The sequence below is a fragment of the Brevibacterium sp. SIMBA_078 genome (assembly GCF_046534565.1).
Classification (GTDB): Bacteria; Actinomycetota; Actinomycetes; order Actinomycetales; family Brevibacteriaceae; genus Brevibacterium.
On record NZ_JAWRYQ010000003.1, the window covers coordinates 287,035 to 344,383 of the forward strand.

Annotated in this window: 51 protein-coding genes (2 of these 51 running past the window's edge); 18 read left to right on the forward strand and 33 right to left on the reverse strand. The window is 63.4% G+C overall.

Annotated elements, in window-relative coordinates:
- On the reverse strand, nt 1–1,223 hold the 5' portion of the coding sequence (locus tag SB749_RS13180; RefSeq protein WP_410710694.1) for a CynX/NimT family MFS transporter. It extends 49 nt beyond the left edge of the window; 1,223 of the gene's 1,272 nt are visible here — the first part of the coding sequence; its start codon is at nt 1,221–1,223; the stop codon falls past the left edge of the window.
- Nucleotides 1,224–1,339: 116 nt separating this feature from the next.
- On the opposite strand from SB749_RS13180, the gene SB749_RS13185 reads away from it, so the two are divergent.
- Nucleotides 1,340–2,614 (forward strand): amidohydrolase family protein, encoded by a 1,275-nt coding sequence (locus tag SB749_RS13185; protein ID WP_410710695.1) that lies wholly within the window; start codon nt 1,340–1,342, stop codon nt 2,612–2,614.
- 3 nt (nt 2,615–2,617) lie between these two features.
- On the opposite strand, the gene tilS is transcribed toward SB749_RS13185, so the two are convergent.
- The 3 genes from tilS to dacB are packed head-to-tail and all read right to left on the reverse strand — an operon-like array spanning nt 2,618 to nt 6,133.
- Complete coding sequence (tilS, locus tag SB749_RS13190; protein WP_410710696.1) at nt 2,618–3,640, reverse strand: tRNA lysidine(34) synthetase TilS; 1,023 nt, start codon at nt 3,638–3,640, stop codon at nt 2,618–2,620.
- Nucleotides 3,627–4,643 (reverse strand): zinc-dependent metalloprotease, encoded by a 1,017-nt coding sequence (locus tag SB749_RS13195; RefSeq protein WP_410710697.1) that lies wholly within the window; start codon nt 4,641–4,643, stop codon nt 3,627–3,629. Before SB749_RS13195 ends, tilS begins: the two co-directional genes overlap by 14 nt.
- Nucleotides 4,640–6,133 (reverse strand): D-alanyl-D-alanine carboxypeptidase/D-alanyl-D-alanine-endopeptidase, encoded by a 1,494-nt coding sequence (gene dacB, locus SB749_RS13200; RefSeq protein ID WP_410710698.1) that lies wholly within the window; start codon nt 6,131–6,133, stop codon nt 4,640–4,642. The genes SB749_RS13195 and dacB overlap by 4 nt, the downstream gene beginning before the upstream one ends.
- 108 nt (nt 6,134–6,241) lie before the next feature.
- Between dacB and SB749_RS13205 the strand changes: the two genes are divergently transcribed.
- Complete coding sequence (locus SB749_RS13205; RefSeq protein ID WP_139907224.1) at nt 6,242–6,730, forward strand: inorganic diphosphatase; 489 nt, start codon at nt 6,242–6,244, stop codon at nt 6,728–6,730.
- Between the two features lie 169 nt (nt 6,731–6,899).
- A complete protein-coding gene (locus SB749_RS13210; protein ID WP_410710699.1) occupies nt 6,900–7,541 on the forward strand; it encodes a VOC family protein in 642 nt (213 codons plus the stop codon).
- A gap of 89 nt (nt 7,542–7,630) precedes the next feature.
- On the opposite strand, the gene SB749_RS13215 is transcribed toward SB749_RS13210, so the two are convergent.
- The 11 genes from SB749_RS13215 to SB749_RS13265 form a co-directional block, all read right to left on the reverse strand.
- On the reverse strand, nt 7,631–10,162 hold the full coding sequence (locus SB749_RS13215) for a PhoX family protein (protein WP_410710700.1): 2,532 nt from the start codon (nt 10,160–10,162) through the stop codon (nt 7,631–7,633).
- Between the two features lie 193 nt (nt 10,163–10,355).
- Complete coding sequence (locus tag SB749_RS13220; RefSeq protein ID WP_410710701.1) at nt 10,356–11,117, reverse strand: CPBP family intramembrane glutamic endopeptidase; 762 nt, start codon at nt 11,115–11,117, stop codon at nt 10,356–10,358.
- 24 nt (nt 11,118–11,141) lie between these two features.
- Nucleotides 11,142–15,065, reverse strand: coding sequence for an efflux RND transporter permease subunit (locus tag SB749_RS13225; RefSeq protein WP_410710702.1), 3,924 nt, complete (start codon nt 15,063–15,065; stop codon nt 11,142–11,144).
- A 232-nt stretch (nt 15,066–15,297) separates the two neighbouring features.
- Nucleotides 15,298–16,551, reverse strand: coding sequence for an MFS transporter (locus SB749_RS13230; protein ID WP_410710703.1), 1,254 nt, complete (start codon nt 16,549–16,551; stop codon nt 15,298–15,300).
- Nucleotides 16,548–17,423: a nitroreductase family protein gene (locus tag SB749_RS13235; RefSeq protein WP_410710704.1), complete on the reverse strand. Its 876-nt coding sequence runs from the start codon at nt 17,421–17,423 to the stop codon at nt 16,548–16,550. Before SB749_RS13235 ends, SB749_RS13230 begins: the two co-directional genes overlap by 4 nt.
- Nucleotides 17,411–17,941, reverse strand: coding sequence for a peptide-methionine (S)-S-oxide reductase MsrA (gene msrA / locus SB749_RS13240; protein WP_410710705.1), 531 nt, complete (start codon nt 17,939–17,941; stop codon nt 17,411–17,413). Before msrA ends, SB749_RS13235 begins: the two co-directional genes overlap by 13 nt.
- 51 nt (nt 17,942–17,992) lie before the next feature.
- Nucleotides 17,993–19,165 carry a hypothetical protein gene (locus SB749_RS13245; protein WP_410710706.1) on the reverse strand — a complete coding sequence of 391 codons (1,173 nt, stop codon included), beginning with the start codon at nt 19,163–19,165 and terminating at the stop codon, nt 17,993–17,995.
- Nucleotides 19,166–19,269: 104 nt separating this feature from the next.
- Nucleotides 19,270–19,935: a peptide deformylase gene (locus SB749_RS13250; protein ID WP_410710707.1), complete on the reverse strand. Its 666-nt coding sequence runs from the start codon at nt 19,933–19,935 to the stop codon at nt 19,270–19,272.
- A 13-nt stretch (nt 19,936–19,948) separates the two neighbouring features.
- Nucleotides 19,949–20,752 carry an HpcH/HpaI aldolase/citrate lyase family protein gene (locus SB749_RS13255; protein WP_410710708.1) on the reverse strand — a complete coding sequence of 268 codons (804 nt, stop codon included), beginning with the start codon at nt 20,750–20,752 and terminating at the stop codon, nt 19,949–19,951.
- A gap of 8 nt (nt 20,753–20,760) precedes the next feature.
- The gene (locus SB749_RS13260) at nt 20,761–21,291 is read right to left on the reverse strand and encodes a MaoC family dehydratase (protein WP_410710709.1); all 531 of its coding nucleotides are present in this window, start codon (nt 21,289–21,291) and stop codon (nt 20,761–20,763) included.
- A 128-nt stretch (nt 21,292–21,419) separates the two neighbouring features.
- Nucleotides 21,420–22,670: an MFS transporter gene (locus SB749_RS13265; protein ID WP_410710710.1), complete on the reverse strand. Its 1,251-nt coding sequence runs from the start codon at nt 22,668–22,670 to the stop codon at nt 21,420–21,422.
- Between the two features lie 159 nt (nt 22,671–22,829).
- Here SB749_RS13265 and SB749_RS13270 point away from each other — a divergent pair, with 159 nt between their 5' ends.
- Both SB749_RS13270 and SB749_RS13275 read left to right on the forward strand, forming a co-directional pair.
- The gene (locus tag SB749_RS13270) at nt 22,830–23,420 is read left to right on the forward strand and encodes a TetR/AcrR family transcriptional regulator (RefSeq protein WP_052239663.1); all 591 of its coding nucleotides are present in this window, start codon (nt 22,830–22,832) and stop codon (nt 23,418–23,420) included.
- Between the two features lie 42 nt (nt 23,421–23,462).
- A complete protein-coding gene (locus SB749_RS13275) occupies nt 23,463–24,122 on the forward strand; it encodes a histidine phosphatase family protein (RefSeq protein WP_410710711.1) in 660 nt (219 codons plus the stop codon).
- Nucleotides 24,123–24,154: 32 nt separating this feature from the next.
- On the opposite strand, the gene SB749_RS13280 is transcribed toward SB749_RS13275, so the two are convergent.
- Both SB749_RS13280 and SB749_RS13285 read right to left on the reverse strand, forming a co-directional pair.
- Nucleotides 24,155–24,658, reverse strand: coding sequence for an SRPBCC family protein (locus SB749_RS13280; RefSeq protein ID WP_410710712.1), 504 nt, complete (start codon nt 24,656–24,658; stop codon nt 24,155–24,157).
- A gap of 83 nt (nt 24,659–24,741) precedes the next feature.
- The gene (locus tag SB749_RS13285) at nt 24,742–25,104 is read right to left on the reverse strand and encodes an ArsR/SmtB family transcription factor (protein WP_410710713.1); all 363 of its coding nucleotides are present in this window, start codon (nt 25,102–25,104) and stop codon (nt 24,742–24,744) included.
- A gap of 182 nt (nt 25,105–25,286) precedes the next feature.
- On the opposite strand from SB749_RS13285, the gene SB749_RS13290 reads away from it, so the two are divergent.
- Nucleotides 25,287–26,108, forward strand: a complete 822-nt coding sequence (locus SB749_RS13290) for an HAD-IIA family hydrolase (protein WP_139468677.1) — start codon at nt 25,287–25,289, stop codon at nt 26,106–26,108.
- A gap of 92 nt (nt 26,109–26,200) precedes the next feature.
- On the opposite strand, the gene cls is transcribed toward SB749_RS13290, so the two are convergent.
- From cls to SB749_RS13310, 4 genes are all read right to left on the reverse strand, one after another.
- On the reverse strand, nt 26,201–27,673 hold the full coding sequence (gene cls / locus SB749_RS13295) for a cardiolipin synthase (protein WP_410710714.1): 1,473 nt from the start codon (nt 27,671–27,673) through the stop codon (nt 26,201–26,203).
- Between the two features lie 180 nt (nt 27,674–27,853).
- Complete coding sequence (locus SB749_RS13300) at nt 27,854–29,026, reverse strand: acyl-CoA dehydrogenase family protein (protein ID WP_410710715.1); 1,173 nt, start codon at nt 29,024–29,026, stop codon at nt 27,854–27,856.
- 46 nt (nt 29,027–29,072) lie between these two features.
- Nucleotides 29,073–31,070, reverse strand: coding sequence for an acetyl-CoA carboxylase biotin carboxylase subunit (locus tag SB749_RS13305; RefSeq protein ID WP_410710979.1), 1,998 nt, complete (start codon nt 31,068–31,070; stop codon nt 29,073–29,075).
- Nucleotides 31,071–31,093: 23 nt separating this feature from the next.
- Nucleotides 31,094–32,707 carry a carboxyl transferase domain-containing protein gene (locus SB749_RS13310; protein WP_410710716.1) on the reverse strand — a complete coding sequence of 538 codons (1,614 nt, stop codon included), beginning with the start codon at nt 32,705–32,707 and terminating at the stop codon, nt 31,094–31,096.
- 134 nt (nt 32,708–32,841) lie between these two features.
- Between SB749_RS13310 and SB749_RS13315 the strand changes: the two genes are divergently transcribed.
- Entirely contained in the window at nt 32,842–33,468 is a 627-nt protein-coding gene (locus SB749_RS13315; protein ID WP_410710717.1) for a TetR/AcrR family transcriptional regulator, read from the forward strand.
- A gap of 67 nt (nt 33,469–33,535) precedes the next feature.
- On the opposite strand, the gene SB749_RS13320 is transcribed toward SB749_RS13315, so the two are convergent.
- The 3 genes from SB749_RS13320 to SB749_RS13330 form a co-directional block, all read right to left on the reverse strand.
- Entirely contained in the window at nt 33,536–34,456 is a 921-nt protein-coding gene (locus SB749_RS13320) for an NADP-dependent oxidoreductase (protein ID WP_410710718.1), read from the reverse strand.
- Nucleotides 34,457–34,549: 93 nt separating this feature from the next.
- A complete protein-coding gene (locus SB749_RS13325) occupies nt 34,550–36,727 on the reverse strand; it encodes a 3-hydroxyacyl-CoA dehydrogenase NAD-binding domain-containing protein (RefSeq protein WP_410710719.1) in 2,178 nt (725 codons plus the stop codon).
- Nucleotide 36,728: 1 nt separating this feature from the next.
- The gene (locus SB749_RS13330; protein WP_039211381.1) at nt 36,729–37,937 is read right to left on the reverse strand and encodes an acetyl-CoA C-acetyltransferase; all 1,209 of its coding nucleotides are present in this window, start codon (nt 37,935–37,937) and stop codon (nt 36,729–36,731) included.
- 285 nt (nt 37,938–38,222) lie between these two features.
- Here SB749_RS13330 and SB749_RS13335 point away from each other — a divergent pair, with 285 nt between their 5' ends.
- A complete protein-coding gene (locus tag SB749_RS13335; protein WP_101545740.1) occupies nt 38,223–38,627 on the forward strand; it encodes a hypothetical protein in 405 nt (134 codons plus the stop codon).
- Nucleotides 38,628–38,777: 150 nt separating this feature from the next.
- Here SB749_RS13335 and SB749_RS13340 read toward each other — a convergent pair whose 3' ends face one another.
- Complete coding sequence (locus SB749_RS13340; protein WP_410710720.1) at nt 38,778–39,608, reverse strand: carbon-nitrogen hydrolase family protein; 831 nt, start codon at nt 39,606–39,608, stop codon at nt 38,778–38,780.
- A 69-nt stretch (nt 39,609–39,677) separates the two neighbouring features.
- Between SB749_RS13340 and SB749_RS13345 the strand changes: the two genes are divergently transcribed.
- Nucleotides 39,678–40,322 (forward strand): GntR family transcriptional regulator, encoded by a 645-nt coding sequence (locus SB749_RS13345; RefSeq protein WP_410710721.1) that lies wholly within the window; start codon nt 39,678–39,680, stop codon nt 40,320–40,322.
- Between the two features lie 123 nt (nt 40,323–40,445).
- Here SB749_RS13345 and SB749_RS13350 read toward each other — a convergent pair whose 3' ends face one another.
- Complete coding sequence (locus SB749_RS13350) at nt 40,446–41,816, reverse strand: MFS transporter (RefSeq protein WP_410710722.1); 1,371 nt, start codon at nt 41,814–41,816, stop codon at nt 40,446–40,448.
- A gap of 138 nt (nt 41,817–41,954) precedes the next feature.
- On the opposite strand from SB749_RS13350, the gene SB749_RS13355 reads away from it, so the two are divergent.
- Nucleotides 41,955–42,635, forward strand: coding sequence for a DUF2848 domain-containing protein (locus SB749_RS13355; RefSeq protein WP_410710723.1), 681 nt, complete (start codon nt 41,955–41,957; stop codon nt 42,633–42,635).
- Nucleotides 42,636–42,643: 8 nt separating this feature from the next.
- Nucleotides 42,644–43,192, forward strand: a complete 549-nt coding sequence (locus SB749_RS13360; protein ID WP_410710724.1) for an ureidoglycolate lyase — start codon at nt 42,644–42,646, stop codon at nt 43,190–43,192.
- 313 nt (nt 43,193–43,505) lie between these two features.
- On the opposite strand, the gene SB749_RS13365 is transcribed toward SB749_RS13360, so the two are convergent.
- Nucleotides 43,506–43,688, reverse strand: a complete 183-nt coding sequence (locus SB749_RS13365; RefSeq protein ID WP_173157032.1) for a hypothetical protein — start codon at nt 43,686–43,688, stop codon at nt 43,506–43,508.
- A 355-nt stretch (nt 43,689–44,043) separates the two neighbouring features.
- Between SB749_RS13365 and SB749_RS13370 the strand changes: the two genes are divergently transcribed.
- Together SB749_RS13370 and SB749_RS13375 are read left to right on the forward strand one after the other, a co-directional pair.
- The gene (locus tag SB749_RS13370; RefSeq protein WP_410710725.1) at nt 44,044–44,715 is read left to right on the forward strand and encodes a hypothetical protein; all 672 of its coding nucleotides are present in this window, start codon (nt 44,044–44,046) and stop codon (nt 44,713–44,715) included.
- 56 nt (nt 44,716–44,771) lie between these two features.
- Nucleotides 44,772–45,116, forward strand: a complete 345-nt coding sequence (locus SB749_RS13375; RefSeq protein WP_173157030.1) for a hypothetical protein — start codon at nt 44,772–44,774, stop codon at nt 45,114–45,116.
- Between the two features lie 81 nt (nt 45,117–45,197).
- On the opposite strand, the gene SB749_RS13380 is transcribed toward SB749_RS13375, so the two are convergent.
- Nucleotides 45,198–45,464: a hypothetical protein gene (locus SB749_RS13380; RefSeq protein WP_410710726.1), complete on the reverse strand. Its 267-nt coding sequence runs from the start codon at nt 45,462–45,464 to the stop codon at nt 45,198–45,200.
- Between the two features lie 519 nt (nt 45,465–45,983).
- Between SB749_RS13380 and SB749_RS13385 the strand changes: the two genes are divergently transcribed.
- Nucleotides 45,984–46,472, forward strand: coding sequence for an FBP domain-containing protein (locus SB749_RS13385; protein WP_410710727.1), 489 nt, complete (start codon nt 45,984–45,986; stop codon nt 46,470–46,472).
- A gap of 269 nt (nt 46,473–46,741) precedes the next feature.
- Here the strand turns inward: SB749_RS13385 and SB749_RS13390 are convergent.
- The 5 genes from SB749_RS13390 to SB749_RS13410 form a co-directional block, all read right to left on the reverse strand.
- Nucleotides 46,742–47,925 (reverse strand): IS3 family transposase gene (locus tag SB749_RS13390; RefSeq protein WP_410710728.1). Its coding sequence is split into 2 segments (ribosomal slippage): nt 46,742–47,665 and nt 47,668–47,925, totalling 1,182 coding nucleotides; the frame shifts between segments, so codons are not numbered across the junction.
- A gap of 71 nt (nt 47,926–47,996) precedes the next feature.
- Nucleotides 47,997–49,313 carry an SHOCT domain-containing protein gene (locus SB749_RS13395; protein ID WP_410710729.1) on the reverse strand — a complete coding sequence of 439 codons (1,317 nt, stop codon included), beginning with the start codon at nt 49,311–49,313 and terminating at the stop codon, nt 47,997–47,999.
- 310 nt (nt 49,314–49,623) lie between these two features.
- Nucleotides 49,624–50,814, reverse strand: a complete 1,191-nt coding sequence (locus SB749_RS13400) for a mandelate racemase/muconate lactonizing enzyme family protein (RefSeq protein ID WP_410710730.1) — start codon at nt 50,812–50,814, stop codon at nt 49,624–49,626.
- A gap of 92 nt (nt 50,815–50,906) precedes the next feature.
- Nucleotides 50,907–52,166, reverse strand: coding sequence for a 2-hydroxycarboxylate transporter family protein (locus SB749_RS13405; protein ID WP_410710731.1), 1,260 nt, complete (start codon nt 52,164–52,166; stop codon nt 50,907–50,909).
- Nucleotides 52,167–52,449: 283 nt separating this feature from the next.
- A complete protein-coding gene (locus tag SB749_RS13410) occupies nt 52,450–53,520 on the reverse strand; it encodes a tartrate dehydrogenase (protein ID WP_410710732.1) in 1,071 nt (356 codons plus the stop codon).
- Nucleotides 53,521–53,708: 188 nt separating this feature from the next.
- Here SB749_RS13410 and SB749_RS13415 point away from each other — a divergent pair, with 188 nt between their 5' ends.
- The 4 genes from SB749_RS13415 to SB749_RS13430 form a co-directional block, all read left to right on the forward strand.
- The gene (locus SB749_RS13415) at nt 53,709–54,632 is read left to right on the forward strand and encodes a LysR family transcriptional regulator (protein WP_410710733.1); all 924 of its coding nucleotides are present in this window, start codon (nt 53,709–53,711) and stop codon (nt 54,630–54,632) included.
- Between the two features lie 53 nt (nt 54,633–54,685).
- Entirely contained in the window at nt 54,686–55,621 is a 936-nt protein-coding gene (locus tag SB749_RS13420) for a ketopantoate reductase family protein (protein ID WP_410710734.1), read from the forward strand.
- Between the two features lie 323 nt (nt 55,622–55,944).
- Nucleotides 55,945–57,030: a TRAP transporter substrate-binding protein DctP gene (gene dctP, locus SB749_RS13425; RefSeq protein ID WP_410710735.1), complete on the forward strand. Its 1,086-nt coding sequence runs from the start codon at nt 55,945–55,947 to the stop codon at nt 57,028–57,030.
- Between the two features lie 40 nt (nt 57,031–57,070).
- Nucleotides 57,071–57,349 carry the 5' portion of a TRAP transporter small permease gene (locus tag SB749_RS13430; RefSeq protein ID WP_410710736.1) on the forward strand. It continues 189 nt past the right edge of the window, so only the first 279 of its 468 coding nucleotides appear in the window; the start codon lies at nt 57,071–57,073; its stop codon lies beyond the right edge, outside the window.

Consider the following 57,349-nt stretch of genomic DNA (forward strand, 5'->3'; position numbering starts at 1 on the left):
TCGTCGACGGTCCCCGGACCGGCCGACAGCCAACCGGTGATCGCCATGAGGGCGGAGATGATGACCATGAACCACAGCGGCACCTGCCAGCCGCCGCTGATGCCGAGCAGTCCGCCGACGGCCAGCGGGCAGAGTGCGGCGAGCACATAGCCCGACGACTGGACGAATGCCGAGGTGGAGGCCGTGACGGAGACCTCGCGAGTGCGGGAGGTGATGAGCGCCAGCGCGGCGGGGAACGCGAAACCGCCGTATCCGAGCAGAGCCGCCCACAGCCAGGGGAGGCTGACCGGGCTGAGCAGCAGTCCGGTATAGCCGGCGACGGCGCTGGCCCCGAAGGAGACGAGGAAGACGCGCGGGGCGATGCCCCGGACGATGATCTGCGGGGCGAGGAATCCGCCGGGCAGACCGCCGAAGGTGACGATCGTGAGCATGATCCCGGCGAGGAAGGGGTCGAGTCCGGCGTCGCGGTAGATCTGCGGCAGCCATCCGAACTGGAGATAGGCATTGGCCGATTGGAGGCCGAAGAACATGGCCATATATCGCGCCTTGGGCGAAGTGAAGACCGCTCGCCGAGGCGGCGCCTCCTCCCGCTGCCCACCGGGCTCCGCTGCCTGTCCGGAGAGGACGGGTACGGACTTCAGCGTCCGCAGCACCGTCCAGGTGATGAGGGCGGACAAGGGCAGGACCACCCAGAAGCCGAGACCGAAGCGCCACCCGCCGAACTGTTCGGCTAACGGCGCAGTCAACAGCGAGGGCAGCATCGATCCGAGGCCGAGCGAGACGGTGAACGTCGTCGCTCCCAGGGTGGGCCGGTGCGGGAAGCGGGACTTCACGTAGACCGGCAGGATGACGTTGCCGATCGACATTCCGGCCAGGGCGAGGACCGTGAGCAGAGCGAAGGCCACCCATTCGGTGACGATGGCGCGCAGACCGACGCCTGCCAGGATGAGGGCCGCACTCAGGGCCAGAGCGGAGAACAGGCCGAGCCGTTTGAGCAGAGGTACGGCGATGATGCCGCAGATGGCGAACACGAGTCCCGGCAGAGCCGTGAGCAGACCGGTCTGCCATTCGGCCAGGGAGAATCCGTCGCTGACTTCGGAGAGCACAGGCCCCAGGGAGGAGGCGGCCGGGCGCAGCGAGGCGGCGATGAGGACGAGACAGGCCAGCGCCAGAATGTCGAGGCCGCGGGTGCGTCGGAAACCCTGCTCGGGCGAAGTCGTCATGGCCTCATCCTTTCAGACCGCTGTAGTCGTCGTACACGCGGGCCGCGGCCCCATAGAGGCACGCGGACGGGCACAGCTTTCGATGGTATACCGTTTGACGGTCGTAGGCTGAGCACATGATCGCTGTGAAGAATGTGCGCCTGTTCCCACGCACCCCCGATGCTCCCGCCGTCGATGTCGAGATCACCGAAGGGCGGTTCTCTCGCCTCTCTCCCGCCGAGGATTCCGCCCCCGAATCCGCGTCACCGGCGACCGAGACGGCATCGACCGAGGTCGAGGTCATCGACGGGGCGGGGCGGATCCTGTTGCCGAGCCTCGGCGATGTACACGCTCATCTGGATTCGAATCGGATGGGTCAGACGTTCCGACCGCACACCGCCGACGGCACTCTGCACGGGTACATCATGAACGACCGGGAGAACTGGCGGGGCGGCGAGCGCAGCGTCGCCGATCAGGCCGCGTTTGCGATTGCCAAGATCATCGCTTCCGGAGGCACGCGCATCCGGTCTCACGCACAGGTCGATGCCGACTGCGGTCTCGAGCGCTTCCACGGGGTCAGGGCCGCGCTCGAGGCTCATGCCGATGTCCTCGACTTCCAGATCGTCGCGTTCCCGCAGGCCGGAATCGTGCACGAGCAGGGCGTGCGAGCGCTGCTCGATGCGGCTCTGACCGAGGGCGCGGATCTTGTCGGCGGACTCGATCCGCTGCTCTACGACCGAGATCCGGTCTCCCACCTCGATGTCGTCTTCAGCCTGGCCGAGAAGCACGGCAAGGGCGTCGACATCCACCTCCACGAGGCGGGCACCGCAGGCCTGTTCACCCTCGAGGAGATCGTCGCCCGCACCCGGGCGACGGGAATGCAGGGTCAGGTCACGGTCTCACATGCCTTCGCTCTCAACACGAATCCGGAACCCGAGGTCGTCCGGATCCTCGATGTCCTCGCCGAGGCGGGAGTATCCCTGACGACGGTCGCCCCGGCCAAGGGCGTGCTGCCGCAGGCACTCATCCGTGAGCGCCGCATGGCCCTGGGACTCGGCGAGGATGGTCAGCGGGACTACTGGAGTCCCTATGGTGACGGCGATCTGCTGCGTCGGACCTGGCAGTTGGCGTTCACGAACGGGTTCCGCAGTGATGCCGACATCGAAGGCTGTCTCGATATCGCCTCCCGCGGAGGAGCTCAGGTCATGGCCGGTGCTCGTCCCGACGGTTCGGCGCTGGTCGACGATTCCCGGTTCGGACTGGCGGTGGGCGCTCCCGCCGACTTCTTACTCGTCGACGCCGATACGGTCACCTCGGCGATCATGGACTGTCCCAAGGACCGGGACGTGTTCAAAGGCGGTCGACTCATCGCCTCCGGTGGCGAACTTGCAGGCGGGCCGCGGCTGAGCTGAGCCTCAACGGGCCTTCGCCGCGAGCTGGAACACGGCCCGATCGCCGGAGACGACGACTTCCGTGTCGCCGGGCAGGGACAGGCGACCGCGTCTGCGGTCGCGGATGAGAGCGCAGAGTTCGGCGACCCGCACCGCTCCGAGGTTCTGTGCGGGCACGCCGAGTGAGATCACCCAGTCGCGCACGACGCGGCTGAGCACGGCATCGTCGAGTGCGGTGAAGACCTCCACCGGCACCGAGGCGGCTCCGCGGACCTGCTGCCCTACCGCCTCAGCGTGGGCATCGATGAAATCGGCGTCGGCTCGGCACAGGTCGGCGGTGCGGGCGAGGTTCGCGCTGATCGGTTGGCCGAGTTCGGCTTCGAGTCCGGACAACAGCCGCCGAGCCCGGACTCGGGTGAACGCGGTGTCGGCGTTCATCGGATCGTTCCAGATCTCGAGGCCCTGTGCCCGACAGGACGCTTCGGTCTGGTCTCGGTCGAGGCCGAGCAGGGGCCGCATGAGGCGACCGGCCAGCGGACTCATCCCGGCCAGGGACCGGGTGCCCGAACCGCGCATGAGGCCGAGCAGAACGGTCTCTGCCTGGTCGCTGCGGGTATGGGCGGTGAGAATCCAGACGGCTCCGGCTGCGGCCCGAGCGGTTTCGAGGGCGGCATAGCGGGCGGTGCGCGCCGCGGCTTCGAGGCCTTCGTCGCCGGCATCGATGCTCACCCTCATCACTTCGGCGGGCACGCCCCAGGATTCGGCGGTGGCGGCAACCCGGTCGGCCACCTCGGCGGTGACGGCCTGCAGACCGTGCTCGACGGTGACGGCACGGGCACGGATCTCACCGCGACGGTGCAAGAACGCGGTCGCGTGGAGCAGCGCCATCGAATCCGCTCCCCCGGACACTGCGACGATGACGCCCGGGACGGACGCTCCTCCGGCGGCGAGCGCTGCGCGCACGGCATTGCGGATGGCCGCGCTGGCCGGGTCGAGGGTCGGGCGCCTCGGCGACGATGCGCTGCGCGGACCCTCAGCCGTGGACACGGTCGAGCCAAAGCTGCGGATCGTGGATCTCTGCCGTGCGCGGCAGATTCGCGGGTTCGGCATAGATGCGGGAGAAGCTCTTCTGCCCGACCTCACGGCGGACGGCACGGACGAACTTCGCTCCGTCGCGATATTGGGCGAGTTTGAGGTCCATTCCGAGCAGATTGGTCAGTATTCCGCCCTGACTGGCGTCACGGCGGGCCTCGAACTTCCGGCGCAGCTGACGCACGCTCGGGATGACACCGGCTCCGACTTCGTCCATGACGACATCGGCGTGGCCTTCGAGCAGGGACAGGATCGCGGTGGCCTCGTCGAGTGCGGTGCGCATGTTCTCGTCGCGGATGAGGTCGATGATGCTGGCCTCGCCCTTGACGATGCGCCCGAGGGTGGCGAAGAGGTCAACGATCCCGCCGACTCCCGGCATCGTCAATCGGGTCGACACGGCTCCGGAGAGCAGGGTGCGCATGTGCTCGCGCAGCCAGGGCGCGGTCGCGAACTGCACTTGGTGGGTGGCTTCGTGGAGGGCCACCCACATGCGGAAGTCACGCGGATCGACGTCCATGGCCTTCTCCGCGATGAGCACGGCGGGGGCGACGAACATCAGCCGGCCCGTCTCCACGGCGAAGGGGTCGAACTGGCCGAGCACGCGGGTCGACAGGAGTGAGAGCACCCCGGCGACCTCGACGGCGCCGGCCTTCGCGGTGGCGGGGCTGACCGGGGCGGGCAGGGTCGCCTCATCGAGCATTCCGTTGACGGACTGCGCGTTGGCTTTGACCCAGCTGACCTGGTCGAGGACGAGCACGGAACCGGCGGCGAGGCGCCCGCGCACCTCATCGGCGTGCTCCGGCGGCAGCAGAAACGAGTCGAGCACGAGGTCCTGGGCGGTCAGCGCATTGTCCTTCATCCCCTCGACGAGGCCGTCGAGCACACCCGGTTCGGGGACCTTCGCCGCGGAGACGAGCTCACGGGCGGTGCGGGCGGCGAAGTTCTCGTCGATGATCATCGGCAGCCGCAGTTCGCGAGGGCTGTGACGATATCGTCCACGGTCTTTCTGGCTTCCAAGATCTTGTCCTTTTCCACGTCGTCGATCTGGATGGAGAATACGAGGTAGCGGCCTTCCGCGTCGAGCACTCCCCCGGCCAGGGAGGTCACGGTCGACAGCGTTCCGGTCTTCGCGTGCACCACCCCGGAGGCGTTCCTTTCGTCGAGGAATCGGTCGTGCAGGGTACCGGTCAGCCCGCCGACGGGGAAGTAGCTGACGAGTCCGGCCAGCGAGTCGTCGGCGACGACCGAGGCTTGCAGGACGGTCGTGAGATCGTGCGGGGCGATCCGGTTGTCATAGGACAGTCCCGAGGTGTCGACGAGGTGGGTGCGCCCGAGATCGACGGATTCGCCGAGGGCCTCGAGGACCGCTTTGGGACCGTTCTTGAGGCTGCCCTCCTGTCCCTGCGCGATGGCGACCTCGTTGCCGAGCATCTCGGCGACGACGTTGTCGCTGTGCACGAGCGCGTATTCGACGATCTCGGAGATCGTCGCCGATTCCACCCGGGCGAGTTCCTGCGGGTTCTCGGACTCGGACGGCGTCTTGGATTCGGACCGGTCAGTCGCCTCGGTGACGGTGATCCCGGTCTTCTTCAGCTCTTCTTCGAAGATCGAGAACGCGTCCTTGGCCGGGTGTTCGCTGCGGCCCCGCCACTCAGCGTTCTTCGACCCGACGTAGGCGGTGTCGACCATGATCGGCTGGATCGGGGTGATCACGCCCTTGGCGATGTCGGACCGGGACCAGCCGGAATCGAAGTCCTCGCCGACGTAGCGGCTCGTGTCCAGGTTGAGAGCCACCTCGGTGATGTTCTGGTCCTTGAGCGCGGCAGCGGTGTCTTCGGCCAGGGTCCGCAGTCCCCCGTGCCCGTTGACCGAACCGGGATCGGAGTCTCCGGCCGACAGGAGCACATCGCCGCCGCCGGTCAGCGTCAGGGTGTTCGTGTCCGCGTCGAAGTCCGTCGTCGTCGCCAAACGCTTCTCTCCGCCGATCGCGGACAGGGAGGCGGCCGCTGTGAGCACCTTCGTCACGGAGGCGGGAGTGCGCGGCTTCGTCTCGTCCTTCGCGTAGAGGACGTCGTCACTGATCCCGTCGCGGACCTCGAGTCCGAAGCCCTTGACCTTCGAGTCCTTGAGCACGGCGTCGATCGTCTTCGGGATCTGCGTGGGCACGGGAGCGGAATCGTCGACCGCCGAGGCGGGGGCGGGCACCTGCTGGGCGTGGGCCTGCGGAGTGGGCACGGTCTGGACCTCGACCTGGGGTTCGGTGGTCAGCACGCTGGGCAGGCCGGGCACGAGGTCGCAGGCGTCGACGGCGGCATAGGCACCGAGCGCGAGGACGATGATCCCTGCGGTGATCGCACCGCCCTTCTTCCGCCGCGAGGTCGCCTCTCTGCGGTCGCGGCGCGCGGAGCCGGAGTCCGACGGGTTCTGCGGCGCATCGGTGTCGTTCAAACTCAGGCTCTCATTCCTCGACGGCCGTGAGGCGGTCGCCGTCGGTGGGCGGTGACGGGGACTTGTACCATCTATTCTAGTGATGCACCCCTAACGTGAAGGAGCACTATGGAACTGCTGGCCACAATCGAGATCCCCCAGGGGTCCCGCAACAAATACGAAGTCGATCATGAGACCGGTCGGGTCAAGCTCGATCGCTACCTCTACACCTCGATGCAGTACCCCGCCGACTACGGCTATATCGAGGACACGCTCGGAAACGACGGCGACCCTCTCGATGTGCTCGTGCTGCTGCCCGAGCCGCTGTTCCCCGGTGTGCTCATCGACATCCGTCCCATCGGCATGTTCCAGATGGAAGACGAGGCAGGCGGCGACGACAAGGTCCTCGCCGTTCCCGCCGGCGACCCCCGCTGGGACTCCTACACCGACATCTCGGATGTGGACCAGTTCATGCTCGACTCGATCGAGCACTTCTTCAGCCGGTACAAGGACCTCGAGCCCGGCAAGTACGTCAAGGGTTCGTCCTGGGCCGGTCGCGAAGCCGCCGAGGCGGAGATCAACGCCTCCATCGAACGTTTCAAGGCCGAGGGCCACTGAGCCTTCCCCTCTCACCGCGCTGAGAGTTCAGCGCTGGTCTGCGACCGCCCGGATGATGACATCCGGGCGGTTTCGTTTGGCCCCCGACCGAGCCCCAGCGTGACGATCATCACGATTTCTTAGGTAACCCTAAGGGGCAGTGTGAGTCAGGTTATGCGATTGTCGTGTCATGAAACTCGATCATGTGTCATACGCCAGTGAACCTGACGGCTATCGTGCGACCGCTGAGCGGATCGCGGGCAAGCTCGGAGTGGCTCCCTACGACGGCGGTGTGCATCCTCGATTCGGCACCAGAAACCTCATCTTCCCCCTAGCGAACGGCCATTACCTCGAAGTCGTGGAAGCCTTGGAGCATCCGGCCGCTCTCTCGACGCCCTTCGGTCAGGCGGTCCGGGCTCGTTCCGAGCTCGGCGGCGGCTGGATGGGCTGGTGCGTCTCGGTCGACGATCTCACCGCAGTCGAAACCCGCCTCGAGCGCAAAGCTGTCGATGGAAACCGCACACCGGAATCCGGTTTGGAACTTCGGTGGCTGCAGATCGGCGTCAAGGGGCTCATCGCCGATCCCCAGCTGCCGTTCTTCATCAAGTGGTCCGCCGACTCCTCGCAGCACCCGTCGACGTACAAGACGAATGTGGGCGTCGACATCGACACCCTGCAGATCGCCGGGGACCGCGATCGTCTGCGCGATTGGCTGGGCACTCAGGATGCCAAGCCGATCTCGGAGATCAACATCGACTGGTCCGCTCCCCATGGCACGCCGGGCATCATGTCGGTGAGCTTCAACACGGAGACCGGACCCGTCACCATCTGAGACCCTCAGCGTCCGCGCACACAGCGGAGTCGAAGAAGGCCAGAGGCAGTGTCGCCTCTGGCCTTTTTCAGCTTATGGGCCTGGAGTCATCAGTCGCCCTGAGTCTCCGTCGGCAAGCCCTGCTCGCTTTCCGTCCCGTCTGCGTGCTTCCGACGCAGATGAGCGGCCGTCGCCATCGCACCGCCGACGGCGAGGAGACCTGCTCCGCCGCCGAGCAGCGGCAGAGTGCTGTCCGAACCGGTCCACGGCAGTTCACCGCCGTCCGAGCCTGACCCACCTGAACCGGATCCGCCTGAACCCGAGCCGCCGTTCGAAGAACCGCCGCCCGAACCGGAGCCGCCGGCAAGGGAGCCGCCGTCGCTGCCGGCACTCGCTGCCGCACCAGCTGCCGCGGCATCCTTCGCGCCGTCCTGCGACCCGGCAGTCGATCCGGAGCTGTCGGCGTCCGTTCCGGTCCTGTCGCCCTTGGCATCGGTGTCCTCACCGGTTCCGGCACCATCTGAGTTGCCGTTCTCATCCGAGTCCGTCGCCCCTTCATCTGTGCCGTCGGCGTCGGAGTCCTGGTCCTTCGGCGGTTCAGTCGGGTCCGGTGCTGATCCTCCGTCGCCCTTGATGACCTGCACGACCGTGGGCCGCGGCATCGCGGCCACTCCCTTGTCGACATCGGTTTCCTTGACATAATCGGGGAACTGCGAGTGCTGATCGGCATACGAGCCGTCCTCACCTGGGTGCTGAACTGCGACGAACGCGGATTCGTATTCGTCGTGGACGAGTGGTCCACAGACCTCGGCTTCGCGAGGTACGGACAGGAACTGTTCGACGCGGCCGCGCTGGTCGCCTTCGATGGTTACCTTGAACAGCCCGTCGCAGTAGCCGATGCCGTCGGGAGCACCGTCGGTGGAGATCCACAGGTTTCCGGCGGTGTCGAAGGCGACATTGTCCGGGCAGGAGATCGGTGAGACCTGATCGGCGGGGAAGCCGGAGAAGTAAGTGGCGTCGCCCTGCTTCGGGTCTCCGCAAACCAACAGCAGCGTCCAATCGAATTCGGTGCCTGTGTGATCGCCGGAGCGCTCGGTGATCTCGACGATATGCCCGTCGCGGTTCTCCGTGCGCGGATTGGCCTCATCTGCGGCGGCCTTCCCGTCGGTGCCGCGGTCGGAGTTGTTCGTGCAGGCGACGTAGATGCGGCCGTTGACCGGGTTGGGTTCGACGTCTTCGCAGCGGTCCATCTTCGTCGGGCCGACCTTGTCGGCGGCCAGACGGGTGTTGACGAGGACCTCTTCGACGGAGAATCCTGACACCTGCGACTTGCCGTCCTTGACCAGCGGAAGCCACTGTCCGCTGCCGTCGAACTCGCCGTCGGCGGGCACCTCACCGCTGCCGTCGATCTCGGACTTCGGTGAGTTGCCGGTGAACTTCGCGACGTAGAGGTCGCCGTCGGTCAGCAGCGTCTTGTTGTGTTCGCGATCGCCCTCGACGTAGGTGTCCTTCGAGACGAACTTGTAGAGGTAGTCGAACTTCTCATCGTCTCCCATATAGGCCACGGCGTGGCCCGAATCGGAGATCGTGATATTGGCTCCCTCGTGCTTGAACCGGCCCATATTCGTGTGTTTGTGAGGTGTGGAGTTCGGATCCCAAGGGTCGACTTCGACGATCCAACCGAACCGGTTCGCTTCGTTCGCATAGCCGGGGTTGTTCGTGTCGAATCGGTCGACATCGGCTTCCCAACCGTTGGCCGAGTCTTCGCTGTCGAGTCCGTAGCGCTTGTCGGCCGCCGAGGTGCCCTGCGCCTTGAAGTACGAGTTGAAGTTCTCTTCACCGGAAACCAATGTGCCCCATGGTGTGAGCCCACCCGAGCAGTTTCCGAGGGTGCCTTGCGCCTTGTCACCGTTCGGGTAGTCCTTCGTCCGCAGCAGATCGGAACCGGCAGCGGGTCCGGTGAACTCGTACTCGGTGTCGATGAGGAACCGGCGGTTTTTCTTTCCGTTGACGTCGACCGTCCACGTTGACTTCTCGTCCGTGCGGATGAGTTCGGCAACGGTCAGTCCGTGGGCTTCACGGCTGATCGCCCGCTGATCGGCTCCGTCCATGTCCTCGGGGTACATGATGGCATCGTTCGTGTATTCCTGGTTGGCGAAGAGCACGGCCCGGTTCGAGTCGTCGGGGTCGATCTGAATGGACAGGAAGTCGTTGTTGTAGCCGAACTGGCGGCGCTGCGCCTCTGGGCTCTGATTCTCTGGGTCGAACCTCGGGGAGTCGGGGAACAAGGGATCTCCCCAGCGGACGATCGGATGCCAAGAGTAGCCTTCGGGGACGATGAATTCGTCGACCTCGTGCTGGACCGGGTCGATGGCGGTGAAGGCCAGACTGCCTGCGGTGGCCGCGGCGGCAGAGCGTGCGGTCGGACTCGGTGCGGTGGTCACTGCGATGGCCAAGGCGCCGGCAGCCGAGGCACCGAGAACCGCGCGACGGCTGAGCTTGGCATTGACGATATCGCGGAAATACCCATTTGCCGATGTGTTGCAGGTGGCCTTGAGGCAGGCGTTGTCGCACTTCAGTGCGCACGTGACGGGGCTGCGCTTGCCACGCACATGGTCGGCCATCGGCAGAAAGGTTCGCATCGATTCTCTCCTTGTATCGGGTATCTTCCCAGTCCGGGGCCCGCCCGGTACAGAGGGCGGAGCCGGAAGGACTCACCCGATCGAGACTGTCACTGGCAAGCGGCCCTGGAACTACCCGCCGGTGAATCAGAGGTGAACCCGGAGGGAGGAATGAGTGTCCCGACCTCGCTTGTCCCGACCTCACCTGCCGCACTCAGCCGATGTCGACGAGGGCGAGCACGCCCGGGGCGAGGAATCCGACGGCGTCGATGATGACGTGCGCCCACACCAGCGGCATGAGTCTGCCCTTGCGCAGGAAGTACCAGCCGAAGATGATGCCCATGGCGACGTTGCCGATGAACGGGCCGATGCCCTGGTAGAGGTGGTAGCTGGCGCGGAAGATCGCCAGGGAGATGATGATCGGCCACGGTCCGTACCCCAGCTGCCGCAGTCGCAGCGCCCCGAAGCCGAAGATGAGCACCTCTTCGAGGATTCCGTTCTTCGCCGCCGAGAGCAGCAGCACCGGGATCGTCCACCAATGATCGCCGAGGTTGGACGGCTGGATCTCGGCCGTGATCCCCAGTGCCCTGCCGCCCGCGTACACCCCGAGGGTGCCGATGCCGATGACGAGGAAGATGAGGGCACCGTGGCCGAGGTCGCGCAGTCGGTGCCCGTCGACTCCGAGACGGGTCGGCAGGGGCTGGGCCGGTCGGTCGCGACTGAGCAGGTAGATCGCGAGGGCGACGGGAACGAGGGTGAAGCCGATGTCGAGAAGCTGGTAGATGAGGTCGAAGCCCGGCCGGGGCGAGATCGAGGTGTTGAGTTTGGCCTGGGCGTCGCTGATCGGTCCGCGCGTGGCGATGTCTGCCAGACGGACGATCGCATAGACGGATGCCTGCCCCAGAGACAGCGCCGCGATGAGGCCGAGCTCGAACCGCAGGCGCTTTCTCTCCAGTGGTTCGAGCTCGGTCGTCATGGACTCAACTCTAGCCGGGACGGCTCAGTGTTTGGGTTCGCCGTCCCCGTCGTCACGACGTGGCTGCTGGCTGCGCAGGGTGAAGTCCGTTCCCGACCCATCGCCCCGGTCCGCGTCGTCGTCCCGTCCATCGCGAGCGGACGGATCGGTATTCCGTCCGACGTCGACGTGGTCGGCCTCTGCCGATTCATCCGACGCCGAGGCGGCCCTGCCCGAATCTGCGGACGTCGAGTCCGCGGTCGGTGCGGTCGCCTCGGTGGGGGCCTCCCCTTCTGCCTGCGCCCGGGTGTCGTCGGAACCGACGGCGGCGGCCTCGGCACCGGCTCGCACAGCGGCGGTCTCCCGCTCATGCGCCCGGGCCTCGGCGGCGTCGAGGACCTCGCCGCGAGCCATGTTCTTCACGTACTTCTTCTCGGCCCGGCGTTCCTTGACCCCTTCGAGCAGCAGGTAGAGCACGGGCACGAGGATGAGCGTGAGCAGCGTCGAGCTGACCAGTCCGCCGATGACGACGATCGCCAGCGGCTTCGAGATGAACACTCCCCCGCCGGTGAGTCCGAGGGCCATCGGCAGCAGAGCGAAGATCGTGGCGGCCGCGGTCATGAGGATCGGACGGTAACGCAATCGGGCGCCGTGGACGATGGCCGTACGCAGGTCGACCCCGCGGACCCGGAAGTGGTTGATGAGGTCGATGAGCACGATCGCATTCGTCACCACGATGCCGATGAGCATGAGCAGACCGATCATCGACGTCAGCCCCAGCGGGGTGTCGGTGATGAGCGAGAGCGCAACCGAACCGGTGGCCGCGAACGGGATCGAGACCAGCAGGATCAGCGGCTGCAGCAGCGACTTGAACGTGGCGACCATGATGACGAACACGATGAGGATCGCCGCGAGCATCGCCAGTCCCAGCTGCGAGAACGCTTCGTTCTGCTCCTGCGTGGCACCGCCGGTGTCGACGGACACCGTATCGGGCAGGTCCACCTCGTCGAGGGCGGACTGGACCTCGGTCGACACGGCTCCGAGGTCATCGCCTTCCGGGGTCACGGACACGGTGGTCGACCGCTGCGAATCCGTGTGGCGGATCGTCGGTGCGGTCTTGACCTCCTTGACGTCGGCGACCTCATCGAGTTCGATGAAGCGCGGCTCCGAGGTCACGGGGGCGCCCGCGTTCGGATCGCCGCCTGTCGCACCGGCGCCGCCTGCGGCACCGGCACCACCAGCACCTCCGGCTGCACCGGCGTCACCGGAACCTCCGGCACCGCCGCCGGCTCCCCCGGCAGCGCCGGCGTCACCTGAGCCACCGGCACCGTCGGCTGCTCCACCGGCTCCGCCTGCCGCACCTGCACCGGCTCCGCCGGCAGGTGCGGTCTCTTCCGGCTTGCCCGGGATCTTGAGCTCGCGCAGCTTCTCCACGGTGTCGGCATTGCGATCGAAGAGCAGCACCGAATGGGAGACATCGTCGATGACGACCTCACCGATCTGCTGACCGTGCATGGCACGCTGCACGTACTGGCCAATGGCCGCCTCGGTGAGGTTCTCCTCTGCGGCCTTCTCATGATCGACCTTGACTTCGATCACGGGCTGGACCGCGGCGGTATCGCTCGTCACCGACTGCGCCGAGGGCACGCCCTCGAGCTTGTCGCTGACCTTGTTCGTCGCGTCCTCGAGTTCTTCGGGATCGGTGGCTGTGAGTGTGACGTCGATGGTCTGCGCGCCCGGGGTCGAGCTCTGGCTTGCCATCTCGACGTCGCCGGCACCCTTGAGGTCGTCGAACTGCTTCTGCAGATCCGCGGAGATCGACTGCGCCGAGACTCCGGACTTCGTGTTGACGATATAGGTGCCTGTCAGCGACGAATCGTCGGTGAAGCCGAACGATGTGCCGCCGAGCGACAGCTGGTAGTTGTCGACATCGGATTCGTCGGCGAGGATGTCCTCGACCTTCTTCGCCTGCTCCGATGCCTCGTCGAGGTCGGTGCCCGGGTCGAAGGTCTGCGAGATCTGCAGGGAGTCCTGCCCGGTGTCGCCGAAGAGCTCGGTCTTCAGCTGCGGGATCATCGCTCCGGTGCCGGCGAGCACGAGCACGGCGATGAGGATCATGATGATCGGGTGCTTCGTCGAGAACCCGATGGCCGGCATATAGGTCTTCTGCAGTCGCGTCACCGGGGAATGCATTCCGGCGAGTTCGTCGACGGCCTCCGTTCCGTCATCAGTTTCGCCGTAGCGCGGTCCGCCCGCGGCCACTCCGGTCGCATCGGTTCGAGTGGCGGCACCGGCCTGCACGGGAGAATCGGCCCGCTGGGACGATTCGGCACTGTCGCGAGGACCGGTGTCCTCGGCTTCGGCACCGGCGGCGACGAGGTCGCGCTTCTTGTCGGCCTTCTTCGCCGCCTTCTTCTCTGTCCGCCACTGCGACAGCATCGACTTGCGACTGCGACGGATCTCGGCCTTCTCAGCGCGGGTGAGCTTGACCTTCGCTTCACGCTGACGCAGGAACCAGTACGCGAGGACGGGCACGATCGTCAGTGCCACGAACAGGGAGGAGAGCAGGGCGATCGTCGCGGTCAGGGCGAAGGGCCGGAACATCTCTCCGGTCTGTCCGGTCACGAACGCCAGGGGCAGGAACACGGCCACCGTGGTCAGGGTCGACGCGGTGATGGCACCGGCCACCTCGGAGACGGCGGCGAGGATGTTCGAGAATTTGTCGCCACCGGAGGCATGGCGTCGCCTGATCGCCTCGATGACCACAATGGAGTCGTCGACGACGCGGCCGACGGAGATCGTCAGCGCTCCGAGGGTGAGCATGTTGAGGGTCTCCCCGCCCATCCACAGCCCGATCATGGCGATGAGGAGGGAGAGCGGAATGGAGATGGCGGTGATGATCGTCGCCCGCACCGAGAGCAGGAAGACGAGGATGACGAGGACCGCGAAGATGAGGCCCAGCCCACCCTCGTTGAGCAGGTCATGGATGGACTGCTCGATGAACGGTGCCTGGTCGAACGCGGAGACGAACTCCGTGTTCTCCCCCATCATCTTCTCGAGTTCGGGCAGTTTGTCGGCCACCGCGTGTGAGACGTCGACGGTGTTCGCGTCGGATTCCTTCATCACCGAAACGGACAGCGAGGGCTGTCCGTTGGTGCGCGAGATCGATTCGACGGGCTCGTCGACGAGTTTGACGTCGGCGACGTCGGAGACCTGGATCGGTCCGTCCTTGCCGGAGATGACGAGGTCCTTGATCGCATCGATCGAGCGGATGCGCGTGCCGACCTCGACCGGGGCCGTACCGTCGGCGCCCTTGAGCTCACCGGCCGAGGTGGGCACACCGTTGGACTGGAGGATTCCGGCCACCTCGTCGAGGTTGGCTCCTTCGTCCTCGAGATCGTCGCGGCGGATGCTGATCTCGACCTGTTTGGTCTTCGCTCCGGCGATCTGGACCTGGGAGACGCCGTCGACCTTCTTCAGCTCGGGTTCGACGATGTCTTCGAGATTCGCCGCCAGCTGGTCTTCATCGGCGTCGGAGGTCACTGATAGTGCGAGCACCGGAATATCATCGGTGCCCATCATCATGACGTTCGGTTCGACCCCGTCGGGCAGGGTCGGCTGCACTTGGGAGACGGCGCGCTGCAGGGCACGGACGACGTCATCGGAGTCGTCGCCGTACTTCGTGCTCACGGTGATCTGCGAACTGCCCGCCGAGGATGTCGAGGTCATGTCCTCGACTTCGGGCAGTGCGGTCAGCGCCCCTTCGAGTGGGTCGGTGACTTCGGATTCGACGGCCTCGGGGGTCGCTCCCTCGTAGGAAGCGCTGACCGTGGCCTGTGGGTTGTCGAGGGAGGGGAAGAGCTCTTGCTTGAGGGCTCCGGCTCCGATGATGCCGAAGATGATGGCGACGACGGAGATGAGCGCGATGAGCGCCCGGTTCTTCAGACTCAGCCGGGTCAGGAAACTCACGAGGGGACTTTCTTTGTCGTAGACAGGGCGACGACGCAGAACGCCGACTCAACCAACCATCCTAGTGAGTGTCACCTGCATCGCACATGAGGAAAACCTGACTTCTCTGATCAACGGCTGAGCACGCCGCGCCCCGAACACCAGCTCGGTGAAACTGCAGCAGCTTGGTTCCTGCACCGAGCTGCTGCAGTTTCACCAAGCTGCAGCGCATGTCCGGGTGCGTTTGAGTGCGTCAGTCAGCCGAAGCCGGTTGGCGGGGACGGGTCTCGCGGCCGAAGAACCACAGGCCTGCGGCGATGACTCCGAGGACGCCGGTGAGCAGGAACGCCCACGAGTAGTCGAAGTGGTCGACGACGGCTCCGGCGATGATCGGGCCGAGGATGGCTCCGCCGTCGAGGGCCATCTGATAGCGGGCGAGCACTCGGCCGCCCTTGCGGTCGCGGCCGATGACGTCGGCGACCGTGGCCTGCTGAGCGGGGTTGGCCAGCCCGGAACCGATCCCGGCGATGATGGAGAAGGCGAAGAACAGCCAGATCGAGTCGATGAAGGCCAGCGCCGCGGTGGTCACGCCGAGGACGAACAGACCCCATTGGATGAAGGGTTTGCGCCCGACGGTGTCGGCGAAGCGCCCGACCACTGTCACGGCCGAGGCGTTGCCGATGGCGAACATGGTCAGGGCCAGTCCGGCCACGGCGGTATCGGCTCTGAGGGCCTGGATGGCGAAGAGCGGGTAGATGGCCACGCGGATGCCCATCGCCGACCAGCCTTGGACGAAGGCGGAGATGAGCGCCGACCGGTAGGCCGAATCCTTCCAGGCTTCCCGGAAGGACATGACTTCCTGCTGTTCCTTGTCCTTCTCTGCTTCCAGCCGGGCACGCCCGGACTTCGTCGAGGAGCCGAAGGACGCGGTGGAGGCGAGGAAGACGCGGACGACGATGGCGGCGATGAGCAGACCGACGGCGTAGATGACGAACGGGATGCGCATCCCCCATCCGGCCATGGCACCGCCGAGGACGGGTCCGGCGATATTGCCGACGAGGAACGCGGTCGCGTACGTCGACGATGCCTTCGCGCGGGCGTCGATCGGGGCGAGGCGGACGATGAGCGCCATCGCGGAGACGCTGAACATCGTCGACCCGATGCCGCCGAGTCCGCGGAAGATCAGCAGCTGCCAGTAGTTCTGTGCGAAGGCGACGGCAGCGGTGGAGGCGGCGACGATGAGGAGGCCGGTGATGTAGATGCGGCGTTCGCCGAAGGCATCGACGAGGCGCCCCGATGAGGGTGAGAACACGAACCGGAAGAACGCGAACGAGGAGACGACGATGGTTGCGGCGGTGACCCCGAAGTCGAAGCTCGCCGCGAACTGCGGCAGGACCGGGGCGATGATTCCGTAGCCCAGGGCCACGATGAAGGCCGCTGCCACGAGGACATAGATCTCCTTGGGCAGGCGGCGTGTTTCCGGTGCGTCGGTGCCGGGTGTGCTCACAGGGTATCGAGGAACTGTTCGGGTTTAGGCAGGGGGCGGGTGCTCGTGGTCAGGCGCTGTCGGTAGCGTTCGGGGACGGCTCCGATGTAGAACCACCCCATGAGCAGTTCGTGATCGTCGAGGCGGTGGAGGCGGCGGACCGATTCGGTGTTCGTCAGGGTGCCTGAGCGCCACATGACTCCCCAGCCGGCTTGCCACAGGGCGAGTTCGAGGAGGTGCCCGGCTCCGGCTGCGGTGGCGTGCTGCTCCCATTCGGGGACCTTGTCATGGTCGACCGGTGAGGAGACGAGGGCGAGCAGAAGTTCGGCCCGCAGCGGCTTCGTATTGGTCTCGCCAGGTTTGCGGACCACTCCGGCGGCTTCGTCGAGGGCATCGCCGAGGCGGTGCCGGTCGTTGCCGCGGATGATGAGGAAACGCCAGGGGCGCAGTGACTTGTGGTCGGCGACCGAGGAGATCGATCGGATGATCTCGAGCAGGTCGGAGTCGTTCGGGGTCTCCGGGTCGACCTTCGAGATCGACCGTCGGGTGCTCAGGGCGTGAAGGACGGGATCGGCGACGATGTCGATCGATGACGGCGCTGAATAGTCGGGTCCGCGGCGAGTCGACGTCACGGCACCGGTTCGGTCACTCGCTGAGGCGGCGGTTGCCTCGGTGGGGTCGGTGTTCTTCTCACTCTCCGCCGAGCGGGCGGTCTGGGCGTCCTGCGCGGCCAGGCTCTTCGCCCACGGCCCGGTGTTGCCGTCGAGGAAATGGGCACGGACGCGATCTTTGGTCGTTTCGCAGGCCTTGCCCGCGTCCCCGGAACGTTTGCGATCCTTGTGTTTGTCCTTTTTGCACTTGCCCTTCTTATGGCTGCCCATCAGCTCACCCATTCGGCGAAGGCGGTGCGGGCCTTGCTGAGTTTCGGGTCGATGATGACACGGCAGTAGCCATTGTCCGGGTTCGCGGTGTAGAAGTCCTGGTGGACCGCCTCGGCGGGATAGAAGGTGCCCAGCGGTTCGAGGGTGGTGACGATCGGATCGTCGAAGAGGCTCTGCGCGGATTCGATGGCTTCGGCGAAGTGCTGCTTCTCGGTCTCGTCGCGGTAGAACATGGCCGACCGGTACTGGGTGCCGACGTCGTAGCCCTGACGGTTGAGGCTCGTGGGGTCGTGGCCGGTGAAGAACAGGCCGAGGATGACGTCTTCGGGGACGATGTCGGCGTCGAAGGTCACCTGCAGGGCTTCGGCGTGGCCGGTCATCCCGGAGCAGACCTCACGGTATCCGGGGTTGTCGGTGTGTCCGCCGGTGTAGCCGGAGATCACTTCTCTCACGCCGGTGGTCCGCTGGTAGACGGCGTCGAGGCACCAGAAGCAGCCGGCGCCGAGGGTGAGTGTTCGAAGATCGCTCATGGAACGTATAACGATGACGTGCGCAGGTTATTCCCGGCCCGAGCGGTACGATCAGCTGCCATCAGCGCGGAAGGTCAGCTGATCGGGGGCGGGCCACGTCGCCAGCACGGTCATATTTTCGTCATCGTCGAGGATCTCGAAGCTGCTCGAGTAGCCCGCATAGTCTGACTCCTGTTCGAGGCCCTCGGGATGCAGCGTTCCCGGCACCGAGTCCTCGGGAAGATCCTCGGAGACCCTGACATCTGAATCAGGCGAGCTGAACGAGATGGCGTCGAGGTAGCCGTTGACGATGCTCAGGCTCAGTTCCCTCTCGGCCGTCTCTCCCCCATCTTGGTCCGCGCTGTGCCTGATCCCAACGACCGGGTACGTCTGCGTTCCCGGGACCACCCGCGGGGATGATGCTGCGGGGTAGACGTCGATGCTCTCGATGTCTTCGTCTCTGATGATCTCGGCCAGCCGGTCGGGGTCCAGACTGATCGGCGCGTTTCCCGGATACTCAGCTCTCGGGTAGGTGACCCAGACGAAGAAGCGCGCGGTGGCGAGCTGCTCGGACACTGCCTCGGCGGTGGCTTGTGCGAGGGGATGCGGCTGTGACAGCAGGAGGTTCAGCGACTCCCGGATGCGGGAGGGCAGCTCGATCTCGACCGGTGCGTAGTCGAGGTCCTCGTCGTCGGCCCAGTTCTCGACCTTGTCGATGAGGACCGCTGTCACCGCGACGAGCCCGCCGTTGACGACGGCGTTGAGACCGCGGCCGACTCCGCTCGGAAGTTTCTCATCGACTTTCTCCGCCAGCCGCTCCGTCAGCGGCCAGAGCGCCCATGAGGCCGCTCCCGCTGCTGCCGCGGTGACTGCGTTGAGGTACGCCGGCGACGTCATGCTCGCCTGTTCGTCCCACCAAGTATCCGCGTCGGCATTGCCGTCGAGTTCTCCGACGTCCGAGATGTGCGCAGGAGAGGAAGCATATCGGAGGGGACCGCTCCCTCTGGTGGAGAAGGCTCCGATGAATTCGTCGATGCCGCTCGATCCGCCCACCTTGCCGAGGAAGGCCCGGGACCCGGTGAGCCAGGTCAGGCCCGCGTTGGCGAGCGCCGTGGCGCCCCGCAGGCTGCCCTGGTATTCGGCGGAGACGTCACGGCGGCGGACGAGCGCGAGAGCACCGGCGCCGAGAGCCGCGGTGGTCCGCACAAAACGGTGATGGCGGTGGGGGATGTCGGGAAGTCGCATGGCTTTATCGAATCATGCTCGACTGAGTTGCAGGTGAGAACGGTCACGGCCCGGAGGTCACGATGATTGCCGCCCTGGTTCCCGCCGACTGCAGCAGCGAGAGCTCACATCACCATGCCCGAAGGCAAAGAGAAGCCGAGTTCGGCGGCGGCCTTCTGCGTCGAGGGCTGGTGCCAGAACTTCGCCACGGATTCGTTCGTCGCCAGGGACCGCATCTCGGCTTTGTCGAGGAAGAGGATCCCGGACAGGTGGTCGGTCTCGTGGGCGACGATGCGCGCCGACCAGCCGGAGACCTCCTCGGCGATGGGGCCGCCCTTCAGGTCGATGCCCGTCAGAGCGATGTTGCGGGGGCGAGCGACGACGGCCTGGTAGCCGGGGATCGAAAGGCATCCCTCATAGAAGGCGACGTCCTCACCACCGGCGCGTTCGTAGCTCGCGTTGAGGACCACCCGCAGCGGCATCGGCTCCCGCTGCCGGACCTTCGCGACCTCGGGATCGCGGGCACCGGGATCTTCGGCGACGAACATCGACAGACCGATGCCCACCTGCGGGGCCGCGAGGCCGACTCCCGGAGCGGCGAGCATGGTCGCTCGCATCACCTCGGCGAGCTGATCGAGTTCGGCATCATCGACCTGCCCGTCGAAGGGGCGGGTGTCGGTGCGCAGGACGGGATCGCCGGCCTCGACGATGGGCGCGGTCCCGTCCCCTGCCTCGGCGGCGGTGAGGACGGCGTGGATCTGGTCGGCGATGAGCGCGTCGGAGACGTTCACGAGCTGGTGACCTTCAGTTCGCGCGGGCGACGATGAGTTCGGCGTGCTTGAGCAGAGGGGCGTCGATCATCTTGCCCTCGAAGGAGAATGCACCCTTCTCCGTCTTCGCCAGGTCGAGCACTGACTGCGCCCAGGTCAGCTGTTCCTCGCCGGGGCGGAAGGCGTCGCGGACGACGGGCACGTGGTTGGGGTGGATGGAGACCTTGCCGGAGAACCCCGACTGCACGGCGTCCTCGGCCTCGGCTGCCAGTCCTTCGAGGTTCGGGATGTCCGCCCAGATCGAGTCGAGCGCGAACTTGCGGTGGGCCCGAGCTGCGAGGAGGGTTTGGCTGCGCACATGCTTGGCCACGTCCCGGTAGCCACCGTCGTCTTTGCGGGAAGATCCTCCGCCGAGGTCGGCGATGAGATCCTCCGATCCCCACATCAGCGCATAGACATTGGGGGCGGCGGCGATCTCGGCGACGTTGACGGCCCCGAGCGCGGTTTCGATGAGCGCGATGACCTGGAATCCGGATAGGATCGACAGATCCGCTGCGAGCTCTGCCTTCGGCAGCATCACGGCCGTGTACTCGGTGCGCGCAAGCATCTTCAGATCCTCGCCGAGGTGGCCAGAATCGTGGGAGTTCACCCGCACGACCGTGCGGGTGGGGTCGAGGGGGAAGTCGACGATGGACTCCCGTGCGGCGGCTTTGTCAGCGTCGTTGACGGCGTCCTCGAGGTCGAGGATGACGATATCGGAGCGTTCGGCCGCTTTCGTGTACCGGTCGGGACGATCGCCGGGGACGAAGAGCCAGGCGGGTTTGAACTCGAGTGACATATGGGGGCTCACTTTCCGGTGTCCGTCTGATCGGCGGTGTCGGCGGCGGACTTCGCTGCTGCGGATTCGTGACTGGAGTCGAACATCATCGCCTGGCGCACGGCCTTCGCGACGAGTTTGCCGTCCTGGTTGTAGCCGCGGTGTTCGAAGGTGACGATGCCCTGGCCCGGACGGGACTTCGAATTGCGTTTGTCGAGGATGGTCGTCTCCGCGTAGAGGGTGTCACCGTGGAACATCGGGGCCGGGAAGCTGACCTCGGAGAAGCCGAGGTTTCCGACCGTCGTGCCCTGCGTCAGCTGGGACACGGACAGACCGATGAGGGTGGCCAGGGTGAACATCGAATTGACGAGGCGCTCGCCGAAGGGTTCGGTGGACGACCATGCCGCGTCGAGGTGCAGAGCCTGGGTATTCATCGTCACGGCCGTGAACAGGGTGTTGTCCGCCTCGGTGACGGTGCGGCCCGGCGCGTGCTTATAGGTGGCGCCGACTTCCATTTCGTCCAGCCACAGACCTCGTTGTGCAATGACTTTGTCGCCCATGTAACGCTCCTCACTCGTCGTGATTTGAGTTTATCGCCATTCACCGGACCTCTGCGACTCGGGGGTCGCGGGCAGGCCTTGTGCATCGGATCGGTCGGGTCGGCAATGATCGTCGGGCTCGATGTCTGTCACTGACGGCGTCGGGGACCCACCAGCACACCGACGGCGGCGCATCCGCCGATCACGGCAAAGGCGATGTGCGGCCCGAAGTCACCGATGAGTTCGCCCGTCAGCGGTGCCCCGACGGCCTGACCGACGGCGATGACGAGGAATGCCAGACCCACCCCGGTGGCAGGACTGGAGGCATAGACCTCGGTGCCCCAGACGAGGAGCAAACCCGTGAGTGCGATGTAGACGGCCCCGAATGTCGCGCAGAGCAGCCCGGCCGCGCCGGGGATTCCAGCGGCCGGAGCGAAGAGCACGGTGGCTGCTGCGAGGAGGAGCATTCCCAGCACCCATGATCGCCTGAGCCCGATCCGTCGTGCAGCGTCTCCGGCGAGTGCACCGAGGATTCCGAAGGCACCGAGCAGTATCCACGCAATTGCTGAGGCGGTCGGACCCATTCCACCTACACTGCCGAGGACATCGCGACCGAACGTCCAGACCGCCGAGCTCGCAATTCCCATGAGCCCCGAAGCTGCGATGATCCTGCCGCTTCCCGGCGGGAAGAGGGGACGGGGCAGAAGAGCCGACACCGCACCTCGCCCATCCTTCGCGTGCGAAGGCGTCTCGGCGCACCGCTCCGCGCTCGTCGAGGCCCCTCTGTTCGTCGTGCGAGCCGGGCCGGGACGGCCGGCTGAGGGCACGGCCCGCAGCACCCAGACTGTGACCGCCGCAGAGATCGCCGAGAAGGCAAACCAACCCAGTCGCCAGTGGCCCGACGCGAGCAGAGCAGCGGGTCCGGCGACAGCGACGCCGAGTCCCGTACCGGCGTTGATCACCGTCTGCGCCCGCCCTTGGACTGCTGCGCGCAGGGAATGCGCGACAGCATGAGCGAGCGGTGGTGAGGCGACACCGGTACTCGAACCGGCGACGACTACACCGACCGCCAGCAGCGCGGGGTTCGGGGCGAGCGCGACAAGGGCCGTGCCCGATGCCGCAATGACCCCGGCGGACACGGCAAGGACGCGACCGCCGAATCGCGGCGTGAGCGCGGTGGAGACGATGATCGCTGCACAGTAGGCCACATACGACCCGGAGGCGATGGCGCCCGCGGTCGAAGCCTCGAGACCGAACTCCGTGCGAATGGGCGGAAGGAACAGCCCATAGGCGAAGCGGGCAAAGCCATAGCAGACGGCGATGAGGGCGGTCCCGGCTGCGATCAGAGTCAGCGCGCCACGACGGTCGAGCGGGCGCTGGCTGAGGAGGGTCGATGTCATTGGGGAGGTCTCCGATCGCAGGACAGGCTGCCCCCGGCGCCGGGCCGCAGCAACAAACTTCACAGGTCTGTGAATCACTCTGCCCTCATGTACACTGATCTGTAAAGATCGACCGCGCAGCGATGCGCGGGCCACCGGAGACGAGACAGGACCGAACCGATGTCGGCAGCACCGCAGACCGATGCGCTCACACCCCCACGACTGACCACAGGAGCGAGACGCATCCTCGAAACTGCAGGGGAGCTCTTCTACGCTCACGGCATCCACGCGGTCGGCGTCGACACGATCGCGGCCGAGTCCGGAATCACAAAACGCACTCTCTACAACCGATTCGAGTCGAAGGATGGGCTCGTCGTCGCATACCTGCAGTTCAGGCATGACGCCTGGTGGCAGAGACTGGAATCGCGCCTCGAGCACCTCGGCGACGGCAAGGAAGCGAGCGAACGCGTCATGGCGGTCTTCGATTCGTATACTCTCGATTCCCAATCTGCCGATCGCGGCTGCGGCTTCATCAATGCGGCCGCAGAGCTTCCTGACGCCCATCCCGGACGCGCCGTCATCCGCGCTCACAAACAGCGGGTCGTGGAGCTCATCTCCGGCTGCCTGGAAGACAGCGGCATCCCCGACCCTTTCGAACTGGCTGAGCACATCTTCCTCATCCTCGAGGGAGCCATGGTCCACTTCGGCATCGACGGAGACGACCGCCGTCTGCGCAGGGCGAGGGAGCTGGTCTCACGGCTTCTGGCCTGACGATCGTCACAGCAGGCCGATTTCGGTAGGCTCAAAGTCACCATGGCCATCACACGATCCCTCTTCGTCGTCACCCACCCGGAGGCCCGGCACCATCTCGAGGCCAGGGTCGGTGGGTGGCACGATTCCGAGCTCACTGCCCGCGGCGAACTCCAAGCCGATCGCATCGCCGCCGAGCTGCGGTCGCGGATCCCGGCGGCCGCCTCGGTGCAGGTGTTCACCTCCGACCTCCGGCGCACCCGCACGACCGCTGCGATGGTCGCCGATCGTCTCGGCACCCGCGCAATCGACCACCCGGGCCTGCGCGAGAAGTCGTACGGGGTCGCGGAGGGACGGGAGCAGTCCTGGCTGGACGAGCGCTTCGTCTTCCCGCCCGTGCCCGATGGCGCCTTCGACCACACGATGCGCCTCGATCATGTCGAAGGCATCGACGGGGCGGAGACGCGACGTGAGGCCGGTGCTCGGATCTACTCCGCGGTCGACGAGATCCTCGCGCAGAGAGCCTCACACCAGGTGGTCGTCACGCACGGCTTCGCCCACACGTTCGTCATTGGTCGGTGGCTGGAGCTGCCGCTCGAGGCGATGGGCCGGGCGACCTTCGCCGCGCATTCCGGGTGCATCACCGAACTGGCCGAGGACGATCGGTTCGGCAATCGGACCCTGCGTTCGCTGGCGGCGGTGGACCACCTCGGCGATGCCTGAGGCGGTTCACCGCCGTGATCAGCCGGCACCGGTCAGGAACCGAGCTCTGTACCGAGTTCGTTGAAGGCCGATGACCATCCGTCGTACGCACTCGCATCTGAGCCCGAGTCATTGGGCAGGCCGGTCAGCGTGAACGTCATGCGGGTGCGGTCGGCGTCGATCTCCTCAAGTGCGACGCTCACGCGCGGGGCATCGTCCACCTCGCCGGGACTCCCCCATGTGAAGTCGAGGCGGACGGGCTCGTCGATGTGGAGGTACTTCCCGGCGGTCGGGAACTCCTGTCCCGTGTCGGGTGTGCGCATCGTGTAGGTGTATTCGCCGCCGACCCGCAGGTCGACGGATACGGATTCGCGTGGGGTGACCAGCGTTTCAGGGTGGAACCAGCGGGCCATGACGTCCGGGTTCGTCCAGGCTTCCCAGACCCGGGCCCGCGGTGCGGCGAATTCGCGGACGATGGTGAATCCCGGCTCCCCCGCCTGTGCGCTGTTCGGATCGGTCGCGGTGGTGTCTGTGTTGGCTGTGTTCTCGGCGTTCATCGCTGTTCTCCTCCTTGAGTCGTGCATGATGTCTGCGTCGTACGTGTTGTCCGCGTCGTTCGGTACGTCGTTGCCGTCGATGGTCAGTCCGCAGTGCGATCTGCGGTCGACGGATCGGTCGTTGATGGGTCGGTGGGCACCTCCTCGGCGAGGATGCGGTCGAGGTTGTCGAAGCGCTGCTGCCATTCGTCGTGGGCCGCCTGCATCCATTCGGCCGCCTCGGTGAGGGCGTCGGCGTTGAGTGCGACGATGCGCTGCCGAGCGGCTTTCGATCGGGTGATGAGCCCCGCCGTCTCGAGCACCTTGAGGTGCTGGGAGACTGCGGATCGACTGATCGGCAGCGGTTCCGCGAGCTCACCGGCGGTCTTGTCTCCCCCGCGCAGCCGATCGATGATCGCCCGACGTGTCGGATCGGCAAGCGCCGCGAAGACGTGGTCCATACTCATTTAAGCACCCTCTTAATTAAGTGAAGACTACAATACACTTCTCAGCCGCCCCGTCAAGGGGCTCTGGGACGATCCGCAAAGGGGTACGGCACCACCTCGGATCGGACTTCTCAGCACATTTGCGCTCAACCCGACTAGGCTGGAAACAGCCGCTTCGGCCCACCCCGAGCTCGAGGAGAGACATGGATCGCGATTCGATCGACTGCTGGCTGACCGACATGGACGGCGTCCTGGTCAAGGAGAACAATCCTCTGCCGGGAGCCGCAGAGCTGCTCGCCCAGTGGCGCCAGGCCGATATCCCCTACCTGGTGCTGACAAACAACTCCATCTACACCGCTCGCGACCTCTCCGCCCGGCTGCGCTCGAACGGGCTCGACGTCCCCGAGTCGAACATCTGGACCTCGGCGATGGCCACCGCGGACTTCCTGTCCAATCAGGTCGAGCACGGAACGGCCTACGTCGTCGGCGAGGCGGGGCTGACCACGGCGATCCACGAGGCCGGGTTCGTCATGACCGAGCACGACCCGGACTTCGTCGTCGTCGGCGAGACCCATTCCTATTCATTCGAGGCGATTACGAAGGCCATCCGCCTCATCGATGCCGGCTCCCGGTTCATCGTCACGAACCCGGACGCCACCGGCCCCTCCCCCGAGGGCGTCCTGCCGGCCACCGGCGCCATCGCCGCCCTCATCACGAAGGCGACGAACCGCGAGCCCTACGTGGTGGGCAAGCCGAACCCGATGATGTTCCGCTCGGCCCTGAACAGGATCGGCGCCCATTCGATGAGCACCGCGATGATCGGCGACCGCATGGACACCGACATCATCGCCGGCATGGAAGCGGGCATGCACACCGTGCTCGTGCTGTCGGGAATCTCCACCGCCGAGGATGTCCGCCGCTTCCCGTTCCGACCCAACGAGATCGTCGACGGAGTCCACAATCTGTTGGACGTGCCGCTGGAGAGCCGCGGCGACCTCGGCCCCGACCCCACGGGCTCCGCCTGATCGTCTCCTAGAGGTCTCGATGTCTCCTAGGGGTGGCCCCCCCTCGTTTCTTCGTCCGAAATCGCGGTGGATCCGCCCGCAGGAGACACCGGCTACTGCAGCGATGAGGTCAGGCGCATGACGGACTCCATATACCGACGAGGCCATGGGCGCTTCTCCCATTCCTCCAGGGTGAGTTCGTGGCTGACGTGCTGGTAGTCGGCGATGACGTCGACGATGTCGTCGACCAGGTCGCCGCCGGTGGTCAGCAGGCTGATCTCGTAATTGAGACCGAACGAGCGCATGTCCATGTTCGATGAGCCCATCACGGCATAGAGGTCGTCGACGATGAAGCACTTCGTGTGCAGCACGGCGGGTTTCGGGTAGAGGAAGATCCGCACCCCCGCTTCGAGCAGCGACCGGTAGTAGGACGACTGTGCCCGGTCGACCATGTACTGGTCCGCCTGCTCGCTGACGTAGAGCTCGACGTCGACCCCACGCCTGGCCGCGGTCTCCACGGCTGCCAGCAGCGATTCGTCGGGCACGAAGTAGGGGCTGACGATGGCCAGGCGCTTCTGCGCCAGATACATCATCGAGGTGAAGACTTTGAGGTTCGGAGCGGTCGTGAACCCGGGCCCCGAAGGAACCAGCTGCATCGCGCTCGTCGCCCCGCCGACTTCGGGCTCGTTGCCGTCGCGTTCGTACGGGCGGATGCCCAGCGCCTGTCCTGATTCGGAATACCAGTCGGTGGAGAACACCGCTTCGATTCCGGCGACAATGGGGCCGGAGAGCTCGACCATGATGTCGTGCCAGTTCCGGCCGATCTGGGAGTTCTTCCTGTTGAGGTAGCTCGAATCGATCATGTTCTGCGAACCCATCATCGCCCGCTTGCCGTCGATGACGAGCAGCTTGCGGTGATTGCGCAGGTCGATGCGTCGGGCCTTGCCGCGCCACGGGATGAACGGCAGCATCAGGTGCCATTCGATGCCGGCGGCGTTCAGTCGTTTGCCGAGCCTGTGGAATCCCGGATATTTCCGCGACCCGATGTGGTCGAAGAGGACACGGACTTCGACCCCGCGCGCAGATGCTCGCTCGAGCGCCTGGAAGAAGATGTCGGTCGTCGAATCCCACGCCATGATGTAGATCTCGACGTGGACGTATTCGGCTGCCCCGTCGACGAGCTCGGCCATCCGCTTGATCGACGCCTCGTAGTCCGAGATCACCCCGTGGCTGTCGCCGGTGACCATCGGCAGTGCGGTCAGTGCCCGTCCCAGTTGGGCGACGGAGACGAATTCCGGCTCGGCGACCAGGGACGGCGGCACATCGGGCAGGTCGTCGGCACCTTCGTGCATGAGTTCGTTCGCTTCGGCCTGGATCCGGGCGCGGCGCTGATTGATATAGGGGCTACCGAGCAGCAGGAATGCGGGAATTCCGACGATCGGCACGAACAGGATGAGCAGCAGCCATGCCGAGGACGATGACGGGCGACGGTTCTCCGGCACCACACCGACCGCGATGATCTTCACGATGTATTCGATGACGATCCACGTCGTCGTCGCCACCGACGCCACCAAGCTGAGATCCATGTGCTCCCACTTCCCCTTCGGTCGCCGTCTCACCTCACGGTGTTATCGGACCAGAATATCGCCCGCCGAGGCGGCACTGCACGTCCGTACGGATGTGCGGCGCCGCCTCGGCGGGCGTTGATGGTGTGGGTGACCGACGGAAGGTCGGCACCGGCCCTCAGGGCAGGATGTGGACTGGGCTCAGAGTCCGAGTTCGCGGGCGATGAGCATGAGCTGGACCTCGGTGGTGCCTTCGCCGACTTCGAGGATCTTCGAGTCGCGGTAGTGGCGGGCGACGAGGTATTCGTTCATGAAGCCGTAGCCGCCGTGGATCTGGGTGGCGTCGCGCGCGTTGTCCATGGCCGCTTCGCCGGCGATCATCTTCGCGATGGCGGCTTCCTTCTTGAACGGCAGTCCGGCGAGCATCCGCGAGGCCGCGAGGTAGTACGCCGACCGGGCGGCGACGACGCGGGCCTCCATACGGGCGATCTTGAAGGAGATGCCCTGGAAGTCGGCGATCGGCTTGCCGAAGGCCTGGCGCTCCTTCGCGTACTTCACGGATTCGTCGACACAGCCCTGGGCGGCACCGACGGACAGGGCGCCGACGGCGATGCGGCCCTCGTCGAGGATGCGCAGGAAGTTCGCGTAGCCGCGGCCGCGTTCGCCGAGGAGGTTCTCTTCGGGCACCTGCACGTTGTCGAAGGTGAGCGGGTGCGTGTCCGAGGAGTTCCAGCCGACCTTGTCATAGGCCGGTTCGGCGGTGAAGCCGGGGGTGCCGGTCGGGATCATGATCGTCGAGATCTCAGGCACTTCGCGGCCCGACTTCGACGTTCGGGTTCCGGTCACGGCGGTGGCGGTGACCAGGCGGGTGATGTCGGTGCCGGAGTTCGTGATGAAGCACTTGCTGCCGTTGATCGTCCAAGTCCCGCCCGCCAGCGTGGCCTTGGTCCGGGTGCCGCCGGCATCCGATCCGGCCTCGGGTTCGGTCAGGCCGAAGGCGGCCAGGCCCGAGGCGTCGGTGAGCTTCGGCAGCCATTCCTTCTTCTGCTCTTCGGTGCCGAAGCGGTAGATCGGCATCGCTCCGAGCGAGACTCCGGCTTCGAGGGTGATGGCCAGGGACTGGTTGACCCGGCCGAGTTCTTCGATGGCCAGGCACAGGGCGAAGTAGTCGCCGCCCATTCCGCCGTACTCTTCGTCGAAGGGCAGGCCGAAGAGTCCCATCTCGCCCATCTTCGCAACGAGGTCGTAGGGGAACTCGTGCTTGGCGTCGAGTTCGGCCGAGACAGGTGCGACCTCTTCGTCGGCGAACTTCGCGACGCCCTGGCGCAGGTCTTCGTATTCTTCGGGCAGCATGCCCGGAACAAAGGTTTCCATTGTTTCCTCCCGCTTGTGGCGTGGTTGTGGTGTGAGTGGCTGGCGACTATTCGGTGGCCTCGGCTGCGGTTTCGTCGACGACGGTGGCGAGCACCTCGTCGAGTGCGACCTGGGCGCCTGCGACGGCGACGACGTTGACGATTCCGGCGGCGGGTGCGGTGAGCACGTGTTCCATCTTCATCGCCTCGACGACGACGATCGCATCGCCCTGTTCCACTGAGTCCCCGGTCTCGACCTTGATGTCGACGACGGAGCCGGGCATCGGTGCGAGCACCTCGGCGCCCTCGAGTCCTGGCGTCAGCGACGAGTCCGCCAACGGTCGGGTGAAGACGTGGATTCCGGAGTCGGTGCTCACCCAGATGCTGCGGTCGCGGGCGTCGGAGAAGATTCGGGCGGTGTGCTGGATCCCGTCGAGCGTGACGTGCCACAGACCGTCGGCATCGACGTCGACGGCTCCTGCACGGACGTCGACCTCGCGGCTCTGCCCGCCGCCGGCCAGGGTGACCGTGGGACGGAAGTCCGGACGCGAGGTGCGCCAGGCGCTCGGTCCGGCCCACACCGAGGCGGTCGGCCGATTCGCTGAGAGCTCGGCGGCCGTGACCGGCCCGGTCAGGGTAGTGCCTGCCGCTCCCCCGGTGACCGTGACGGCTGCCGCCGCCAGCTGCGCGTGGAGCTCACCGGCGGGGTGCGCCAGCTGCTCCTCGCTGAGGTTGTCGATGAGTGAGGTGTCGAGGTCACCCGCGACGACCTCGGGCAGGCTCATGAGGGTGCGCAGGAAGTCGATGTTCGTCACGATTCCCGGTACCGCAGAGGCGGCGAGCGCCGAATCGAGGCGGGCGATGGCCTGGGCACGGTCATCGGCGCGGACGATGAGCTTCGCGATCATCGGGTCGTAGTCCGAGGCGATGGTCTGCCCGGCTTCGAGTCCGGCGTCGACGCGAATGCCCTCCCCCTGCGGGAAGACGACGTCGAGGGCACGACCGCCGGTGGGCAGGAATCCGCGCGAGGGATCCTCGGCGTAGATGCGGGCCTCGATCGAGTGCCCCGTCAACGTGATGTCGTCCTGGGTCAGCGGCAGCGGTGCACCGGTGCCGACGAGCAGCTGGAGTTCGACGAGATCGACCCCGGTGACCTCCTCGGTGACGGGATGTTCGACCTGCAGACGGGTGTTCATCTCCATGAAGAAGAACTCGTCAGGGCGGTCGGCGCCGACGATGAACTCGACGGTTCCGGCGCCGACGTAGCCGACGGACTTCGCGGTCTCGCAGGCGGCCTGACCGATCCGTGCTCGGGTCGCCTCGTCGAGGAGTGCGGACGGGGCCTCCTCGATGACCTTCTGATGGCGACGCTGCAGGGAGCATTCGCGTTCGCCGAGGTGGATGACGTTGCCGTGCGCATCGGCCATGATCTGGACTTCGATATGGCGCGGGGTGGCGACGAGGCGTTCGAGGAACAGGGTATCGTCGCCGAAGGAGCTCGCGGCTTCACGGCGGGCGGTCTTCAGCGACTCCGCCAGCTTCTCGGGTTCGAGGACCGCGTGCATGCCCTTGCCTCCGCCGCCGGCGGAGGGCTTGATGAGCACGGGGAAGCCGATGTCGTCCGAGGCAGCGATGAGGGCCTCGTCGCTCATCGCGGCGTCCTTCGTACCGGGAACGAGAGGCACACCGCGCGAGGACACCGCCTGCTTCGCGGTGATCTTGTCACCCATCGTCCGGATCGCGTCGGCTCCGGGGCCGAGGAATACGATTCCGGCATCGGCGCAGGCGGCGGAGAACTCGGCGTTCTCCGACAGGAACCCGTAGCCGGGGTGGATGGCTTCGGCTCCCGTGGCCTGAGCAGCGGCGATGACCTTGTCGATGCGCAGGTAGGACTCGGAGGCGGCGGCCGGACCCAGGTGGACCGCTGTGTCCGCGGCTTTGACGTGGGCGGCGTGGGCGTCGGCATCGGAGTAGACGGCGACGGTGCGGATGCCGAGACGGCGGCAGGTGCGGATGACGCGCAGGGCGATCTCGCCGCGGTTGGCGATGAGGACGGTTGTGAACATAGTGGATGTCGTCATGGAGGGGCTCACATTCTGAAGACGCCGTAACCGCTGGCATTCAGCGGGCGTTCCATCGGTCCGAAGCGGGAGAGTTCGAGGGCCATGGCCAGCACCTGGCGGGTGTCACCGGGTTCGATGATTCCGTCATCCCACAGACGTGCCGTCGAGTAATACGGGTTGCCCTGGGCTTCGTACTGGTCGCGGATGGGCTGTTTGAAGGTGTCTTCGTCCTCCGTGCTCCATTCTTCTCCGCGCGCCTCGAGCTGGTCGCGCCTGACGGTGGAGAGCACGCTGGCGGCCTGTTCGCCGCCCATCACGGAGATGCGGGCATTGGGCCACATCCACAGGAACCGCGGGGAGTACGCGCGGCCGCACATCGAGTAGTTTCCGGCACCGAAGGAACCGCCGATGACGACGGTGAACTTGGGCACGCGGGCGGTGGCGACGGCGTTGACCATCTTCGCTCCGTGCTTGGCGATGCCGCCGGCTTCGTAGTCGCGGCCGACCATGAAGCCGGAGATGTTCTGCAGGAACACCAGGGGCACGCTGCGCTGGTCGCAGAGTTCGATGAAGTGGGCGCCCTTCTGCGCGGATTCGCCGAAGAGGATGCCGTTGTTGGCGATGATGCCGACGGGGTGTCCGTCGAGGTGAGCGAATCCGGTGACGAGGCTCGTGCCGTATTCGGCTTTGAACTCGTGGAACTCGGATCCGTCGACGAGGCGGGCGATGACTTCGCGGACGTCATACGGTGTGCGTGAGTCCACGGGCACCACGGAGGTCAGTTCGTCCGGGGAGTGCGCGGGCAGGCGGGATTCGATGACGTCCCAGTTCGCATTACCCTTCGGCCCGAGAGTCGAAACGATGTCGCGCATGATCTCCAGTGCGTGGGGATCATTGGCCGCGAGGTGATCGGTGACGCCGGAGACTCGGGAGTGCAGAGCACCGCCGCCGAGTTCTTCAGCGGTGACCTCTTCGCCGGTAGCGGCCTTGACCAGGGGTGGGCCGCCGAGGAAGATCGTGCCTTGCTCGGAAACGATGATCGACTCATCGGCCATGGCCGGGACGTAGGCGCCGCCGGCGGTGCAGGAGCCCATGACTGCGGCAAGCTGAGGGATGCCGGCAGCGGAGAGTGTGGCCTGGTTGAAGAAGATCCGGCCGAAGTGCTCCCGATCAGGGAAGACGTCGTCCTGGTTCGGCAGGTTCGCGCCACCGGAGTCGACGAGGTAGATGCACGGAAGGCTGTTCTCTTTGGCGACTTCCTGGGCCCGGAGGTGCTTCTTCACGGTTACCGGGTAGTAGGTTCCGCCCTTGACGGTGGCGTCGTTGGCGACGATCACGCATTCGCGACCTGCGACTCGACCGATGCCGGTGATGATTCCCGCGCCCGGGCTGGCGTCGCCGTACATGCCGTTGGCGGCCAGCGGAGAGAGTTCGAGGAAGGGAGTGCCGGGGTCGAGGAGCTGCTCGACGCGATCACGGGGCAGCAGCTTTCCGCGATCGATATGGCGCTGCCTGGACTTCTCGGAACCGCCGCGGGCTGTGGCCGCAATGCGCTCCCGGAGTTCAGCGATGAGTTCGGCGTGGGCCTCGGAGTTGACCTGCCCCGTCGCCGGACTGACCGCAGTTCCCACTGCTCTCATTCCATCCTCATTTCAGTTAATGATTCTTAACTGACTGCTATGATACTGCTCACAGGCAGAACTGACAACGCACGAGCCAGACCGCACCGACGTCGTCCGCAACGGTGGGCATCAGGCTCAGGGAAGGAGGCCGGATGTCGATCTCGGACGAGGCCAAGCCGACGGCGCGAGCAGCGGCTAAGGCAGCCAGGCGCGAGCAGCTGCTCGAGGTCGCGAAGACGCTCTATGCCCGGCACGGCTTCCATGGGGTGCGCCTCGACGACCTGGGCAAGGGCGCGGGGATCTCGGCACCGGCGGTCTACCGACATTTCTCGTCGAAAGAGGCCGTGCTCGAAGAGCTCCTCGTCGGCATCTCCGACTATCTCCAGTCCGGAGGCGAGGAGATCGTGTCCGCGGCGTGGGACACCGCGTCGGGAATCTCCCCCACCGAGGCGGCCCAGACCCTGCGGCGTCTCATCGACTTCCACGTCGACTTCGCCATGAGCGAGCCCGAGCTCATCCGCATCCAGGACCGCGACCTCGATGCACTGCCGGACGAATCGCGGCGGACCGTGCGCCGTCTGCAGCGCGCCTATGTCAGCCGGTGGGCAGAGGTCGTCGAAGCCGCGCATCCGGCGTGGACGCTGGAGACGGCCACGGTGCGCGTGCACGCGACGTTCGGGATGATGAATTCGACCCCGCACCAGGCTCGCCGCTCCAGCGCCGAGGTAGTCGAGGTCGAATTGCGCGCCGCCGCAGCCGCGGCGCTGGGGCTCGACTGAACCTGATTGGATCAGCTGAGCCCCGCCTCGGCGATATCTCGATCACAGAGGACGGTCGCTGCGTCGGTCAGGGGACGATGACGAGTTTGCCGCGCACGTGGCCAGCGGCGCTGTCCTTGAACGCCTGGGGCACTTCGTCGAGACCAAAGGTTTCGGCAACCTCGACGGTCAGCTTGCCTTCGTCGACGAGGAGACCGAGCCGGGCGGTCTCGGAGCCGTCGGGACGTACCCAGATGTAGCGTCCACCGTGTTCGGCGACGCTGGGATCGGCCACCGAGGCGTGCGGCCCGCCCTCGGCGAGCACGGCCAGGGTGTCGTCGAGGACTCCCCCGACGAAGTCCGCGACCCCGTCGACCTTGCCGTCGGCGACCTCGAGGACGCGCTCGACCAGACCGTCGCCGTAGGTCACGGGTTCGGCGCCGAGCCCACGCAGGTACTCGTGGTTGGCTTCCGAAGCGGTTCCGATGACGCGGGCGCCGGCGGCTCGGGCGATCTGCACGGCGAAGCTGCCCACTCCCCCGGATGCTCCGTGGACGAGCACGGTCCTGCCTTCCAGGTCACCGAGGGACTCGAGGGTGCGCAGAGCGGTGCCGCCGGCCAGCGGCAGACCGCCGGCCTGTTCCCAGCTGAGGCTCTTCGGCTTCGGAGCCACCGCATGGACCGGGACCGCAACCTTCTCTGCGAAGGTTCCTCCGCCCAGCACGTCCTTACGGGCATAGGCGACGACTTCGTCCCCGATGGAGAATTCCGGGGTGTCGAATCCGAGACCGACGACGACTCCGGCGACATCCCATCCCGGGGTGACGGGAAACTGTGTGGGCATGACCGGGTCGAGGTGACCGCCGACGAGCTTCCAATCTACCGGGTTGACCCCTGCGGCTCTGACCTCGATGAGCACTGAGGCCGGCGGCACCTTCGGGTCGGGCAGCTCCCGGACCGTGATGTCGTCGAAGTTCTCGGTGTAGGCGTCATAGACGGCGGCACGCATAGCAATGGCCTTCCGGTAGATGTCAGTGACACTGAAGTCTCAGTGTGCCTGGACAACACCGGAAGGCTATCAGGCTATTCCAGGGGTGAGCGCTTACTCGTAGGTCTCCCCCGTCTTCGCGCGCTCGACCAGCGAGGCCGGCGGGGTGAAGTGCTCTCCGTACTTCGCGGCCAGGTCGTTCGCCCGGTCGACGAAGCCCTGCAGTCCGCCTTCGTACTGGTTGACGTACTGGAGCACGCCGCCGGTCCACGCGGGGAATCCGATGCCGAAGATCGAACCGATGTTCGCGTCCGGCACCGAGGTGAGCACACCCTCGTCGAGGCATTTGATCGTTTCGATCGCCTCGGCGAAGAGCATCCGCTCCTGGAGGTCGGCGAAGGGCTGATCATTCGATCCCGATTCGTACTTCTCGCGCACACCCTGCCACAGCGTGGTGCGTTTGCCGTTCTCGTCGTAGTCGTAGAAGCCGGCGCCGTCCTTGCGTCCGGTCCGTCCCTGCTCGACCATCCAGTCGAAGACGGCTTCGGAGGGGTGGGCTATCCAGGTGCCGCCAGCGGCCTCGACCGCGTCGCGGGTCTCCTGGTTGATCTTCTGCGACAGGGTCAGCGTCAGCTCGTCGAGCAGCTGCAGGGCACCCGTGGGGTACCCGGCCTGCAGGGCCGCCTGTTCCACGCTGGCCGGTTCCACTCCCTCGCCCACGGCGGCGACCGCCTCGGCGATGAAGGTGCCGATGACGCGGGAGGTGAAGAATCCGCGCGAGTCGTTGACGACGATCGGAGTCTTCCGGATCTGCTGCACGAGATCGAAGGTGCGCGCGAGGACCTCATCGGAGGTGTTCTCGCCGCAGATGATCTCGACCAGCGGCATCTTGTCAGCCGGCGAGAAGAAGTGGACGCCGATGAAGTCCTTGTCCCGGGTGACGCCCTTGGCCAGGTCGGTGATCGGCAGAGTGGAGGTGTTCGAACCGAGGACCGCATCAGGCTCGACGATGTCCTGGATCTCCTGGAACACCTTCTGCTTGAGATCGACGGATTCGAAGACCGCTTCGATGACGAAGTCGACACCGGCGAAATCCTCGGCCGAGGCGCTCGGGGTGATCCGGTCGAGGACAGCCTGCGACTTCGCCTCGGTGGTCTTGCCCTTGGCCAGGGCCGATTCCTCACGCTTGGCGGCGTAGGCCTTGCCCTTCTCCGCGTTGGCGAGCTCGACGTCCTTGAGGACGACCTCGATGCCCGACTTCGCAGCGCTGTAGGCGATCGCCGCCCCCATCATTCCGGCGCCGATCACGCCGAGCTTCTTTACCTGACGAGGTGTGACACCGTCAGGGCGCGAGCCGCCGGAGTTGATGTGGCCGAGGTCGAAGAAGAACGCCTTGATCATGTTCTTCGCCACCGGAGTGTGGGTGACGTTGACGAAGTAGCGGGATTCGACCGTCAGCGCGGTGTCGATGTCGACCAGTGCGCCTTCGACCGCAGCGGCGACCACGGCCCGGGGAGCCGGCATCGGCGCACCCTTGCCCTGCTTGCGCAGCAAGGACGGCAGTGCGGGAAGCATGGCTCCGATCTTCGGCGAGGACGGGGAGCCGCCGGGGATCTTGAAGCCCTTGACGTCCCACGGCTGTACGGCCTCGGGGTTGGCCTTGATCCAGGCCTTGGCCTTGGATTCGAGTTCGGCCGCGGGAGCGAGTTCGTCGATGAGGCCGAGTGCCTGGGCGTCGGCGGCCTTGAACTTCGTCGACGGCAGGATGGCCTTCTGCAGTGCGGTCTGGATGCCGAGCATGCGCACCGACCGGGCGACTCCGCCGCCTCCGGGCAGCAGGCCGAGGGAGACTTCGGGGAAGCCGAAGCGGGCGCTCGGGTTGTCGTCGGCGGCGATCCGGTGGTGAGCGGCCAGGGCGAGTTCGAGTCCGCCGCCCAGTGCCGCTCCGCCGAGGGCTGCGACAACGGGTTTGCCGAAGGTCTCGAGGCGACGCAGCACCTTCTTGAGGTGTTCGACAGCTTCGAATTCCTCTGCCGCATTGGCCGGGTCCGCCTCGCGCAGCTTGTTGAGGTTTCCGCCGGCGAAGAAGGTCTTCTTCGGGGAGGTGAGGACGACACCGGTGATGTCGTCGACATTGGCTTCGAGCCATTCCACGGTCGCCTCGAGGGCGGCCGCGAAGTAGTCGTTCATGGTGTTGACCTTGGCGCCGGGCTCGTCGATGACGACGGTGACGATGCCATCGGCATCGGTGTTGCGCTGGTAGTCGGCAGCTGTGGTTTCAGTGTTCGTCATGTCAGACCCTTTCGATGATCGTCGCGATGCCCATGCCTGCGCCGATGCACAGGGTGACGAGTCCACGCTTGAGGTCGCGGCGCTCGAGTTCGTCGAGGACAGTGCCCAGAATCATGGCGCCGGTGGCTCCCAGCGGGTGGCCCATGGCGATGGCTCCGCCGTTGACGTTGACCTTCTCGTGGGGGATGTTGAGATCCTTCATCCACTTGAGCACGACGGCGGCGAATGCCTCGTTGAGTTCGAACAGATCGATGTCATCGACGGTCATGCCGGCTTTGTCGAGGGCCTTCTTCGTCGCCGGAGTCGGACCGGTGAGCATGATGGTGGGTTCGGACCCAGTGACTGCGGTGGAGACGATCCGGGCGCGGGGCTTCATCCCCATCTTCTGACCGACTTCCTCGTCGCCGAGGATGACGAGCGCAGCTCCGTCGACGATTCCGGAGGAGTTCGCGGCGGTGTGGACGTGGTCGATGGCTTCGATCCAGTGGTACTTCTGCAGGGCCACCTCGTCGAACCCGGTCTGAGCGGCGAGCTTGGCGAAGGCTGGTGGCAGCTGAGACAGCGATTCGACGGTCGATCCGGGACGCATGTGCTCATCGCGGTCGAGCACGGTGATGCCGTTGATGTCCTTGACCGGGATGATCGAATTTTCGAAGAGGCTGTTCTCCCAGGCCGCGGCGGCTCGCTTCTGCGATTCGGCGGCGAAGGCGTCCACGTCTGCACGGCTGAAGCCCTCGGTGGTGGCGATGAGGTCGGCACCGATTCCCTGGGGCACGAAGTACGTGTCGTAGTTCGTCGTCGGATCCTGTGCCCAGGCTCCGCCGTCGGACCCCAGCGGAACACGAGACATCGATTCGACGCCTCCGGCGAGGACGAGGTTCTCGAATCCGGAGCCGACCTTCTGGGCGGCGATGTTGACGGCTTCGAGCCCGGAGGCGCAGAAGCGGTTGACCTGAACGCCGGCAACGGACTCGTCGAGGCCGGCGGCGATCGCGGCGACACGGGCGATGTCGCTGCCCTGTTCGCCGACTGGCGAGACGACGCCGAGGACGATGTCGTCGATCTGGGAGTCGTCGAGGTCCGGATTGCGCTCGCGTACGGCGTCGATGAGGCCGGTGACGAGATCGATTGGCTTGACGCTGTGCAGCGCCCCGCCGCGGTTCTTACCGCGTGGGGTGCGCACTGCGTCATAGATGAACGCTTCGCTCATGTGTTCCTCACAGTCTGGATGGAAGACCGACCATAAGATCTGATCGATCGTTCAGTAACATTCGCACGTCCCATTGTGCCCCGGTTTCGGGTGACGAGCAACACACGCTGGTCCCGCTCGCAGCATGGCGCGACGACGGATGGGAGAGGGGCGGATTGAGTCGACAGTCTCCGCCGATCTCTCGAACTGATAACAGTTCTCCGACCGAGTCATTTCGATAACACCGGAATACAGCAGGGGTGGTTAAGATGGCTCGACTCATCATTTCTGACCCCCTGGAGAATCATGTCCTTGACCACCCCTGCCCGCACGAAGACGGGTTCGAAGCTCGTGGCACTGACCCTTGCAGTCGGCCTCCTCGCCGGCCCCATCGCCGTCGATGCACAGCCGGCCGAAGCGGCAACGAAGAAGTGCTCGGCGAAGATGTCGATCTCGAAGCCTCGACAGTACTCGTACACCAACGTCAACGTCTCGAAGGTCGGGTCGAAGGCCAAGGTCGAGACCCTTGCCCACTACAAGACGACGAAGACGAAGAAGAAGGCCACCGCGTCGAAGAAGGGCAAGGCCTCTCTGAAGTACTACATCTCCGGCGCTACCCCTGGTAAGGCTGTCAAGGTGACCGTGACGGCAAAGAAGGGCAAGACGACGTGGAAGTGCTCGACGTCGTTCAAACCCGTGAAGAAGCGCTGAGCGCCGGGACAGCCTTTCGTCCCGAACATACGCGAAGCAGAGTTTCTTGCTCACAAAGCCCTGTCCGCCAGCCGATGTGCTGGCGGACAGGGCTTTCGGCGATCCACTGGCGGTTATCGATCTCGCGATCGGATTTTTCGACTGGTCGGTTCAGACGCTCTCGACGCGTATATCCTTCTCCAGGCGCGAGTTGTCGAGGACGGGGAGCGCAGCGCGAATTTCCGCGACTCTGCCTGGGTCGATATCGGCGAAGATGGTCTCTTCACCGCGTCCAGCCTCGGCAAGCAGTTCTCCATTCGGCGCTGCCACGTAGGAGTAGCCGATCCCCGTCGGACTGCCAGCCTTCGCCAGTGTTCGCGTGACCACAGGATCTGCCTGGTCGCAGGCAAGCACAAAGGCAGTGGCGTCCAGGGCCCTGGCTGGGCCCAAGAGCTTCCACTGTTCGGCCTTGCCGGGACCGGCGCCCCATGAAGTCGCGAGAATGATTGCATCAGCCCCCGCCCGCGCCTGCGCTGTGAACAGTGCTGGGAATCGCACGTCGTAGCAGATCGCCAGGCCGAAGGTCAGCCCACCGAGGCGGAATGTGCGCACCGACTCCCCCGCGCTCACAGAATCCGACTCGCGGTGACCGAACGCATCAAAGAGATGGATCTTGTCGTAGTCGACGCTGATCTCGCGCCCCTCGTCGACTCCGCGCACAATCAGGGTGTTGACCACGGTCCCATTCTCACCCCCGCGGAAGGCCCCGACAGCGATCACAGTGTTGTTCTCTGCAGCAATCTGCGCAATCGACTCGGCCCACTGCCCGTCGTCCGCGTCAGTCGCACCCGCCAGGTCGTGCCCGAACGCGATCTGGGTGGCCTCAGGGAAGACGATGAGGCGGGCTCCCTCCTGGGCCGCCGCTGCGGTGTGCTTGGCGACAATGTCGAGGTTTTCCTTTTGATCCCCAGTCGAGTTCATCTGCACTAACGCGATCTTCATATGTCTCTCCTCTGTCTACTCATTTCGTGTCCGATGCTGACATTCCAGCAAGCGACTATGGTGGGTTGCATGCAAACTTCGTCAGGTCCTGCCGCGCGCCGGACCGCCTATGAGCGCCTGCGTGACCTCGTCCTGACGGATCCGGCGATTCAAGGCACGTTCCTGACAGAAGGAGATCTTGTCAAGCGGTTCGGTCTGTCCCGCACTCCTATCCGTGAAGCGCTCATCATGCTCGCTTCCGACGGTCTCGTCGATCTCATTCCGCACCGCGGGGCATACATCCGCCCCAGTGATGACCGGGAGATCCGCGAGACGATGGAAGTTCGACAGATGATCGAGCTCGAAACGGCTCGTCAGATCCTGGAAACCGGTGAAACTCCGGTGGCGACCATGGACGACCTCTACCGTCAGCAGGTGGAGCTGCCCGTCTCGCCCGATACGATTCCCGATTTCATCAGCCTTGACCAGCGTTTTCACGCGTCGATGGTCGACGCAGCAGGCAATCGAGTGCTCAGCGACATCTACACACGGTTGAGGGTCAAGCACGTCCGCTTCGGTATCTCTGCGACATGGACCAGCGCCGACCGCCCCGCGCAGGTGCTCGATGAGCATTCCCGGATACTCGAGGCGCTGAGGTCGGGCGACTATTCGGCCACCGCTGAGGCGATCTGCGAACACATCGCACAGACGCAGAATCTCCTGCTCTCTCGCTGAATCTCACCTGCCAAGAAGCGAGCTTCCGTCGGGCCTCTTGCCTCCGCGAGTTATTTCGCATCCCCAGGTGGGGCGCAGTGCTCCGGACAGCCGACAGCTGCCGGAGCACTTGAGCGGCCTGACTCAACGATTCGCAGGCACCTCGTCGGTGGAATCTGCCGAGCGCTGCGCAGCCGCCAGCCTCTCCAGATGATCGAAGTCCTCCTGGACGTTGTTGTTGCGCCCCATGATCAGGCCGATCAGTGTGAGAGTCACAGCTCCGGCCAAATATACGGCCACCCAGACCCAGGTTCCGGTGTTGTCGAGCAGCAGAGTGAACATCATCGGTGCGATCGCCCCGCCGAGCACACCCGCGATGGTGTACGCCAGTGACGAGCCTGTGTACCTCAGGCGGGGTTTGAACTGCTCGACGACGAATGCCGCTTGCGGGCCGTACATAAGCGAATGAAAGAACAGTCCGACTGGGATACCGATATACATCCATGTAGCGTCTCCCGCTTCGAGCTTTGCGAAGAAGAGGAAGCTCCAAGCCACGGCTCCCACCGCGGCGACGCCATAGACAAGGCGGCGGTTGATGACATCCGAGAGATAGCCTGCCAGGGGAATGCAGATCACTTGGAAGGCCGAGCCGAGCATGACCGCACCCAGCACCGTGGTCCTGTCGAGGTCGAGCACAAGAGTTCCGTAAGCGAGGGTGAAGACCGTGAAGAGTGCATAGGTCACATCGGGACCGATGCGGGCGAGGATCGCTGACAGCAGCGGGCGCGACTCGGTCTGCAGAAGTTCGGTGATCGGTTTCTCCGGACGTTCGCCCGACTGCTCGACCGCCTTGAAAACCGGGGTGTCTTCGAGCTTGAGCCGGATCCACAGACCAAAAAGCACGAGTACCGCAGACACGAGGAATGCCACACGCCATCCCCAGGCGAAAAACTGCTCTTCGCTGAGTGCGAGGGTCAGCCCCGCAAAGGCGCCATTGGCCATGAGGTTGCCCGCCGGGGGTCCGATTTGAGCAGCCGAAGACCAGAACCCGCGGTAACGAGGATCCCCGTATTCGCTGGACAGAAGGACCGCACCGCCCCATTCGCCGCCAACTCCGATGCCTTGGGCGAAGCGCAGGAGCACCAGGAAGAGCGGAGCCCACAAGGAGATGCTCTGGTAGGTCGGGAGGATGCCGATGAGACACGTCGAAACTCCGATGAGCACGAGAGTCCAAACGAGGACCTTCTTCCGGCCGACCTTGTCACCGAGACGGCCGAAGACGATTCCGCCCAACGGCCGGGATACGTAACCGACCGCGTACGTTGAGAAGGCCAGCAGTACGCCGACCATCGGGTCGCCTGAGGGGAAGAAGAGCACAGGAAAGACGATGGCGGCAGCCGCCGAATAGATGGCGAAGTCGTACCACTCGAGTGTGGTGCCGCTCAAGCTGGCGGCGAATGCCTTGATGAGGTCCTTCCGCGCCACTTGCGGACGGGTGGTTGATGCACTCTGCATAGCAATCCTTTTCATCTGTCTGGGCAATCCACGCCTGTGACTCTGCGGCGGGAACTGTGATTGCGCTAACAGTATACAGGCTGTATACAATGAGACAACACCAAGCGAAAACTCATCGACGACCAGGAAGAAGACACGATGCTCACCTTCGAACTCCCAGACAAGACCACCGTCGACGTACACGTCGACAGGCTTCTCAACGCCGGCTATGCGGGCCGCGACCAACAAGCCGTTCAGCATCATATTGACGAGCTGGCCGCGCTTGGAGTCTCCGGCCCCAGCCAGGTGCCCGCCCTCTACCCGGTGTCTCCCTACCTTGCCCAGCAGACCGAAACCGTGACGGTTCAGCAGGGAAAGTCCTCCGGGGAGGCAGAGTGGGCCCTGGTCGTATCGGACCGCGGCGTTCTCATCACCGCAGCCAGCGATCAGACTGACCGCGACCTCGAAGTATATGGGGTGGCATGGAGCAAGAACGCCGCACCGAACATTCTGGCCAAGCGCGCATGGGTCTATGAAGAAATTGCCGATCACATCGACGAGATCCGCATCGAATCCTTCGTGACCGATGCGGATGGCGTCGAATCACAGCTTCAGGATGGGAGCTTCGCCGATCTGCTGCCTCCGAGCTACTGGCTAGACGAGCTCAGAGCCAAGGAGGTCGCGCAGCCGGGCACCATCCTCATCTCCGGCACTATCCCCATGGCAAAAGGCGTCGACCAGTTTGCCCCACGCTGGCGAGTGCGCCTGTTCGACCCGCGCACCGAAGACAGCATCGAAATGTCCTATGCCATCGAGAAGATGCCCGAGCCAATCGGGTGAGGTGAACGATGAAGTCACCTTCCCGCGCTCATCAGAACTGGAATCGGCGTGAGCACCCGGACGTCACGCGGGACGGAACGCTCAAGCTGACGCCGGAAGCCTTCGCGCCATTCGGCAAGGTGATGGACTTCCACGCTCAGCAGGTGCCCGGTTCGTCAGCGTTCCTGTCAAAGGCAACTTCGTTCTTCCGCTCCTCAGTCTTCGACCCGGGTGACGCCGGAAGCACTGATCTCCTCTGGGTGTCGTACGACCGCAGTACACCGCCCGAAGAGTTCGAGTCGCACCTTCTCACCGAGCAGGCGCTCATTCCGATCACCGGCACGATCGTCCAGCACCTGTTCCGCGACGATGTCGACAATGGAACGGTCAAACAGTTCCTGGTCCGCCCGGGCCAGGGAATCGTCATGTCTCCGGGCAGCTTTCACACGACGACATCCGTCGATGGTGAGGTGATGTGTCTGATGGTCAGCCGGACGAGCACAACTGACGACCTCAGCCGCAGCCTGCAGACGGGTTGCCAAGCAAGTGAGACTGTCTTCGCTCCGCCTCCTGGCTGAGAGGGTCCGCGCCTGACAGGCGCTGCGGCCACGAGAAAGCCCCTCCCAAAACAGAGTCTGTCCCGGTGGGAGGGGCTGTTGCCGAGCCGCCTGCGGGAATCGAACCCGCGACCTATTCATTCTGACGACCCGTGGACCCGGGCGGATATGAAAGCGTATGAAAGTTGATCAGATGACCGCTTGACCTGGGGCGATGAACGCATTGTGCGCGATTCCCGCATCGTCAACGGGTACACCGACTTCGCCGCAAAGCGCATCGTAAACGCATCCCCTTCCAATCGGCAGGCGCTTCCGGACCTATCGTCGCTATCGTCTATTCCTGCACCATGAACTCGTCCCGCCAGGCCTGGATGCGCTCCTCCAGCTCGTCGAGCCCAGGCCCACCGGGCGTGTATGCACGCTCCGCGGCTTCACGTGCTGTGCCTTCCTGAATGCGGAAGAATGCCTCCGCTAGTGGTTTCGCCGCCCGGGCGATGGCCTCTTCGTAGGTGGTCATGTTCGCCTCCTTCAGGGCTCGTGAATAGAGTCTATGGACGCCTCCGGTTCTCTGCTAGGTGCGCGCTCGGGCAGTCGTGCTCGTGAGCGCCCGTGTGCACACCTGCCCTTTCCTCAGAGACAAACAGAATGAAGAAAGCTCACGAAGCGGGGCGCCAACCATATCCGGAATCGACTAATGACGATCCAGCCGCAGCACCGTGCAGCGCATCGAAGGTCACAGTTTGGACACCAAGATCAAGCCTCACTCGGTACTTCGTCCAAAGTTTGCGTTCTGCGGTTACTATCACGTCACCCACTCCGACGATCGGTTGCACTAACGCATGCCACGCGGAGGTAGCAGAACGGGAAATGCAATGAAGCATGCTTCCAAGATCCTGGCGATTGCCCTGTCACTAGTCCTCGCGGCCGGCGCGGCATCGCCTGTGGCCGCCGAGGAGGAAGAGTCGGAGGTCGACACTGTTGTCATGGCGCAGTACGATGCTTGGGCACCGACGGTCGAGACGAACGCGTTGACACTATCGGACGACTTCCTGCAAACACAGGCAGCGAGTACCGCCGAGTACGTGGACACTACAGTGATGATCGGCGATCCAGTCGCCTCGAGCTCCGCCGAAGCTGCTGAAGAGGTGAACTCACGCTACGTCAGGTGCACTGCGCGTGTGGACACCCCCCCCTATTCCAAAGGCGCAGGTGGCGCGATTTACAAGTCACGCTATAAGTGCGAATCGAAAGGAGTCAGCACGACTGTGAAGCTACGAGTCCGCGGTCTCCTTAGCCTGTACCCAGCTTCGAAGAACGACGGGAAAGCCGGCAAGGCACAGAGCCGGGCCAGAGGCGACGCTAACATTACGGTCAAGGCCAACACCGGGTTCTCCAACCCTTACTGCACGCCCAAGACTGGTTACAACGGTGGACGCGGCACCGGATATTGGAACGCCACCAGCACTCTGATTATCAACAGTCATCCTTCTCTCTCAGGAAAGCGAACAGCATCAAGCTCGAAGACCGTCTGGAAAAAGATCTAGACTGCAGTCCGCTAAGCAAATCGAAGACAGACAGGCGAATTGAACTGCGAGGACCCATGGACGACGAAGCATTTCACCTGGTTGACGAGCGAGATGTTGATAGTGAGGCTGTTGCTGACACTTTTCGCGTTTCGTTCTGGCATGGCGACGAAAACGACCCACAGGACCTCACTTCGGTTGCCGTATACGAAACTGCAGTTGCAACACTCGACGAGGTGATCGCCTGGGCGAAGCGCGGACAGAATCCTGAGCCTCGGCTAGTCGAAGTATTCGCAGTAGTCGCTTCTGCTGACCAGAAACACAGCATCCAAATTGCGAGCTACGACCATCGCCCGGAACTGAAGCCGGGAGAGGTTCGCGATACTGGCTACTCCGAAGAGTCGATCTTCCTGCACGGTTAACTACTCGACGGCGAACAGGACACACGAGTCAGCTGCTCTCGGCGGTTCCGTCCCTTGAGGACGGGACCGCCGACTTTCCGCTCACCCCGGCCACCACACATCACCCGGCCTCAGCCAGACACCGATCGTCTGAACTCGCCGATCTTTGAGCTCAACGAAGATCGCGCCATCGAACCCGAGCCGCGTCGCGGTGCCGTCTAGCCACACTTCACCGTCACGCTCGAACACGACACGGGCACGCACCGCGACCGGCGGACGGTCTCGATACGATCCGCGGGCACCGACGTCGTTGCGGATCTTCTGCCAGTACCGCCAAGTGGCCGTGCCGTAGTCATCATATTCGATCATGTGTTCTATTGTGCATCCACCGTACTTCGCCCACAGCCAAACTCCGAACCGGACACGGTTGCACACGACCCGAGCTAGCACAGACTTCGCTCGGGAAGCATCGGCGCCAGCAGACGCGTCAGTTGTTGTACCCGCGCCGCGGACTTGGATATAGTCAAATCCGAAAACTTTCGCCGAACCTCCTGGAATCTCAGGAAGAAGGGAATGGTGGCCTTCGTGGCCTGCTTCTAGTCTTGCTACTCTAGAATCACCCGAACCCCGCGTTGACAGCCGGTCGGGTGATGGGTGACTTGTGCCTAATCACAGTCGACCTAGCTTCTACCCATTCCCTGTTGCCGTAGCCGATTGCCAAGCTAACCATTCTCAGTTAGCCACTCGCGTTCACCGGTCATGCTTGGTGCGAACACAGTCCGCCAGCACCCCCAAATGAGCTGCCCGCAAGATTGCGCGAAGGCTAAACTGTACCGGCTTCACGGCTATTCAACTTCAGGCAACTACTGACATCAGAGAAAGCCAGTCATGCAGCAACTTAATGCCACTCAGATTAAGAAGTCCTTTATCAACTCCTCTCGCCGCGAAGTGGAAAAGATCGCACTGCCGCCTAATCTCGCTGAGATCGAGTGGGCGGAGCTCGACTACTTTGGTTGGGCTGATGCGAAAATCCCCCAACGGGCCTATATTGTCGTCCCCGTGGACGACGTCCCACGCGGACTGATGCTCAGGGCAGTGCCCATGGCGAAGTCTCAAGCGATGTGCAGTTGGTGCGAGGACTTGCACGAGACCACCGGCGTTCGGATGTTCACAGCGAAGAAGGCCGGTCCTTCGGGACGAAACGGCAATTCGCTCGGGACGCTCATACACGGCAATTTCGAGTGCTCCGAGATCGTCAGGAATCCTCCTCGCGCAGTCGAAGGTCACAATGACTTCGAAGCCCATGTGTCAATGCGCGTCGACAAACTGAACGAACGTGCCACCAGCTTCGTCAAGAGAGTGCTGGGCGAAAAGTAGTCGCTACTCGGGCCCGTCCAGCCACGACGATCCCGCTATGAAGCAACGTAGGCCCCCACCACTGTTACGTGGCGGCCTACGTTGCATCCGCTACCCTATTGCCATGTCCTCAACGATGAGCCCAGCATGAGTACCTGTGCCACAGTGTGGTGTGACCGAGACGCAATAGCGCGTGGATTGTGCAAACGTTGCTATGACCGGTATCGGCGTGGCATCAGCCCCACCTCTCCAACAAAGGGGACTGCTGAAGGTTTGGTTGACTCCTGGGTTTATGCCGCCAGGGCGACGGCCTTTTGGTGAACAAGCTCGTATTCAACCGGGGTCAGTTTACCCAAACGTCGCTGTCGACGCTTCCGGTGATAGGTCCGCTCGACCCAGTGGACGATCGCTGTGCGCAACCTCGCTCGCGTGCCCCAACGGCCCCGATCGAGGACGTTCTTCTGCAACACGGCGAAGAACGATTCCATCGCCGCATTATCACCAGCAGCACCGACCCGACCCATCGATCCGACGAGCCCGTAATGCCGTAGAACCTGCTGGAACTTCCGAGAACGAAATTGCGAGCCGCGATCCGAGTGAACGACACACCCGGCAATCATTCCAGACCCGCCACGACGGGCCACAGCATCATCAATCGCCGCCACAGCCAGGCGAGATTTCATCCTCGAATCGATGGCATAGCCGATGATTCTGTTGCTGAACACGTCCTTGACCGCGCACATGTACAGCTTGCCCTCACTGGTGTGGTGTTCGGTAACGTCGGTCAGCCACAACTCGTTGATTGCCTTGGCAGTGAAGTCGCGTTCGACGAGGTCGTCACACACTGGCGGGCCGGGCTTCTTGCCGTGTTTCCGGGCTCGTTTGATCGTGTGCGAGAACAACTGCTGCTGCGAGCACAATCGCCACACACGACGCTCTGACGTCTGCAGACCCGCGGCGTGGAGTTCATCGGCGATGAACCGGTGCCCGAACTCAGGATCGTCCGTATGAACGTCGTAGGCGGCATTGATCAGATGTGCCTCGTCCCAGTCCCGAGCTGAGACCGGATGAGCGCACCACTTGTAGAACCCCTGCTTGGTAAAGCCGAGCACCCGACAGGTCACTGCCACCGGCACCCCGGTGGCAGCAAGTTCAAGGACCAGCGGGTACATCATTTTGGGTGATGGCCACCGAGCTTCAAGTTCGCTTGCGAGAGGTACGCTGCGGCCTCGCGGAGGATCTTGTTCTCACGCTCGAGCTCGCGAATGCGTTTCAGCGCTGCCGCCTGGGCGCGTGACTCCTCGACATCACGGGAGGGCTCGAGTCCGTGCTCGCGTAGCCGCGAGTCACGCACCCAGGCCTGTAGAGCTGACTTCGAGATACCGAGGTCGGCACACACCTGCTTCTGGGTCATTCCATCGTCCAAGAGCTCGAGCGCTGATTGCTTGAACTCATCGGTGCAGATCTTTGGCATGACTTCTATCCTTCCTGGAATTTATCCAGTCGTGAAGTCAACCAAACCTTCAGCAGTCCCACGAGCAACTCTTAGTGTCCTCCGTTCTCCAGATCCTTTCGGGCCTGAAGAAATTCGTCTTCGGTGATCAAATTCTTGGAGTATAGGCCAGTCAGCCTCCTGAGCTGTTCACTCTCAGGTTTGGGAGACTGCCCCGCATTGGTCGGCGGAGAGGTGGGACGATGCGGAAGCGTGTCTGAGTTTAGCTTCGAGCGGGTAAAACTGCGGCTCGCCTCATTTATGACATTGACCATTTCAGCCATCTTCTGGTCGGTCGCCCCGTCCTGTGACGCCCAAGTGCGCGTAATTGAAAAATCTGGCCCCTCAACAGTCATTTGGAATTGACGCATGTCGACCTGTTTATGAATGTGCGTCGTACCGATCATTTCGTGCTTTGTGCGTGTTTGCATCAGGTGGTTGCCCGACACAGAGTATGAAGCTCGTACGCCTTCGAGCGACCCGCCCTGGCTGGAAGGTTGAAATGGTGGCCCCGTCCATATTTCTCGTGGGTAGACAAGAAAAGCAATAGCAATTGGTACAACCCGAAGCTCGATCGCCTCACCTTTGACTTCGGCAGTGCGACGCATGAGTTCATCCTCAAGATCGCGGCGGTTACGTCGCTTCTTCAAATCAATCAACAGATGAGGATATTTAGCCTCGATACCATTCCTGAATTCGCGAAACGCTGCCATAGCAGCGGATGATCGCCACACTTCATCAAGATCATAAGTATGCGAAAACTCCTCGACAGGCCCGTAATCGGGCCAACTAAGCAGCTGGCCACTGGGCACGAGCTGAATGTACGAGATTCCGAAGGTCGACATAAAGACTCTGATCGACTCAAGATCTTCTATTCGATACTCGACCGAGTGATCACGAACATAGATCGAGCTGTTCGACCACCTTAGAATCTCCCTTCCGCTCTTTGCCCGAACAGAGATGTCCACGTCCGCTTGCTGCGCGATGTCAACGTGATCAGGCCTCACAGACAACCCCTTGTCTGGGTTCGGCACGTACGGTCCCTCCGCATATTCGATACCATGACGTTCAGCAAGCTCACGTAGAGCTTCAGAGGCAGAACGAAACACGTCTTCGTCTAGAATATCGACAGCGTCTGGGTCCACAGGTGCAGAATATTTGGCTTCTCCTTCAAACGACGCATTTCTCCGAATGAATCGCACGTAGTTAGAGGCCCAAAAGCTCTTGACCGCAACGGTGCGGATCTGGGCTAGTTCAGTTAGTGCCCAGCTGCGCTTCACTTCCCCTTTGCGAACCAACTGGATGTGGGTTCCCGCGTCATCTATTTCGAGCGCTATTTTCTTATTGATATGTGCGAGTGACTGCCCCACAAAGGTCCTCCATCCAACAGCGCAGCAGCGCGCGTATGCCAAACTCGGTTGAGCACGATGCCAGCCCGGTCATCGTCGCGCTGACGCTATCTTATGACAACATTCCGTCCGCACTTCCCAGTTCCTGAAAGTAGCGAATACGTCGCACTACACGAAGGCTCAGAAGCGTAGGCGTGAAATAGTGGACGTAGGTATCCATGTCTCTGCTCCGAACTCCTCAATGGCGAAGTTGACTTTGAAGAGTCAGAGTCACCGACGGCTGACCTGATTGGAGTGCTGGTCGCACCGATTGGCCATTCTGGAGCGAAATTCACTGGTCGACAACCGCCCCGTCAGCCCCAAGTCGCGACAGTGTTTCTACCCTAGTGGCTCGAGTTCGCCTCGCCTTCTCGAAGTCCAGGTCAATGCCTATTCCAGGACCAGCGGGAACGGATACGTGACCGTCGACGGCCTCGGGTATCGGACTCAGCATTGCGGTCTGGTCGAATTCCTGCCGTTCGCTTTGGTTTGAAGCGGTGTATCTCTCTGTGGCGGAAGCGACCGAGTGGTCGGGCAGCTCCATTATTCCCAGATTCGCGACTGCACTGGAGACTTGCAAACACGCAGAGGTGCTCACTGGACTGAGCGGATTATGAGGCACAACTTTCGATCCAACTGATTCGGCTATAGCGGCGATTTTCATGGCACCTGTAATGCCTCCGGCCAAACAGACACTGATCCTCGTGTAAGCCAATGGATAGCGACTGAGCAGCATCTGGAACTCCTCAGGAGTGTGCAACCGCTCCCCCGTCGCTACCGGCACTGGCACTGAGGACGCTACGTGCGCCATCGAGTCGAGGTTGTCCGGACGGACAGGGTCCTCGATGAACATCGGCATCACTTTTGCGACAGCGCGGCCGAACGTCACAGATTCGCTGATGCTCAGTCGCCGATGCAGCTCGACGCACAGATCAAGGCCGTCCCCGACCTCGGCGCGGAGAGTCTTGAGCACGCTAACTGCCCCGCTGATGTATTGCGCATTCGACGTTTTCAGCCTCTCGCCGCGGTCAATGTCGAGGAACGGCGAGAGGTGGCCCACCGCCGTGTATCCCTCATCCTGCGCCTTCTTGCAGTCGTCGACAAGCTCATCGACAGTGGCCCCGGCAACATGTTTATACACTCGCACTCGTTCTCTCGCTGCTCCGCCGAGGAGTTCATAAACAGGAACGCCGAGACGCTTTCCCGCCAAGTCCCACAGCGCGATGTCGATCGCGCTCAAGGCCCCCATGATGACGGCACCGCGGAAATGATATGCGCGATACATGAACTGCCAGTGGTGCTCGATCCTCCGCGGATCCTGTCCGACGAGGTAATCGGCGAAACTCTTCACCACTTCGGCGGCGGCCTCCTGGTAGGCCCAGGCACCGGACTCACCGACCCCATACAGTCCGTCATCGGTTTCGATGCTGACGTAGAGAATCCGGTTGACCTGAACAGGGCGAACAGCAGTGATTTTTGGCATCAAGCCTCCTGTTGAATTAGTTGCTGCACAGATACGAGCTCGCTGTCGATTCGTCCACGCAAGGCGAGCCGTGGACGAACCGCTTTGGACATCTATAGAAGGAAGGGAGCCATGATCGACAGGATGATGAGCATCATCGCCCCGCCAAGGCGGGAGGCGATCTGAAGGAACGGCATCAACTCGAGTCGACCAGCCGCTGAGAGGACGGCGACGTCTCCCGACCCGCCCATGTCAGCCATTCCGAGGCCGCCGCTGATGGAAGATTCGACGAAGTAGAAGCCGACCAGCATTCCTGCCCCGCCCGCGGCTGCGGCCGCAACGATTACGGTCACCACGACAATGAGGAGGTAGCGAGGGTCGGACGCGATTTCGACGATGGCATCGAAATCGACCATGCCTGCGCTGATTGAGACGAGAACGGCTGGGATCCATGCGTGCGAGATGAAGTTGTACCACTGCTCAGCACCGAGGTTGAGGTGTTCCGGCAGGAGGTTGAAGATCTTGAGGACGGCAGCCACAACAATGATCCACACATAGGCATGCAACCCGGGAATCAGGGACGACAGGATCTCACCGACCATGTAGATCGTGATCGACAGTACTAATCCAACGGTGATGTCTTTGATCGTAAGGGGTGCTTCGTCCGAGGCCTTCGAATAGTCGAAATCGCCTTTGCGCATCATTCGGCCTTCGCCGCTGAAGCTCTTTGCCTTCACAGTCTTACCGATTCCGTTGAGGATTCCCGCGACGACGATGCACACGACGTTGGCGACGATGACGGCGGGGGCGATCTGTTCGAGGAACGAACCGGCGTCTCCTCCGCTGGCTGAGGCGAAGATTTCCGACATTGGCACCGCGCCCGCCGCCATGCCGCCGCCCATGACGGGTCCTACGACCAACATGACCGCTCGGCCGACGCCGAAGCCGGTGATCAGACCCATCAGTGCGCCGACGAGAAAGGCTGTGACGACGCCGGCGATGATTGGGAAGAAGAAGCGCGCGCCGACGCTGACCAACAGTTTCCGATTCATTCCGAGAATAGATCCGACGATCAGACCCGTGACGACGAGTTCAGAGAATCCGAGCTCGTTGTAGAAGGAGTCCGCTAAATCAGCGAACTCCTGAGGGAATAGCCCGGTGAAGACGATCAAGGCCGGGACGACGATGCACAGCAGCGATCCTCCTCCGAATGTATTGAAAACGGGGATCGAGTCGCCGATGTATTTCAGTGCACCCCCGATGATCATCGCGATCGCCATTCCGCTGACGATGTTGACTGGCATGACATTGAGGAAAATGGCCGCGATGATCACCACGAGGAAGGCCAAGTAGAAGGGCCAGGGGAAGCCCATTATTGTGAGCTGTTTGCGGTTCTGATGAAGGTTTTGCTCTGGTGCCTCAACTTTGCTGCGAGTCTGCGCAGTCTGAGATTCGTAATGCGTCATTGCATCTCCGATTTCGGGTTGGACTATGCGCGCAATGCGCTAAGCCCTCCGGCATCGCATATTGCGCAACGTTTGGTTCTTGAACGAGATTCGAGTGACCGCTGATCTACTCGAGAGGCCGCTAGCCTCGCCTCAACTATGGTTCGCTGTCGACGAGCCACGCCTGAAGGGTGTTCTCTGCCAGGCTGCTTCACTCCCCTCGAAGCACGTCGATGATGGCTTGACCAAGTGTCTCTGTGGTTCCCTGTCCTCCGACGTCGGGCGTCAGCACAGTTGGGTCTGCGCTTCGGAGGACTTCGTCGATGGCATTCTCAATTTCAGTTCCTGCCGCTTCAGAACCGAGGTGGTCGAGCATCATCGCTCCCGACCAGATCTGGCCGATCGGGTTGGCAATTCCTTTGCCGGCGATGTCGGGTGCCGAACCGTGGACGGGCTCAAAAAGGCTGGGAAATTCACCTGTCGGGTTGATGTTGGCACTTGGTGCCACACCGATCGTGCCCGTGCACGCAGGACCGAGGTCCGAGAGAATGTCGCCGAAGAGATTGGATGCGACGACGACGTCGAACCATTCCGGGTGTTGAACGAAGTGAGCAGTGAGGATGTCGATGTGGAATTGGTTCGTCTCGATGCCTGGGTGATTTTCTTGGATCGCTTCGAATCTCGTATCCCAGTACGGCATGGTGATCGAGATTCCGTTGCTCTTCGTCGCCGATGTCACCTTCTTGCGGCGCTTCTCAGCCTGGGCGAAGGCATACTCCATGACACGGTCGACGCCGATCCGCGTCATCACCGTCTCCTGCATGGCAAACTCACGGTCAGTTCCTTCGAACAGCACGCCGCCGGAGTTAGAGTATTCCCCTTCTGTGTTCTCTCGAACAACGAGGAAGTCAACGTCGCCGGGCCCTTTGTCGCGCAAGGGTGGAGTGATACCGGGAAGGATCTTGCATGGCCGGAGATTCACGTATTGGTCGAACTGCCTTCTGAACTGCAGGAGGCTCCCCCACAGGGACACATGGTCGGGCACTACATCGGGCCAGCCAACAGCGCCGAAGTAGATCGAGTCGAACTCACTCAGCTGGTTCTTCCAGCCGTCAGGAAGCATTTGGCCGTGCTGCTGGTAGTACTCAACGCTGGCGAAATCGAACCATTCGAGCTCCACGTCAACGCCATGACGCTGTGCGGCAGCTTCGACGGCCCGCACACCAATTGGCATGACTTCTTTTCCGATCCCGTCTCCCGGAATGACTGCAATCTTGGGCATATAGCTACCTCCACGTTTCTATGAGTCGGTCCCTTGATAGGAAGGATTCCGACGGCGCGCTGATTCGCTTGGCCACGAATCTAACAGCGAAATCAGTCGTTTCACCCGCCGTTTGAATCAACTCAGGCTTGAACAAATTGCAATGGCGGGTCGGCCAATATTGGGCGTGCCCTCCCTAGACTGGGATCGTGAGAGTCGACGATTTCCAGTTCTTCGCCACCATCGGCGAAGAGATGAACCTGACTGCAGCGGCCAGGTCAATGGGAATGTCGGTGTCAGCAGTGAGCAGGCGACTCACGCAACTGGAGAACCGACTCGGAGTCCAGTTGATCAAACGCACCTCACGTCAGATGCTGCTAACCAGCGAGGGGCTGCGCTATTTCGAAGGCGCTCGACGCATCGTGCATGAGGCCGACGTACTGCACGCGGATATCTCCAACAGCGTCGACAGCGAACGTGGGACTCTCGTCGTATTCGGCACGTTGGGATTCGGGCGCACGCATCTGTCTGAGTTAGTGGCGGATTTTCACACGCTGTACCCGAATATCGAGATTCATCTGGAGCTCTCAGGCGACCCATTCGACCTGGAGAACACTCATTTCGACATGCTCGTCGGAGTCGGCGCAGCAAAAGACTCTCAACTAACTTACCGCAGGCTTCTGACGAACCGTCGGGTTCTTTGCGCGTCACCCGACTACGTCAATCGCAGAGGGTCTCCGAGCTCAGTTTCTGAGCTTCCTGAACATGACTGCATCATTCTCAACGAGCACGAGCCCGACTTCACTCTGTGGAAGTTCGAGCTCGACGGGGTCGTCACACCGGTCCGGGTCCGCGGACCGTTGCGATGCAATGACGGCGACACTGTCACCAAATGGGCTGTTCTCGGACACGGAATTGCGATGCGCTCGATATGGAACGTCCGTCCGTTCTTGGAGAGCGGTCAGTTGGTCCCGGTCTTGCCAGATGTGCCGACCATTCGATCAGACGTCTACCTCGCTTTTCCCAACAACGAGTATTTCCCGCTCCGCGCCAGGCGCTTCACCGAATTTCTGCAGCAGGAGATCCCCAAGCGGGTGAAATCGGCAGCCGACTTTGTCGATTACACCGACTAGTCACCATCCTGGCGTTTCAAAAGACCTGTCCCCACTCAAAGGAGAGAAGAACGATGGCCAAGATACTTATTATGGGGCTAGGGGCACTCGGCTCGGTCTATGCTGCGCTGATGAAGAGCGCCGGCCACGAAGTCCACGGAGTGGGGCTGGCAGCTGACCACATGGATGCGATCGCGGCTCATGGCCTAAGAGTCACCGGTGCCAGCGGCGACCGCACAGTCCAACTCGACTCGGTGAGCACGACGGCCGACGGGCTCGCCGCAGATTTCGACCTGATTGTCATCGCCACGAAAGCCTATGACGTTGAGCAAGCAGCGCTCGATACAGCACCGCTGGTCAGTCGGAACACAGTCGTCCAGTCGATCCAGAACGGAGTCGGATCGATGGATCTCGTCGCTCCGCATCTACCGCAATCTCAACTATGCCTTGGGGTCGTGGGCGGATTCGGTGCCTCGGTACCCGAACCAGGACACGCACATCACAACGGAATGGCATTAGTCCGCTTCTCTCCATATTCAGATCTGCCGATGCCTAAAGTCGACAAAGTTGTCGAGATCTGGCGCTCTGCGGGCTTCGACGCGACCTCGTTGCGTGACCCATCTCGTGTCATCTGGGAAAAGCTGATCATGAATGTGGCGTTCTCCGGCCCCGGAGTGCTCAACAAGCTCACCATCGGCGAAATGATGACAGACGAGAACGCCTGGCAAGTCTCTCGAGCATGCCTTTTAGAAGCCTTTGCCGTCGCACAAGCGCTGGAAGTACCCATCCAAATCACCGACCCCGTCCACCACGTGCGTACCCTTGCGGGAAACATCCCGGACGCAAAGCCGTCTATGCTGCTCGACGCACTGCGAGGTTCCCGAGGTGAGATCGACGTGATCAACGGTTCCGTCGTCCGCTTCGGGGCAGACGTCGGAGTGCCGACTCCTGCGAATTCGACGGTAGTCAACCTCGTCAAAGCATGGGAGACAACCCTTCACGAGGCATAACATTACGGCCGATGGGCCAACTTTTTCATGCCAAACCTGGGTACTTCCTCTCGGATAGAAGCTCGCCAGTCCAATGCTTCGGTTTGGTGTCTTATACCTTCTCAGCGATTGGGACCAGGCAGTCATTTAACTAGGTCGTTAACCCAGATTTCGATACACGAATCGGGGCAATTGGTAGGTACAGCGAACCACGCTGGGCTTCACGCATTCCTCTCCCCACGTTGACTATCTCTCGATGTCGGATTGACTCGGCATGTCCATAAGCATAAGCTCAGTTTCGGATATACGAACTATCGTTTCTATATGCGAAGGACAGTGAGGTCATGTCGCGATACAAAAGCTCGGGCACGCGCCCAAGACTCAAAGGCTCATTACTCCCTTTGGCAGCCGGTGTACTTCTGGCGGTCACTGCGACTGCGGGCTGTGCACCAGTGGAGAGATCCGGGAATCCAACTCTCGGCCTGGCCGACTCGTATTCTCCCAAGCACCCGTTCGGCAAGTACGGAGTCAGCGTCTTCCTCGAAAAGCTCAAAGAAGACGGCATCGACACCGAGTACTACCCGTCAGGTCAGATGGGGAACGCCGAGGATCTTGCCTCTCTCATTTCCACCGACAACATCGACATCGGCCCGGCATCGGCCGCGTACCTGGAAGACAAACTTCCACTGTCCAGTGTCGGCGACCTGCCCATGATGACGACAGATGCCTGCGTCGCGTCTGATTCGATGATGGACCTACTCGACGAGGACGGAATCCTTTACAAAGAGGAATATGAGGACCGCGGACTCCGACCTCTTTGGGTCTCGATCATCCCCGGATACGAAGTGATGACGAGCAACGCCAAAGTCGAAGATCCCGCTGACGTGCGTGGACTGCTCCTCCGCTCCTCGGGTGGTGCATTCGACGTCACCATGGAAACCATCGGGGCATCGGCAGTGAGCATGTCTGCGGCAGATACCTACGAGGCGATGACACGTAACACCGTCGATGGAACCGCCATGCCATTTGTCAGCGTCCCCTCGTACAACCTCGAGCAGGTCGCCAACTACTCGACCAAGGGCCTCAACCTCGGCTCTGTTGGCATCCCCTATGTCATCAGTGAACGCACCTGGGATGGTCTTAGCCCGCAGGAACAGGGCGAAGTCACTGACGCAGCCGCTCAAGCCCAGCAATCCTTGTGCGATGGCCTCAACAAAGAAAAGTCCGAAGCCGAATCACTGATGAAAGACGCCGGCGTCGAGCTCGTCCCAATCACTGGCGATGCCAAAGATCAGTGGACTAGTGAACTAAGCCGTGCAAAGTCTGATTGGGCTACAAGCCTCGATTCAGCTGGCCTCCCCGGTACCGAAATACTGACCGAATTCGAGAAGGCGGTGACCAAGAATGAGCGAAATCGATCAAACTCCTGACCCCTCTACTCATCGCTACGGCAGCATCCACACGGCGATCGTGTCCACATCAAAATGGTGTGCGATCATCGCACTCGCGCTGATCACTGTCCTCATGCTTACTGAGGTCGTGCTGCGATACTTCGCTGGAAGCCCCCTGGGCTGGAACGTCTCGTTCATCGAAAAAGTTCTGCTGCCGGCCATCGTCTTCCTCGGCATGCCGTGGGGCTACGCAGTCAGCGCACACGTCGCTGCGGACATGCTGTATGAGCACCTTCCGGCCAACGTGCAGTCAGCCGCACGATGGCTCAGCCTCATCGTCGTCTTCGTGGGAATCGCT

What these genes read in the sequence shown, in the direction of transcription:
- SB749_RS13320 (WP_410710718.1), bottom strand. Translation starts at nt 34,456, where the DNA reads ATGCGTGCCGCCGTCTATGACGCCTACACCGAGAACTTCGACGACATC.
- SB749_RS13270 (WP_052239663.1), top strand. Translation starts at nt 22,830, where the DNA reads ATGTCGGCAGCACCGCAGACCGATGCGCTCACACCCCCACGACTGACC.
- SB749_RS13265 (WP_410710710.1), bottom strand. Translation starts at nt 22,670, where the DNA reads ATGACATCGACCCTCCTCAGCCAGCGCCCGCTCGACCGTCGTGGCGCG.
- SB749_RS13330 (WP_039211381.1), bottom strand. Translation starts at nt 37,937, where the DNA reads ATGAGCGAAGCGTTCATCTATGACGCAGTGCGCACCCCACGCGGTAAG.
- SB749_RS13290 (WP_139468677.1), top strand. Translation starts at nt 25,287, where the DNA reads ATGGATCGCGATTCGATCGACTGCTGGCTGACCGACATGGACGGCGTC.
- dctP (WP_410710735.1), top strand. Translation starts at nt 55,945, where the DNA reads ATGTCGCGATACAAAAGCTCGGGCACGCGCCCAAGACTCAAAGGCTCA.
- cls (WP_410710714.1), bottom strand. Translation starts at nt 27,673, where the DNA reads ATGGATCTCAGCTTGGTGGCGTCGGTGGCGACGACGACGTGGATCGTC.
- SB749_RS13375 (WP_173157030.1), top strand. Translation starts at nt 44,772, where the DNA reads ATGGACGACGAAGCATTTCACCTGGTTGACGAGCGAGATGTTGATAGT.
- SB749_RS13235 (WP_410710704.1), bottom strand. Translation starts at nt 17,423, where the DNA reads ATGGGTGAGCTGATGGGCAGCCATAAGAAGGGCAAGTGCAAAAAGGAC.
- SB749_RS13260 (WP_410710709.1), bottom strand. Translation starts at nt 21,291, where the DNA reads ATGGGCGACAAAGTCATTGCACAACGAGGTCTGTGGCTGGACGAAATG.
- SB749_RS13385 (WP_410710727.1), top strand. Translation starts at nt 45,984, where the DNA reads ATGCAGCAACTTAATGCCACTCAGATTAAGAAGTCCTTTATCAACTCC.
- SB749_RS13345 (WP_410710721.1), top strand. Translation starts at nt 39,678, where the DNA reads ATGCAAACTTCGTCAGGTCCTGCCGCGCGCCGGACCGCCTATGAGCGC.
- SB749_RS13410 (WP_410710732.1), bottom strand. Translation starts at nt 53,520, where the DNA reads ATGCCCAAGATTGCAGTCATTCCGGGAGACGGGATCGGAAAAGAAGTC.
- SB749_RS13370 (WP_410710725.1), top strand. Translation starts at nt 44,044, where the DNA reads ATGAAGCATGCTTCCAAGATCCTGGCGATTGCCCTGTCACTAGTCCTC.
- SB749_RS13195 (WP_410710697.1), bottom strand. Translation starts at nt 4,643, where the DNA reads ATGATCATCGACGAGAACTTCGCCGCCCGCACCGCCCGTGAGCTCGTC.
- SB749_RS13245 (WP_410710706.1), bottom strand. Translation starts at nt 19,165, where the DNA reads ATGCGACTTCCCGACATCCCCCACCGCCATCACCGTTTTGTGCGGACC.
- SB749_RS13355 (WP_410710723.1), top strand. Translation starts at nt 41,955, where the DNA reads ATGCTCACCTTCGAACTCCCAGACAAGACCACCGTCGACGTACACGTC.
- SB749_RS13220 (WP_410710701.1), bottom strand. Translation starts at nt 11,117, where the DNA reads ATGACGACCGAGCTCGAACCACTGGAGAGAAAGCGCCTGCGGTTCGAG.
- SB749_RS13335 (WP_101545740.1), top strand. Translation starts at nt 38,223, where the DNA reads ATGTCCTTGACCACCCCTGCCCGCACGAAGACGGGTTCGAAGCTCGTG.
- SB749_RS13360 (WP_410710724.1), top strand. Translation starts at nt 42,644, where the DNA reads ATGAAGTCACCTTCCCGCGCTCATCAGAACTGGAATCGGCGTGAGCAC.
- SB749_RS13365 (WP_173157032.1), bottom strand. Translation starts at nt 43,688, where the DNA reads ATGACCACCTACGAAGAGGCCATCGCCCGGGCGGCGAAACCACTAGCG.
- SB749_RS13280 (WP_410710712.1), bottom strand. Translation starts at nt 24,658, where the DNA reads ATGAACGCCGAGAACACAGCCAACACAGACACCACCGCGACCGATCCG.
- SB749_RS13275 (WP_410710711.1), top strand. Translation starts at nt 23,463, where the DNA reads ATGGCCATCACACGATCCCTCTTCGTCGTCACCCACCCGGAGGCCCGG.
- SB749_RS13405 (WP_410710731.1), bottom strand. Translation starts at nt 52,166, where the DNA reads ATGGGCTTCCCCTGGCCCTTCTACTTGGCCTTCCTCGTGGTGATCATC.
- SB749_RS13380 (WP_410710726.1), bottom strand. Translation starts at nt 45,464, where the DNA reads ATGATCGAATATGATGACTACGGCACGGCCACTTGGCGGTACTGGCAG.
- SB749_RS13185 (WP_410710695.1), top strand. Translation starts at nt 1,340, where the DNA reads ATGATCGCTGTGAAGAATGTGCGCCTGTTCCCACGCACCCCCGATGCT.
- SB749_RS13215 (WP_410710700.1), bottom strand. Translation starts at nt 10,162, where the DNA reads ATGCGAACCTTTCTGCCGATGGCCGACCATGTGCGTGGCAAGCGCAGC.
- msrA (WP_410710705.1), bottom strand. Translation starts at nt 17,941, where the DNA reads ATGAGCGATCTTCGAACACTCACCCTCGGCGCCGGCTGCTTCTGGTGC.
- SB749_RS13315 (WP_410710717.1), top strand. Translation starts at nt 32,842, where the DNA reads ATGTCGATCTCGGACGAGGCCAAGCCGACGGCGCGAGCAGCGGCTAAG.
- SB749_RS13325 (WP_410710719.1), bottom strand. Translation starts at nt 36,727, where the DNA reads ATGACGAACACTGAAACCACAGCTGCCGACTACCAGCGCAACACCGAT.
- SB749_RS13400 (WP_410710730.1), bottom strand. Translation starts at nt 50,814, where the DNA reads ATGCCAAAAATCACTGCTGTTCGCCCTGTTCAGGTCAACCGGATTCTC.
- SB749_RS13285 (WP_410710713.1), bottom strand. Translation starts at nt 25,104, where the DNA reads ATGAGTATGGACCACGTCTTCGCGGCGCTTGCCGATCCGACACGTCGG.
- SB749_RS13420 (WP_410710734.1), top strand. Translation starts at nt 54,686, where the DNA reads ATGGCCAAGATACTTATTATGGGGCTAGGGGCACTCGGCTCGGTCTAT.
- SB749_RS13310 (WP_410710716.1), bottom strand. Translation starts at nt 32,707, where the DNA reads ATGAGAGCAGTGGGAACTGCGGTCAGTCCGGCGACGGGGCAGGTCAAC.
- SB749_RS13350 (WP_410710722.1), bottom strand. Translation starts at nt 41,816, where the DNA reads ATGCAGAGTGCATCAACCACCCGTCCGCAAGTGGCGCGGAAGGACCTC.
- SB749_RS13305 (WP_410710979.1), bottom strand. Translation starts at nt 31,070, where the DNA reads ATGTTCACAACCGTCCTCATCGCCAACCGCGGCGAGATCGCCCTGCGC.
- SB749_RS13205 (WP_139907224.1), top strand. Translation starts at nt 6,242, where the DNA reads ATGGAACTGCTGGCCACAATCGAGATCCCCCAGGGGTCCCGCAACAAA.
- SB749_RS13210 (WP_410710699.1), top strand. Translation starts at nt 6,900, where the DNA reads ATGAAACTCGATCATGTGTCATACGCCAGTGAACCTGACGGCTATCGT.
- SB749_RS13300 (WP_410710715.1), bottom strand. Translation starts at nt 29,026, where the DNA reads ATGGAAACCTTTGTTCCGGGCATGCTGCCCGAAGAATACGAAGACCTG.
- SB749_RS13340 (WP_410710720.1), bottom strand. Translation starts at nt 39,608, where the DNA reads ATGAAGATCGCGTTAGTGCAGATGAACTCGACTGGGGATCAAAAGGAA.
- SB749_RS13255 (WP_410710708.1), bottom strand. Translation starts at nt 20,752, where the DNA reads ATGTCACTCGAGTTCAAACCCGCCTGGCTCTTCGTCCCCGGCGATCGT.